Source organism: Streptomyces sp. NPDC033966 (genome assembly GCF_055575955.1).
The window spans coordinates 109,865-166,731 of sequence record NZ_JBVIRQ010000006.1; the positions used below are offsets into that span (position 1 = coordinate 109,865).

General features: G+C 71.8%; 52 protein-coding genes (2 of these 52 running past the window's edge). 20 read left to right on the forward strand and 32 right to left on the reverse strand.

Features of this window, described 5'->3' with window-relative positions; genetic code table 11:
- Positions 1-234, reverse strand: the 5' portion of a protein-coding gene (locus tag ACZ518_RS18715; protein WP_469114100.1) for a sulfite exporter TauE/SafE family protein. The gene continues 546 nt to the left of window position 1, outside the view; only the first 234 of its 780 coding nucleotides appear in the window; it begins with the start codon at positions 232-234; the stop codon falls past the left edge of the window.
- A 238-nt stretch (positions 235-472) separates the two neighbouring features.
- Between ACZ518_RS18715 and ACZ518_RS18720 the strand changes: the two genes are divergently transcribed.
- From ACZ518_RS18720 to nirD, 3 genes are read left to right on the forward strand one after another with little or no spacing between them, the layout of a single operon-like run.
- Positions 473-1,729 carry an NAD(P)/FAD-dependent oxidoreductase gene (locus ACZ518_RS18720; protein ID WP_469114101.1) on the forward strand — a complete coding sequence of 419 codons (1,257 nt, stop codon included), beginning with the start codon at positions 473-475 and terminating at the stop codon, positions 1,727-1,729.
- Positions 1,729-4,260 carry a nitrite reductase large subunit NirB gene (gene nirB / locus ACZ518_RS18725; RefSeq protein ID WP_469114102.1) on the forward strand — a complete coding sequence of 844 codons (2,532 nt, stop codon included), beginning with the start codon at positions 1,729-1,731 and terminating at the stop codon, positions 4,258-4,260. Before ACZ518_RS18720 ends, nirB begins: the two co-directional genes overlap by 1 nt.
- Positions 4,257-4,589, forward strand: coding sequence for a nitrite reductase small subunit NirD (nirD, locus tag ACZ518_RS18730; protein ID WP_469114103.1), 333 nt, complete (start codon positions 4,257-4,259; stop codon positions 4,587-4,589). Before nirB ends, nirD begins: the two co-directional genes overlap by 4 nt.
- A 4-nt stretch (positions 4,590-4,593) precedes the next feature.
- On the opposite strand, the gene ACZ518_RS18735 is transcribed toward nirD, so the two are convergent.
- Positions 4,594-4,998: a VOC family protein gene (locus ACZ518_RS18735; RefSeq protein WP_469114104.1), complete on the reverse strand. Its 405-nt coding sequence runs from the start codon at positions 4,996-4,998 to the stop codon at positions 4,594-4,596.
- A gap of 313 nt (positions 4,999-5,311) precedes the next feature.
- Between ACZ518_RS18735 and ACZ518_RS18740 the strand changes: the two genes are divergently transcribed.
- Entirely contained in the window at positions 5,312-6,472 is a 1,161-nt protein-coding gene (locus ACZ518_RS18740) for an alkaline phosphatase PhoX (protein WP_469114105.1), read from the forward strand.
- An 82-nt stretch (positions 6,473-6,554) separates the two neighbouring features.
- On the opposite strand, the gene ACZ518_RS18745 is transcribed toward ACZ518_RS18740, so the two are convergent.
- The 3 genes from ACZ518_RS18745 to dusB all read right to left on the reverse strand — a co-directional run bounded on the left by ACZ518_RS18745 (position 6,555) and on the right by dusB (position 12,264).
- Positions 6,555-7,583, reverse strand: coding sequence for an ArsR/SmtB family transcription factor (locus tag ACZ518_RS18745; RefSeq protein ID WP_469114106.1), 1,029 nt, complete (start codon positions 7,581-7,583; stop codon positions 6,555-6,557).
- A gap of 463 nt (positions 7,584-8,046) precedes the next feature.
- On the reverse strand, positions 8,047-10,755 hold the full coding sequence (gene ppdK / locus ACZ518_RS18750) for a pyruvate, phosphate dikinase (RefSeq protein ID WP_469114107.1): 2,709 nt from the start codon (positions 10,753-10,755) through the stop codon (positions 8,047-8,049).
- Between the two features lie 366 nt (positions 10,756-11,121).
- Positions 11,122-12,264 (reverse strand): tRNA dihydrouridine synthase DusB, encoded by a 1,143-nt coding sequence (gene dusB, locus ACZ518_RS18755; RefSeq protein ID WP_469114108.1) that lies wholly within the window; start codon positions 12,262-12,264, stop codon positions 11,122-11,124.
- Between the two features lie 52 nt (positions 12,265-12,316).
- Between dusB and ACZ518_RS18760 the strand changes: the two genes are divergently transcribed.
- The 4 genes from ACZ518_RS18760 to ACZ518_RS18775 all read left to right on the forward strand — a co-directional run bounded on the left by ACZ518_RS18760 (position 12,317) and on the right by ACZ518_RS18775 (position 16,561).
- Positions 12,317-13,876 carry an MFS transporter gene (locus ACZ518_RS18760; protein WP_469114109.1) on the forward strand — a complete coding sequence of 520 codons (1,560 nt, stop codon included), beginning with the start codon at positions 12,317-12,319 and terminating at the stop codon, positions 13,874-13,876.
- A gap of 149 nt (positions 13,877-14,025) precedes the next feature.
- A complete protein-coding gene (locus ACZ518_RS18765) occupies positions 14,026-15,087 on the forward strand; it encodes an aldo/keto reductase (protein WP_469114110.1) in 1,062 nt (353 codons plus the stop codon).
- A gap of 21 nt (positions 15,088-15,108) precedes the next feature.
- Positions 15,109-15,702: a TetR/AcrR family transcriptional regulator gene (locus ACZ518_RS18770; RefSeq protein ID WP_469114111.1), complete on the forward strand. Its 594-nt coding sequence runs from the start codon at positions 15,109-15,111 to the stop codon at positions 15,700-15,702.
- 145 nt (positions 15,703-15,847) lie between these two features.
- Positions 15,848-16,561, forward strand: coding sequence for a VC0807 family protein (locus ACZ518_RS18775; protein ID WP_469114112.1), 714 nt, complete (start codon positions 15,848-15,850; stop codon positions 16,559-16,561).
- A 78-nt stretch (positions 16,562-16,639) separates the two neighbouring features.
- Here ACZ518_RS18775 and ACZ518_RS18780 read toward each other — a convergent pair whose 3' ends face one another.
- The gene (locus ACZ518_RS18780) at positions 16,640-18,022 is read right to left on the reverse strand and encodes a glycine--tRNA ligase (protein WP_007263967.1); all 1,383 of its coding nucleotides are present in this window, start codon (positions 18,020-18,022) and stop codon (positions 16,640-16,642) included.
- A gap of 154 nt (positions 18,023-18,176) precedes the next feature.
- On the opposite strand from ACZ518_RS18780, the gene ACZ518_RS18785 reads away from it, so the two are divergent.
- Genes ACZ518_RS18785 through ACZ518_RS18800 form a run of 4 tightly spaced genes read left to right on the forward strand, consistent with a single transcriptional unit; the run spans position 18,177 to position 21,315 of the window.
- A complete protein-coding gene (locus ACZ518_RS18785; RefSeq protein WP_469114113.1) occupies positions 18,177-19,154 on the forward strand; it encodes a metal ABC transporter substrate-binding protein in 978 nt (325 codons plus the stop codon).
- Positions 19,155-19,180: 26 nt separating this feature from the next.
- Positions 19,181-19,972 carry a metal ABC transporter ATP-binding protein gene (locus tag ACZ518_RS18790; RefSeq protein ID WP_469114444.1) on the forward strand — a complete coding sequence of 264 codons (792 nt, stop codon included), beginning with the start codon at positions 19,181-19,183 and terminating at the stop codon, positions 19,970-19,972.
- Entirely contained in the window at positions 19,972-20,835 is an 864-nt protein-coding gene (locus ACZ518_RS18795; protein WP_469114114.1) for a metal ABC transporter permease, read from the forward strand. Before ACZ518_RS18790 ends, ACZ518_RS18795 begins: the two co-directional genes overlap by 1 nt.
- 51 nt (positions 20,836-20,886) lie before the next feature.
- Positions 20,887-21,315, forward strand: coding sequence for a Fur family transcriptional regulator (locus ACZ518_RS18800; protein ID WP_361603930.1), 429 nt, complete (start codon positions 20,887-20,889; stop codon positions 21,313-21,315).
- Positions 21,316-21,561: 246 nt separating this feature from the next.
- Here the strand turns inward: ACZ518_RS18800 and ACZ518_RS18805 are convergent, their stop codons facing one another.
- From ACZ518_RS18805 to leuA, 5 genes are all read right to left on the reverse strand, one after another.
- Positions 21,562-22,383 carry an isoprenyl transferase gene (locus ACZ518_RS18805; protein WP_405980757.1) on the reverse strand — a complete coding sequence of 274 codons (822 nt, stop codon included), beginning with the start codon at positions 22,381-22,383 and terminating at the stop codon, positions 21,562-21,564.
- A gap of 11 nt (positions 22,384-22,394) precedes the next feature.
- Positions 22,395-23,141 (reverse strand): DNA repair protein RecO, encoded by a 747-nt coding sequence (recO, locus tag ACZ518_RS18810; RefSeq protein ID WP_469114115.1) that lies wholly within the window; start codon positions 23,139-23,141, stop codon positions 22,395-22,397.
- 82 nt (positions 23,142-23,223) lie between these two features.
- A complete protein-coding gene (locus ACZ518_RS18815) occupies positions 23,224-24,867 on the reverse strand; it encodes a nucleobase:cation symporter-2 family protein (protein WP_469114116.1) in 1,644 nt (547 codons plus the stop codon).
- A 551-nt stretch (positions 24,868-25,418) separates the two neighbouring features.
- A complete protein-coding gene (locus ACZ518_RS18820) occupies positions 25,419-26,114 on the reverse strand; it encodes a TerB family tellurite resistance protein (RefSeq protein ID WP_469114117.1) in 696 nt (231 codons plus the stop codon).
- 526 nt (positions 26,115-26,640) lie between these two features.
- Positions 26,641-28,404: a 2-isopropylmalate synthase gene (gene leuA, locus ACZ518_RS18825; RefSeq protein ID WP_469114118.1), complete on the reverse strand. Its 1,764-nt coding sequence runs from the start codon at positions 28,402-28,404 to the stop codon at positions 26,641-26,643.
- A gap of 366 nt (positions 28,405-28,770) precedes the next feature.
- On the opposite strand from leuA, the gene ACZ518_RS18830 reads away from it, so the two are divergent.
- The 4 genes from ACZ518_RS18830 (at position 28,771) to ACZ518_RS18845 (ending at position 31,792) form a co-directional block, all read left to right on the forward strand.
- Positions 28,771-29,847 carry a M4 family metallopeptidase gene (locus tag ACZ518_RS18830; RefSeq protein ID WP_469114119.1) on the forward strand — a complete coding sequence of 359 codons (1,077 nt, stop codon included), beginning with the start codon at positions 28,771-28,773 and terminating at the stop codon, positions 29,845-29,847.
- Positions 29,848-29,875: 28 nt separating this feature from the next.
- The gene (locus ACZ518_RS18835; protein ID WP_469114120.1) at positions 29,876-30,148 is read left to right on the forward strand and encodes a protealysin inhibitor emfourin; all 273 of its coding nucleotides are present in this window, start codon (positions 29,876-29,878) and stop codon (positions 30,146-30,148) included.
- A 44-nt stretch (positions 30,149-30,192) separates the two neighbouring features.
- Entirely contained in the window at positions 30,193-31,002 is an 810-nt protein-coding gene (locus ACZ518_RS18840; RefSeq protein WP_469114121.1) for a GNAT family N-acetyltransferase, read from the forward strand.
- A gap of 109 nt (positions 31,003-31,111) precedes the next feature.
- A complete protein-coding gene (locus ACZ518_RS18845) occupies positions 31,112-31,792 on the forward strand; it encodes an SAM-dependent methyltransferase (protein WP_469114122.1) in 681 nt (226 codons plus the stop codon).
- Positions 31,793-31,810: 18 nt separating this feature from the next.
- Here the strand turns inward: ACZ518_RS18845 and era are convergent, their stop codons facing one another.
- The 4 genes from era to ACZ518_RS18865 form a co-directional block, all read right to left on the reverse strand.
- A complete protein-coding gene (gene era, locus ACZ518_RS18850; protein WP_427711886.1) occupies positions 31,811-32,761 on the reverse strand; it encodes a GTPase Era in 951 nt (316 codons plus the stop codon).
- Positions 32,762-33,059: 298 nt separating this feature from the next.
- Positions 33,060-33,740 carry a hypothetical protein gene (locus ACZ518_RS18855; RefSeq protein ID WP_469114123.1) on the reverse strand — a complete coding sequence of 227 codons (681 nt, stop codon included), beginning with the start codon at positions 33,738-33,740 and terminating at the stop codon, positions 33,060-33,062.
- Positions 33,737-34,108, reverse strand: a complete 372-nt coding sequence (locus ACZ518_RS18860; protein WP_469114124.1) for a hypothetical protein — start codon at positions 34,106-34,108, stop codon at positions 33,737-33,739. The genes ACZ518_RS18855 and ACZ518_RS18860 overlap by 4 nt, the downstream gene beginning before the upstream one ends.
- A 53-nt stretch (positions 34,109-34,161) precedes the next feature.
- The gene (locus ACZ518_RS18865; RefSeq protein WP_469114125.1) at positions 34,162-35,184 is read right to left on the reverse strand and encodes a GlxA family transcriptional regulator; all 1,023 of its coding nucleotides are present in this window, start codon (positions 35,182-35,184) and stop codon (positions 34,162-34,164) included.
- Positions 35,185-35,255: 71 nt separating this feature from the next.
- Here ACZ518_RS18865 and ACZ518_RS18870 point away from each other — a divergent pair, with 71 nt between their 5' ends.
- Complete coding sequence (locus tag ACZ518_RS18870) at positions 35,256-36,575, forward strand: MFS transporter (protein WP_469114126.1); 1,320 nt, start codon at positions 35,256-35,258, stop codon at positions 36,573-36,575.
- Positions 36,576-36,739: 164 nt separating this feature from the next.
- Here ACZ518_RS18870 and ACZ518_RS18875 read toward each other — a convergent pair whose 3' ends face one another.
- The 12 genes from ACZ518_RS18875 to hrcA form a co-directional block, all read right to left on the reverse strand.
- The gene (locus ACZ518_RS18875) at positions 36,740-37,117 is read right to left on the reverse strand and encodes a hypothetical protein (protein WP_007263988.1); all 378 of its coding nucleotides are present in this window, start codon (positions 37,115-37,117) and stop codon (positions 36,740-36,742) included.
- A gap of 190 nt (positions 37,118-37,307) precedes the next feature.
- Entirely contained in the window at positions 37,308-37,661 is a 354-nt protein-coding gene (locus ACZ518_RS18880; protein WP_469114127.1) for an MmcQ/YjbR family DNA-binding protein, read from the reverse strand.
- Positions 37,658-38,965, reverse strand: coding sequence for a hemolysin family protein (locus ACZ518_RS18885; protein WP_469114128.1), 1,308 nt, complete (start codon positions 38,963-38,965; stop codon positions 37,658-37,660). Before ACZ518_RS18885 ends, ACZ518_RS18880 begins: the two co-directional genes overlap by 4 nt.
- Positions 38,962-39,459: an rRNA maturation RNase YbeY gene (gene ybeY / locus ACZ518_RS18890; RefSeq protein WP_469114129.1), complete on the reverse strand. Its 498-nt coding sequence runs from the start codon at positions 39,457-39,459 to the stop codon at positions 38,962-38,964. Before ybeY ends, ACZ518_RS18885 begins: the two co-directional genes overlap by 4 nt.
- 13 nt (positions 39,460-39,472) lie before the next feature.
- Positions 39,473-40,510, reverse strand: a complete 1,038-nt coding sequence (locus ACZ518_RS18895; protein WP_469114130.1) for a PhoH family protein — start codon at positions 40,508-40,510, stop codon at positions 39,473-39,475.
- 128 nt (positions 40,511-40,638) lie between these two features.
- Positions 40,639-41,724, reverse strand: coding sequence for a carbohydrate kinase family protein (locus ACZ518_RS18900; RefSeq protein WP_469114131.1), 1,086 nt, complete (start codon positions 41,722-41,724; stop codon positions 40,639-40,641).
- A 168-nt stretch (positions 41,725-41,892) separates the two neighbouring features.
- Positions 41,893-42,807 carry a ribonuclease Z gene (locus tag ACZ518_RS18905; RefSeq protein WP_469114132.1) on the reverse strand — a complete coding sequence of 305 codons (915 nt, stop codon included), beginning with the start codon at positions 42,805-42,807 and terminating at the stop codon, positions 41,893-41,895.
- Positions 42,808-42,810: 3 nt separating this feature from the next.
- On the reverse strand, positions 42,811-43,170 hold the full coding sequence (locus ACZ518_RS18910; RefSeq protein ID WP_469114133.1) for a histidine triad nucleotide-binding protein: 360 nt from the start codon (positions 43,168-43,170) through the stop codon (positions 42,811-42,813).
- A gap of 268 nt (positions 43,171-43,438) precedes the next feature.
- Positions 43,439-44,185: a 16S rRNA (uracil(1498)-N(3))-methyltransferase gene (locus tag ACZ518_RS18915; protein WP_469114134.1), complete on the reverse strand. Its 747-nt coding sequence runs from the start codon at positions 44,183-44,185 to the stop codon at positions 43,439-43,441.
- A complete protein-coding gene (locus tag ACZ518_RS18920) occupies positions 44,182-45,273 on the reverse strand; it encodes a nitronate monooxygenase (RefSeq protein ID WP_469114135.1) in 1,092 nt (363 codons plus the stop codon). The genes ACZ518_RS18915 and ACZ518_RS18920 overlap by 4 nt, the downstream gene beginning before the upstream one ends.
- Before the next feature lie 190 nt (positions 45,274-45,463).
- The gene (dnaJ, locus tag ACZ518_RS18925; RefSeq protein WP_469114136.1) at positions 45,464-46,603 is read right to left on the reverse strand and encodes a molecular chaperone DnaJ; all 1,140 of its coding nucleotides are present in this window, start codon (positions 46,601-46,603) and stop codon (positions 45,464-45,466) included.
- Entirely contained in the window at positions 46,604-47,620 is a 1,017-nt protein-coding gene (gene hrcA / locus ACZ518_RS18930) for a heat-inducible transcriptional repressor HrcA (RefSeq protein WP_469114137.1), read from the reverse strand. It lies immediately after the preceding gene.
- 159 nt (positions 47,621-47,779) lie between these two features.
- Here hrcA and ACZ518_RS18935 point away from each other — a divergent pair, with 159 nt between their 5' ends.
- Together ACZ518_RS18935 and ACZ518_RS18940 are read left to right on the forward strand one after the other, a co-directional pair.
- Complete coding sequence (locus tag ACZ518_RS18935) at positions 47,780-48,511, forward strand: MBL fold metallo-hydrolase (protein WP_469114138.1); 732 nt, start codon at positions 47,780-47,782, stop codon at positions 48,509-48,511.
- A 28-nt stretch (positions 48,512-48,539) separates the two neighbouring features.
- Positions 48,540-49,349, forward strand: coding sequence for a DUF3097 domain-containing protein (locus tag ACZ518_RS18940; protein WP_469114139.1), 810 nt, complete (start codon positions 48,540-48,542; stop codon positions 49,347-49,349).
- On the opposite strand, the gene ACZ518_RS18945 is transcribed toward ACZ518_RS18940, so the two are convergent.
- From ACZ518_RS18945 to lepA, 4 genes are all read right to left on the reverse strand, one after another.
- Entirely contained in the window at positions 49,327-49,905 is a 579-nt protein-coding gene (locus ACZ518_RS18945) for a Uma2 family endonuclease (protein ID WP_469114140.1), read from the reverse strand. The two genes, ACZ518_RS18940 and ACZ518_RS18945, sit on opposite strands and share 23 nt — an antisense overlap.
- A 100-nt stretch (positions 49,906-50,005) precedes the next feature.
- On the reverse strand, positions 50,006-51,238 hold the full coding sequence (hemW, locus tag ACZ518_RS18950) for a radical SAM family heme chaperone HemW (RefSeq protein WP_469114141.1): 1,233 nt from the start codon (positions 51,236-51,238) through the stop codon (positions 50,006-50,008).
- 136 nt (positions 51,239-51,374) lie between these two features.
- On the reverse strand, positions 51,375-53,267 hold the full coding sequence (locus tag ACZ518_RS18955; RefSeq protein WP_469114142.1) for an AMP-dependent synthetase/ligase: 1,893 nt from the start codon (positions 53,265-53,267) through the stop codon (positions 51,375-51,377).
- Positions 53,268-53,458: 191 nt separating this feature from the next.
- Entirely contained in the window at positions 53,459-55,324 is a 1,866-nt protein-coding gene (gene lepA / locus ACZ518_RS18960; RefSeq protein ID WP_469114445.1) for a translation elongation factor 4, read from the reverse strand.
- A gap of 199 nt (positions 55,325-55,523) precedes the next feature.
- Between lepA and rpsT the strand changes: the two genes are divergently transcribed.
- A complete protein-coding gene (gene rpsT / locus ACZ518_RS18965; RefSeq protein WP_030030523.1) occupies positions 55,524-55,784 on the forward strand; it encodes a 30S ribosomal protein S20 in 261 nt (86 codons plus the stop codon).
- Between the two features lie 235 nt (positions 55,785-56,019).
- Here the strand turns inward: rpsT and holA are convergent, their stop codons facing one another.
- Positions 56,020-56,867, reverse strand: partial view of a DNA polymerase III subunit delta gene (holA, locus tag ACZ518_RS18970; protein ID WP_469114143.1) — the 3' portion only. The gene runs 145 nt beyond the window's last position; 848 of the gene's 993 nt are visible here — the last part of the coding sequence; its start codon lies beyond the right edge, outside the window; its stop codon occupies positions 56,020-56,022.

A 56,867-nucleotide genomic window follows, 5' to 3' on the forward strand; every position in this document is an offset into this window, starting at 1 on the left:
GAGCTTCACGTCGACCGGGGTCTTGCGCACGTAGGTGGCGGCCGCCCCGGCGGTGCCGACGATGGCCACCGCCTTGTTGGTCCCGAGGACGGCGGCGGGCTGGGCGTTCGGCAGTCCGAGCAGCAGGGCCGGCAGGAGCAGCAGTCCGCCGCCGCCGACCACCGCGTCGATCCAGCCGGCCGCCGCGGCGGCCGCGCACAGCACGATGATCATGGTCGTTGATATGTCAGGCACGGCCCCGACCCTAGGTACCGCATCGGTGCAGGGACCATCGATCCCCGGAAACTTGCGCAAAGGTTGAGCTTCGCCGCCCCTCCGCCGCCCTCCGCCGCCCTTCGCCGCCCTTCCCCGCGCCTCTGCGCCGCCCCGGCCAGGGCCCTCACCGGCCCTCGGCACAGGCGCTGAGGTCGGTGTTCCGTCCGGGTAACAGAGGCGATGCGGCGGGGAAACAGCCCGCCCGCACGCTCGTGCCATGACCTCGGAACAGCGTGTGGTGGTGATCGGCGGCGGCCTGGCGGGCCTGCGGCTCGCTGCGCGGCTGGGCCCCGGTGCGGCGGTGACCGTGCTCGGGGAGGAAACCCACGCCCCCTACAACCGGGTCCTGCTGGCCGAGGTGCTGGCGGGCCGGTACGCACCCGAGGTCACCGCGCTCCCGGCCCCCGGCCCGGCGCTGCGCCGGGGCGTCCGGGCGGTGCGGATCGACCGCGCGGACCGGGCCGTGCACTGCGACGACGGCTCGGTGGAGCGGTACGGCACCCTCGTGCTGGCCACCGGCTCGAACCCGGTGCTGCCGCCGCTGCGCGGGCTGTTCACCCCGGACGGGCGGGAACTCCCCGAAGGGGTGCACGCGTTCCGCACCATGGACGACTGCCTGGCCCTCGCGGCGGCCGTGCGCCCGGGCGTACGGGCGGTGGTGATCGGCGGCGGGCTGCTGGGCGTCTCGGCGACCCGTGCGCTGGCCGCGCGGGGTGCGCAGGTGGTCCTCGCCCAGCAGGCGGAGCGCCTGATGGAGCGCCAGCTGGACGCCGACGCCTCCGCGCTGCTGCGGGACCACCTGACCGCGCTCGGCGTGGAGATCCACACCGAGTGCCGCGTCAGGGGCCTGACCACGACCGGCACCCCGCCGCGCGGGGCCTCCGCCCCGGCCCACCGCAAGGTGACTGGGGTCGAGCTCGCCGACGGGTACCGGCTCGACGCCGACGTCGTCGTCCTCGCCTGCGGGGTCCGCCCCCGCGTCGGGCTCGCCCAGGCGGCCGGCCTGGAGGTCCGCAAGGGCGTCGTGGTCGACGGCCGGCTGCGCACGAGCGACCCGCGCGTCCACGCCATCGGCGACTGCGCCGAGCACGACGGCCGGGTGTACGGACTGGCGGGACCCGCGCTGGAGCAGGCCGACGCCCTCGCGGCGGTACTGCGCGGGAACGACGCCGAGTACACCGGCACCCGCGCCCTCACCCGCCTCACCCTCCCCACGGCCGGCGGCCCCGGCCCCTTCGACCTCGCCGCGTTCGGCGACCCCACCCCGCTCCCCGGCGACGACGTGCTCCGCCTCGCGGACGCCACCCGCCGCACCTACCGCAAGGTCGTCCTGCGCGGCGACCGGCTCGTCGGCGGGGTGCTGCTCGGGGAGCTCTCCACGGTGGGGGCCCTCGCCCGCACCTGGGAGGGCGACGAGTTCCTGACCGCCCCGCACGACCCGTTCCACCTGCTCACCGACGACGGAGGCCACTGATGACCGTGCCCGAGCCCCTGCCCGCGATCGTGCTCATCGGACACGGCATGGTCGGCCAGCGCTACCTGGAGGCCCTCGCCGAGCGCGGGGCCACGGCGACGCACCGGATCACCGTGCTGTGCGAGGAGCCCCGGCCCGCCTACGACCGGGTCCACCTCACCTCGTACTTCTCCGGAAGCACCCCCGAGGACCTCTCCCTGACCCCGGCCGGGTTCATGGCGGAGCACGGCATCGAGCTGCACCTCGACGACCCCGCCGAGCACGTCGACACGGCCGCCCGTACCGTCACCTCCCGCTCCGGGCGGGTGATCCCGTACGACGTGCTCGTGCTGGCTACCGGCAGCTACCCCTTCGTGCCGCCCGTCCCCGGCAAGGACGCCCCGGGCTGCTTCGTGTACCGCACCATCGAGGACCTCCTCGCGATCGAGGAGTACGCCAAGACCCGGTCCAGCGGAGCCGTCGTCGGCGGCGGCCTGCTCGGGCTGGAGGCCGCGGGCGCCCTCAAGGGGCTCGGGCTCGCCACCCGCGTCGTGGAGTTCGCGCCCCGTCTGATGCCCGTCCAGGTGGACGAGGGAGGCGGCGCGGCCCTGCTGCGCACCATCGAGTCCATGGGCCTGACGGTGCACACAGGCGTCGGCACGCAGGAGGTGCTGACCGGCGAGGACGGCTCGGTCTGCGGGATGACCCTCTCCGACGGCTCCAGCGTCGAGACCGAGCTGGTGGTCTTCTCGGCCGGGGTCCGTCCCCGCGACCAGCTGGCCCGCGCGGCCGGCCTGGCCGTCGGCGAGCGCGGCGGCATCACCGTCGACGCCCGCTGCCGCACGTCCGACCCGCACGTGTACGCCATCGGCGAGTGCGCGCAGGCCGTCGACGGCCGCGTCTACGGGCTGGTCGCGCCCGGCTACGAGATGGCCGAGACCGCCGCCGAGGACCTCCTCGGCCGGGAGAAGGAGTTCACCGGCGCCGACCTCTCCACCAAGCTCAAGCTGCTCGGCGTGGACGTGGCCTCCTTCGGCGACGCGCACGGCACCGCCGAGGGCAGCCTGGACGTGGTCTGGTCGGACTCCCGCTCCGGCGTCTACAAGAAGCTTGTCGTCTCCGCCGACGGGGTGCTCCTCGGCGGCGTGCTGGTCGGCGACGCCGACTCGTACGGGCTGCTGCGCCCGCTGACCGGCAGCGTCCCGCCGGTCGCCCCCGAGCAGCTGGTGCTGCCCGCGGGTGTCGGCGCGCCCGTCGCGCTCGGCCCGTCCGCGCTGCCGGACACGGCGGTGATCTGCTCCTGCCACAACGTCACCAAGAAGGCCATCACCGCCTGCGCCACCCTGCCCGAGGTCAAGAAGTGCACCAAGGCCGGCACCGGCTGCGGAAGCTGCCTGAAGGTGATCGGGCAGCTGCTGCCGGCGGCCGCCGACAAGGGGCTGTGCGGCTGCTTCCCGTACACCCGGGCCGAGCTGTACGAGATCGTCCGCACCCGGCGCCTGACCTCGTACCGGGAGATCCTGGACGGCCACGGCCGCGACGGGGCGCGCGGCGGCGACGGCTGCGAGGTCTGCAAGCCCGCCGTCGGCTCGATCATCGCCTCCCTCGCACCGACCCTGGGCGCGAGCGGCTACGTACTGGACGGGGAGCAGGCCGCCCTCCAGGACACCAACGACCACTTCCTCGCCAACCTCCAGCGCAACGGCTCGTACTCGGTCGTCCCGCGCATCCCGGGCGGTGAGATCACCCCCGACAAGCTGATCGTGATCGGGGAGGTGGCCCGCGACTTCGGCCTCTACACGAAGATCACGGGCGGTCAGCGCATCGACCTGTTCGGCGCGAGCGTGGACCAGCTCCCGCGGATCTGGGCGCGGCTGGTCGACGCCGGTTTCGAGTCCGGGCACGCGTACGGCAAGGCCCTGCGGACGGTGAAGTCCTGCGTGGGGCAGACCTGGTGCCGCTACGGGGTGCAGGACAGCGTACGGATGGCCATCGACCTGGAGCTGCGCTACCGGGGGCTGCGCGCCCCGCACAAGCTGAAGTCGGCGGTGTCCGGCTGCGCCCGCGAGTGCGCGGAGGCGCAGAGCAAGGACTTCGGGGTGATCGCGACGGCGAGCGGCTGGAACCTGTACGTCGGCGGGAACGGCGGGGCCACCCCGCGCCACGCGGACCTGCTGGCGCAGGACCTGTCGGACGCCGAGCTGGTGCGGCTCATCGACCGGTTCCTGATGTTCTACATCCGCACCGCCGACCGGCTGGAGCGGACGTCCACCTGGCTGGACCGGCTGGAGGGCGGCCTGGACCACCTGCGGGACGTGGTGGTGCACGACTCGCTGGGGCTGTGCGCGGAGCTGGAGGCCCTGATGGCCGACCACGTGGCGCACTACCGCGACGAGTGGGCCGAGACCCTGTCGGACCCGGAGCGGCTGCGCCGGTTCGTGTCCTTCGTCAACGCGCCCGGCACGCCCGACCCGACCGTGAAGTTCGTTCCCGAGCGCGACCAGGTCAAGCCCGACCTGGCCGTCCTGACCATTGGAGGACCGGCCCGATGACCGTCGAACTGAAGGTGGCCGAAGGCTGGCTGACGGTGTGCCCGCTGTCGGCGCTCACCCCGGGGCGCGGGGTCGCGGCCCTGCTGCCCGACGGGAGCCAGGCGGCGGTCTTCCTCGACCGGGCGGGGCGCCCGTACGCCATCGGCAACCAGGACCCCTTCACCGGCGCGCACGTCCTGTCGCGCGGGCTGGTGGGGCGTGCGGAGGGGCGGCCCTTCGTGGCCTCGCCGCTGCTGAAGCAGCGCTTCGACCTGGAGTCGGGGCGCTGCCTGGACGACGAGGAGGTGGCGGTCCGGACGTACCGGGTGCGGACCGCCACCGCCCCGTAGGACATCAGCCCTGGACCGCGGCCGGGTCCATCCAGACGAACTCCCACACGTGGTGGTCCAGGTCCTCGAAGGCGCGGCCGTACATGAAGCCGAGGTCCATGGCGGGGCGGGGCTCGACGGCGCCGGCCGCGAGGGCGGCGTCGACGACCTCGTCGACCTTCTCCCGGCTGTCGGCGCTGAGCGCGACCATGACCTCGGTGGTCTTCGAGGCGTCGGCCACCGGCTTGGTGGCGAACTCCTTGAACTTCTCCTCGGTCAGCAGCATCGCGAAGATGCTGTCGCTGACGACCATGCAGGCGGCGGTCGAGTCGGTGAACTGCGGGTTGAAGGAGTAGCCGAGCTTCTCCCAGAAGGCCTTCGCGGCGTCCAGGTCCTTCACCGGCAGGTTGACGAAGATCATCTGAGCCATCTCGGTTCCTCTTCTCTGGTGCGGCGTGATGCGTGGTGCGCGGTACGCGGTGCGTTGTCGAAGGGGTAGACCCGGGGCACCGGCAGAACTCATCGCTGTCCGGCGAAGTTTTTTCAGCTCTTTCGTTTCCCCAGGTCAGAGGCGTTGGAACGGCGGCGTCCGGCGGCCCGGCGGGCCGGGGCGACTGCCCGTGTGCCGGTCGCCCCCGCGTCATGGGGAGTTGGCGCCCCGTCCATGCTGCGCCCCTAGGTTCCTCGACGCATGCGACCCGCGCCCGACCGGGCCCGGGGGCCCTCCTCCCACAGGAGTGACCGTGGAACGTCGTACCTTCCTGCGCGGTGCCGTGATCGGCACCTCCGCCGCCGCCTTCGCCGGATCCCTCAGCCACGGGGCCGCGTACGCCGCCCCCGCCCAGCCGGGCGCCGGGCCCTACGGGGCCCTCGGCGCGGCGGACGCCAACGGGATCATGCTCCCGTCCGGGTTCAGCAGCAGGGTCATCGCCCGCTCCTCGCAGACGGTGAGCGGCACCTCCTACACCTGGCACAGCGCCCCCGACGGCGGCGCGTGCTTCGCGGACGGCAGCGGCTGGATCTACGTGTCGAACTCGGAGATCAACCCGGGCGGCGGCGCGAGCGCGGTGAAGTTCAACTCCTCGGGCACGGTCACCGGGGCGTACCGGATCCTGTCGAACACCCGGCAGAACTGCGCGGGCGGCAAGACCCCGTGGAACACCTGGCTGTCGTGCGAGGAGGTCAGCCTCGGCTACGTCTACGAGACCGACCCGTACGGGGTCAACGCGGCCGTGCAGCGGCCCGCGATGGGCCGCTTCAAACACGAGGCGGCCGCGGCCGACCCGGTGCGCCAGGTGGTCTACCTGACCGAGGACGAGACGAACGGCTGCTTCTACCGGTTCGTGCCCACCACCTGGGGGAGCCTCTCCTCCGGCACCCTCCAGGTCATGGTCGCCGGCAGCGGCACCTCCGGCTCCTTCAGCTGGCAGAACGTGCCGGACCCCGACGGCTCCCCGACCACGACCCGCACCCAGGTGTCCGGCGCCAAGCACTTCAACGGCGGCGAGGGCTGCCACTACGCGAGCGACACCGTGTGGTTCACGACCAAGGGCGACAACCGGGTCTGGCAGCTCAACCTGGCGAGCAGCACCTACGAGCTGGCCTACGACGACTCCCTCGTCCCCGGCGGCGCGGCGCCGCTCACCGGCGTCGACAACGTCACCGGGTCGACGTACGGGGACCTGTACGTCGCCGAGGACGGCGGCAACATGGAGATCTGCGTGATCACCCCGGACGACGTGGTGGCGCCCTTCCTGCGGATCACCGGCCAGTCCTCGTCGGAGATCACCGGCCCCGCCTTCTCCCCCGACGGCGGCCGGCTGTACTTCAGCAGCCAGCGGGGTACGAGCGGCTCCTCGACCGGCGGCATCACCTACGAGGTGACCGGGCCGTTCCGCGTCTGACGCGCGCGCCCCGGACACCCGGCCCGGCGGGGAGGGCCTCGCCTCCCCCGCCGGGCTCCGGCGCATCCGGAGAACCGATCCTTCAGGAGACCACCGCGCCGCCCTTGAGCAGGGCCGCTCCGAGCGGGGTCACCGTGTGCAGGACCGCGTTGCCGTGGCGCAGGGTGGTCACCAGGCCCGCCTCGCGCATCACGCAGGCGTGCTGGCTCGCCGAGGCCAGGGAGACCCCGGCCCGGCGGGCCAGTTCGCTGGTGGTGGCCCCGTCGCCGATGGCCCGCAGCACCACCGACCGGGTGTGGCCCACCAGCTTGCCCAGGGTGCGCTGGCGCTGCTCCTCGGCCGGCCGGGCGCCCTCCCCGCTCGCCGCCGCCGAGGCCAGCTGGGCGGCGGCCGGGTAGACCAGCACGGGCGGCAGCTCCGGGTCGTGCAGTGTCACGGCCGTCCGGCGGCAGAAGAAGGACGGCTGGAGCAGCAGCCCGCGCCCGCGCAGCCGTACGTCCCGGTCCACCGGGTACTCGCACTCCAGCACCGGCGCCCGCCAGCGCAGCATCGGCGGCAGCGAGGCGAGCAGCTCGTCCGCGCCCCCGTCGAGGAGCGCGCGGCCACGCGCCGCCCGCTCGGCCTCTATCTGGGCCTGGATGTGGCTCCAGTACGGCTCCACGGCCGCCCGGTGGTACGCGCGCAGCTCGCCCAGCAGCCGGGGCAGGTGCTTGGTGCCGCCGTCCATGAACTCCCGCAGCCGGGTCGGCGGCGGGGTCCCGAAGGCCGCTCCGAAGCCCGTCCCGGCGCCGGCGCCCACGAGGGACAGCTCCCGGCGCAGCCGCTCGGGGCGCAGCCCGCGCAGCGCGTCGAGCCCGAGGTCCCACCCGTACTGGCCCTCGGCCGGGGTCAGGAAATCGGGGAAATAGCCGCGAGCCGGTATGAGCGCACCCAGCAGCCTTGTTTCACCATTCAACCGGCTCCGGGTTTCCGTACGCCATTCGCCGAAGAACCGGGCGTCACGCCGGTCTCTTAAGCGATGAAAACTAAGAATCGTTTCCCACAACGCATCGGGACGCCCTGCCATCCGTACGCGTGCCAGGTCCACTCCAGTGAAATGGATACGAAGCACCGAACCCCCACCTGTGCAACCGCAATCCCCCCGCCCCACGAGTATGCATGCCGTCACACGTGGTCACCACGCCCTTTCGGCCACAGTTGAAACCCCTTTCGGCAGAGGCGTGACAAGCGAAATCCTGTACTCCGCCAGGCACACTCCGGTGCGACCGAAACGCTCCGTGAAGGCCGTGGGGGGCTTTGCGGGGCCTGGCGGTCGGTCGCACCGGGAAGCGCCGACGTGCCTGGCAGATAGGCGGCAGGCGGTGGACGGGTGGGGATCCGTCCACCGCCTGGCGCTGTAATGACATTGTTGAAAATTTTGCGATATGCGGCGTCTCGTCGACGGCCCCCCGAAATGGGTTGCGCCCGCCCCCCGGCAGTCAGGGAACCGGGGGGAGGGCGCAGTCAGGGGGGCTCACGGAGCCCTGGGGGGCCTCACGGGCCCGGCGGGGGCCCCGAAGGGCCCCTGGAGGGTCTCAGCGGCTGTCGGAGCCCTTGGCCTCGGCGGCGGCGCGGCCGGCCTCCAGGCGCGCCACCGGGATCCGGAACGGCGAGCAGGAGACGTAGTCGAGGCCGACCTCGTGGAAGAAGTGCACCGACTCCGGGTCGCCGCCGTGCTCGCCGCAGACGCCGAGCTTGAGGTCGGGGCGGGTGGCCCGGCCCTGCTCGACCGCGTGGCGCACGAGGGAGCCGACGCCGTCCTTGTCGATGGTCTCGAAGGGCGAGACCCCGAAGATGCCCTTCTCCAGGTAGGCCGTGAAGAAGCTGGCCTCGACGTCGTCGCGGGAGAAGCCCCACACCGTCTGGGTCAGGTCGTTCGTGCCGAAGGAGAAGAACTGCGCGGCCTCGGCGATCTGGGCGGCGGTCAGCGCGGCGCGCGGCAGCTCGATCATCGTGCCGATGGAGAGCTTGAGGCTGGTGCCGGTGGCGGCCTCGACCTCGGCGATGATCGCGTCGGCCTCCTCGCGGACGATCTCCAGCTCCTGGACGGTGCCGACCAGCGGGACCATGATCTCGGCGCGCGGGTCGCCCTTGGCGTTCTTGCGCTCGGCGGCGGCCTCGGCGATCGCCCGGACCTGCATGGCGAACAGGCCGGGGATGACCAGGCCGAGGCGGACACCGCGCAGACCCAGCATCGGGTTCTGCTCGTGCAGCTTGTGCACGGCCTGGAGCAGGCGCAGGTCGTTCTCGTTGGCGTCCTTGCGGGACTCCGCGAGGGCGACGCGCACCGACAGCTCGGTGATGTCGGGCAGGAACTCGTGCAGCGGCGGGTCGAGCAGGCGCACGGTGACGGGCAGCCCGTCCATCGCCTCGAACAGCTCGATGAAGTCCTGCTTCTGCAGCGGCAGGAGGGCACTGAGTGCCTCCTCGCGCTCGCCGTCGGTGTCCGCGAGGATCAGGCGCTCGACCATCTCGCGGCGCTCGCCGAGGAACATGTGCTCGGTGCGGCACAGGCCGATGCCCTGGGCGCCGAAGCGGCGGGCGCGCAGCGCGTCCTCGGCGTTGTCGGCGTTGGCGCGCACCCGCAGGCGGCGGACGCGGTCCGCGTACGCCATGATCCGGTGCACGGCGGCGACCAGCTCGTCGGCGTCGTCGGCGCCGGCGTGCATGCGGCCCTCGAAGTACTCGACGACCGGGGACGGTACGACGGGTACCTCGCCGAGGTACACCTTGCCGGTGGAGCCGTCGATGGAGACGACGTCGCCCTCTTCGATGACCGTCTCGCCGACCGTCATCCGGCGGCGCTTGGTGTCGACGTCGAGCTCCTCGGCGCCGCAGACGCAGGTCTTGCCCATGCCGCGGGCGACGACGGCGGCGTGCGAGGTCTTGCCGCCGCGCGAGGTCAGGATGCCCTCGGAGGCGATCATGCCGTCGAGGTCGTCCGGGTTGGTCTCGCGGCGGATCAGGATGACCTTCTCGCCGGAGCGGGACCACTTGACGGCCGTGTACGAGTCGAAGACGGCCTTGCCGACCGCCGCGCCCGGGGAGGCGGCGATGCCGCGGCCGAGCAGCTCGGTCTTGGCGTCCTCGTCGAAGCGCGGGAACATCAGCTGGGCCAGCTGGTGGCCCGTGACGCGCTGCAGGGCCTCGGCCTCGGAGATCAGGCCCTGGTCGACGAGCTGGGTGGCGATGCGGAAGGCGGCGCCGGCGGTGCGCTTGCCCACACGGGTCTGGAGCATCCACAGCTGGCCGCGCTCGATGGTGAACTCGATGTCGCAGAGATCCTTGTAGTGGTTCTCCAGCGTCGTCATGATCGTCATGAGCTGGTCGTACGAGGCCTTGTCGATGGCCTCCAGGTCCGCGAGCGGGACCGTGTTGCGGATGCCGGCGACGACGTCCTCGCCCTGGGCGTTCTGCAGGTAGTCGCCGTAGACGCCGGCGTGGCCGCTGGCGGGGTCGCGGGTGAAGGCGACGCCGGTGCCCGAGTCGGGGCCGAGGTTGCCGAAGACCATGGAGCAGACGTTGACCGCGGTGCCCAGGTCGCCGGGGATGCGCTCCTGGCGGCGGTAGAGCTTGGCGCGGTCGGTGTTCCAGGAGTTGAAGACGGCCTCGACGGCGAGGTCGAGCTGCTCGCGGGCGTCCTGCGGGAACTCCCGGCCGGCCTCCTTGGCGACGATCTTCTTGAAGACCTTGACCAGCTTCTTGAGGTCGGCGGCGTCGAGGTCGGTGTCGACGGTGACCTTCTTGGCGGCCTTGGCCTCGTCGAGGGCGTCCTCGAAGAGCTCGCCCTCGACGCCGAGGACGGTCTTGCCGAACATCTGGATGAGGCGGCGGTACGAGTCCCACGCGAAGCGCTCGTTGCCGGCCTGGGCGGCGAGGCCGACGACGGACTCGTCGGAAAGGCCGATGTTGAGGACCGTGTCCATCATGCCCGGCATGGAGAACTTGGCTCCGGAGCGGACGGAGACCAGCAGCGGGTCGTCCGACTGGCCGAGCTTCTTGCCCATCTTCGCCTCGAGGGCGGCGAGGTGCGCGCTGACCTCGTCGCGGAGCTCGGCCGGCGCCGATCCGCTCTCGAGGTAGACCTTGCAGGCCTCGGTGGTGATGGTGAAGCCGGGAGGGACGGGAAGACCGAGGTTGGTCATCTCGGCGAGGTTGGCCCCCTTGCCGCCGAGAAGGTCCTTGAGGTCCCGGTTGCCCTCGGTGAAGTCGTAGACGAGCTTCTGATCTTTGTTTTCCGACACGGGTCTCGACTCCTCGAGGACTCGGGTGGCTGCCCTGACGGCCAGGAACATACCCAGATCGAAGGCTTCGCGGTACGTCCACTTGGCCGTCATGAGGGCGTAACCACCCATGCGCCAGTGGATCGAAAGTAACCGGTCGGTAATGCGAACATACGAAGAGCCTTCAGGTCCCGAAGCGTGAAGGGCTCATTGAGGCTTGATCCCGCTCGGATGAGCGATCATCGATACATTTGCGTTCAACTCTTGAACGCACAAAGGGTGGCACCCAGTGCCACCCTTTGAAAGTCTTACCCGTGACTTACGCGCTCATCTGAGCGAAACCTCACCCATGCGTGGCGTATATCACGCGGCACGGAGGGCGATTTCTCAGCCTCCGGACGTGTCCAGCTCGGCGTCCTCACTGACCCCGGCGCAGTCGTAGGGATCCTTCAGCCAGCCGTCCGGCAGGACAACTCGGTTGTTTCCGGACGTCCTGCCCCGAGGGCCGTCCGCCCCGTCGGGCCAGGGCTGGTCCAGGTCCAGCTCGCTCAGATGAGCGTCCAGCTCGGCCAGGGAGGAGGTGACGGCGAGCTTGCCCCGCATCTCGGAACCGACGGCGAAACCCTTGAGGTACCAGGCGACGTGCTTACGGAAATCGATCACACCGCGCGCCTCGTCGCCGATCCACTCCCCCAGCAGCTGCGCGTGCCGCAGCATCGTGCCCGCGACCTCCCGCAGGTTCGGCTTGTGGAAGTCCTCGGGGCGGCCCTCGAAGGCGGCGACGAGGTCGTTGAACAGCCACGGCCGCCCCAGGCAGCCGCGTCCGACCACCACGCCGTCGCAGCCGGTCTCGCGGACCATGCGCAGCGCGTCCTCGGCGCACCAGATGTCCCCGTTGCCGAGCACGGGGATCTCCGGGACGTGCTCCTTGAGCCGGGCGATGGCCTCCCAGTCGGCGGTGCCGCCGTAGTGCTGGGCGGTGGTGCGGCCGTGCAGGGCGATGGCGGTGACCCCCTCCTCGACCGCGATCCGGCCGGCGTCGAGGTAGGTGAGGTGGTCGTCGTCGATGCCCTTGCGCATCTTCATCGTCACCGGCAGGTCGCCGGCGCCTGCGACGGCCTCGCGCAGGATGGCGCGCAGCAGGTTGCGCTTGTAGGGGAGGGCCGAGCCGCCGCCCTTGCGGGTGACCTTGGGGACCGGGCAGCCGAAGTTGAGGTCGATGTGGTCGGCGCGGTCCTCTTCGACGATCATGCGGACGGCCTTGCCGACGGTCACGGGGTCCACCCCGTACAGCTGAATCGAGCGCGGTTTTTCCGTCGCGTCGAAGTGGATCAGCTGCATGGTCTTCTCGTTGCGCTCGACCAGGGCGCGTGTCGTGATCATCTCGCTCACGAACAGCCCCTTGCCGCCCGAGAACTCGCGGCAGAGCGTACGGAACGGGGCGTTGGTGATGCCGGCCATGGGCGCGAGCACCACGGGGGGCTGCACGGTGTGCGGGCCGATCGCGAGGGGCGGGGGGAGCGTGCTCATCCCTCCATTCTCGCCCACGCGGCGTTCGTTAGTTAGCCGTACTATCGGCGGTATGCATCACACGAGTGGCGTGGATCACATGAGCCGCAGGCGCCGCCTGCTGGTGCTGGCGATCTGCTGCATGAGCCTGCTGATCGTCAGCCTGGACAACACCGTCCTGAACGTGGCGCTGCCCGCGATGCGCCGCGAGTTCCACGCCTCGGTCTCGGGGATGCAGTGGACCATCGACGCCTACACCCTGGTCATCGCCTCGCTGCTGATACTGGCCGGGTCCACGGCGGACCGGATCGGGCGCCGCAGGGTGTTCGCCTGGGGGCTGGTGCTCTTCACGGCGGGGTCGGTGCTGTGCTCGCTGGCGCCCGGCCTGGAATGGCTGATCGCCTTCCGGATGCTCCAGGCCGTCGGCGGGGCGATGCTCAACCCGGTCGCCATGTCGATCATCACCAACACCTTCACCGACCCGAAGGAGCGCGCCCGCGCCATCGGCGTCTGGGGCGCGGTCGTCGGCATCTCGATGGCCGCCGGGCCGCTGGTCGGCGGGCTGCTGGTGGACTCGGTGGGCTGGCGGTCCATCTTCTGGGTCAACGTGCCCGTGGGACTGCTCGCCCTCGTGCTGACCCTGCGGCACGTCCCCGAGTCCCGGTCCGAGCGCCCGCGCCGGCCGGACCCGGTGGGCCAGCTGCTGGTGATGGCGCTGCTCGGCGGAGTGACGTACGCGATCATCGAGGCCCCGGCCGAGGGCTGGAGCTCGCCGCCGATCCTCGGGTGCGCGCTGGGCTCGGCGGCCGCGCTGGCCGGGCTCCTGTACTACGAATCGCGGCGGGCGGACCCGCTGATCGACCCCCGGTTCTTCCGCAGCGCCCCCTTCAGCGGGGCGACCGTGATCGCGGTGAGCACCTTCGCCTCGCTCTCCGGCTTCCTCTTCCTGACCACCCTCTACCTCCAGGAGGTACGGGGGCTGGACGCCCTGGACGCCGGGCTGCACATGCTGCCGATGGCCGCGTTCGCCTTCCTGTGCGCGCCGGTGTCGGGGCGGCTGGTCGCCAGCCACGGGCCGCGGCCGTCACTGCTGATCTCGGGGGTGGCCATGGGGGCGAGCGGGCTGCTGTTCGCGGCGTTCTCGGCGGAGACCTCCACGCCGTTGATGTTCACCGGGTACGTGCTCTTCGGCATCGGCTTCGGCCTGGTCAACGCGCCGATCACCAATACGGCGGTGTCCGGGATGCCGCGCGCCCAGGCGGGGGTGGCGGCCGCGGTGGCCTCCACCAGCCGGCAGACCGGCGGGGCGCTGGGCGTTGCCGTGATCGGGGCGGTGCTGGCGGCGGGCACGGCGGGCGGTGCGGACTTCGCGACGGCGACCCGGCCGGCCTGGTGGATCATCACCGGCTGCGCGTTCGTGGTCCTCGTGGTGGGGGCGGTCACCACCGGCCCGTGGGCCCACGCCACCGCCCTGCGCACGGCGCGGTCCCTCGAACCGTCCGCCGCCGCCCCCTCCGGTCCCCCGCCGGGGCAGGCCTCCGGTCCCCCGCCGGGGCAGGCGTCCGGTCCCGGTCCCGGCCCCCGGATGGACGGCGGGCTGCCCCCGGCCGCGGGGCCGGCCCCGGCGGGCTGACCTCCCGCGACGAGCGCGCCCCCCGTGCGGCCGGACCTCCTTCCCGGGTCCGGCCGCACTCGCGTGTCCCCGCTCCTTCCCGGGCCGCTCCCTCGCACTTACGGATGACAGATATTGAAATCTGTCATCCGTCATGCCATTCTCGTTCCATGACGACGAACGAGAACACCACCAGCGCCATCGCTTCCCTCCCCACCCCCACCCGTCGGCTGGGCACCGCCGGCCCCGCCGTCTTCCCCCTGGGGCTGGGCTGCATGGGCATGTCCGCCCTCTATGGCGAGGCCGACCGGGCCGAGTCCCTCGCGACCATCCACGCCTACCTGGAAGCCGCCCCGGAGGGCATGGCCACGCTGCTGGACACCGGCGACTTCTACGGCATGGGCCACAACGAACTGCTGATCAACGAAGCCCTGCGCACGGCGCCGACGGCGGCCCGCGAGCAGGCGCTGACCAGCGTCAAGTTCGGTGCGCTGCGTACCGTCGAGGGCGGCTTCACCGGCTACGACGGCCGGCCCGAGGCCGTGAAGAACTTCCTGGCCTACTCGCTCCAGCGGCTCGGCCGGGACCACATCGACATCTACCGGATCGCCCGGGTGGACGAGAACGTCCCGATCGAGGAGACGGTCGGCGCCATCGCCGAGGCCGTCCAGGCCGGGCACGTACGGCACATCGGCCTCTCGGAGGTCGGCGCGGACACGCTGCGCCGGGCCGCGGCCGTCGCCCCGATCTCGGACCTCCAGATCGAGTACTCCCTGATATCGCGCGGCATCGAGGACGAGATCCTGCCGACCGCGCGGGAGCTCGGCATCGGCATCACGGCGTACGGGGTGCTGTCCCGCGGCCTGATCAGCGGGCACTTCACCCGTGACCGCGCCCTGGCCCCCGGCGACTTCCGCGGGATGAGCCCCCGCTTCCAGGGCGACAACCTGCACCGCAACCTCGACCTGGTCGACGCCCTGCGCAAGGTCGCCGAGGCGAAGGGGGTCACCGTCGCGCAGACCGCGATCGCCTGGGTGCTCTCCCGGGGCGAGGACATCGTGCCGCTGGTCGGCGCCCGGAGCCGGGACCGCCTGACCGAGGCACTGGGTGCCATGCGGGTGGAGCTGACCGCCGCCGACCTCGAAGCCGTCGAGCAGGCCGTCCCCGCGGGATCGGCGGCCGGCGAGCGCTACCCGGCGGCGCAGATGGCCCACCTCGACAGCGAGCACTGAGCTGGCGGTACGGTCGTACCCATGCCCCCCGCTGCCGCCGAGCCCCTGACCCCCGAGCGCATCCTCGAAACCACCGAGGAGGTGCTGCGCCGCTTCGGCCCCACCAAGGCAACCGTCGTGGACGTCGCGCGCGCCCTGGGGGTGAGCCACGGCAGCGTCTACCGGCACTTCCCCTCGAAGGCGGCGCTGCGCGAGGCGGTCACGGACCGCTGGCTCGCCAAGAGCGTGGTCATGCTGGAGAAGATCGCCTCCGCACCCGGGGAGCCGGCGCCCTCCAAGCTGGAGGCCTGGCTGGAGGCCCTCTTCGAGGCCAAGCGCCACAAGGCGGGCGACGACCCCGAGCTGTTCGCGACGTACACGGTGCTGCTCGGCGAGAGCAGCGGGGTGGTGGACGCGCACCTCGGCGAGCTGATCGACCAGTTGACGAGGATCATCGCCGAGGGGGTCGCGGCCGGCACCCTGGCCGCGCCCGACGTCCCGGCGGCCGCCCGTGCCGTCTTCGACGCCACGGGCCGGTTCCACGACCCGCAGTACGTGGCGGACTGGCTCTCCCCCACCATCCTCACGGAGTTCGAGGCCGTCACGGCGCTGCTCATCCGGGGTCTGCGCCCCTGAACGGGCCCCACCGCGGGCCCAGTTGGCCGGAATCATCCCTTCCGGACGGCTTGGTGATGATTTTGGCCAAGTCGACTTGTACATGCCAGTGACGGTTCTTTACGGTCCCCTTACCGCACTCATCAGGTACGTCCAGGGGGACCCCTTGTCCACAGCAGCAGCACAGTCCACGCCACCCGCACGGTCCGGCGGGGCCGCCGCGATCGGCTTGATCCTGACCATCGTCTTCAACGTGGTCGCGCCGATCCTCACCTTCAACATCCTCACCCAGGACCACGGCTGGAGCGATGCCTCGGCGCTGCTGGTCAGCGGCGTCTGGCCGGTGCTCGACACCGTCATCATGGTGGCCTGGCGGCGCAAGCTCGACGAGTTCGCCATCGTCGCGCTGGTGTTCCTCGTGATCACTGCCGTGGTCTCGCTCGTCGGATCCCAGTCCGCCCGGGCCCTGCTGGTCAAGGACTCCGCCGTGACCGGGCTGTTCGGCCTCCTGTGCCTGGCCACGCTGCTCGCGCCGCGGCCGCTGATGTTCTACTTCGGCCGGAAGTTCGGCACCGACGGCACCCCGGCGGGCGTGGCCTACTACAACGGCCTGTGGCAGTACGAGGGCTTCCGCAACGCCCAGCGCCGCATGACCCTGGTGTGGGGCGTGGTCTACATCATCGAGGCGGTGGTCCGGATCGTCCTGTCGTACGTGCTGGACACCTCCACCATGGTGACCCTCAGCCCGTTCATGGTCTACGGGGTGCTCGGCGGCCTGGCCCTCTGGACGGTGAGCTTCGTCAAGCGCACCAAGGCGGAGGGCGAGAGGCGAGCCGCCGCAGCCGCTGCCGCAGCCGCCACGGAGGGCTCCGCGGCCTGACGCCCCGCAGCACACGCGGAAAGACCGGTGGCCCGGTGCGCGGATCGCGCACCGGGCCACCGGTCTTTCAGGCGGGAACTAGCAGCCGAGCAGACGGCTGCCGAGGTAGCTCTGGATCTGGTCCAGGGAGACGCGCTCCTGCTTCATGGTGTCGCGCTCGCGCACGGTCACCGCGTTGTCGTCGAGGGTGTCGAAGTCGACGGTGACGCAGAACGGCGTACCGATCTCGTCCTGACGGCGGTAGCGGCGGCCGATGGCGCCCGCGTCATCGAACTCGATGTTCCAGTTCTTGCGGAGGTCGGCGGCGAGACCCTTGGCCTTCGGCGACAGGTTCGCGTTGCGCGACAGCGGGAGGACGGCGACCTTGACCGGCGCGAGGCGCGGGTCGAAGCGCATGACCGTGCGCTTCTCCATGGCGCCCTTGGCGTTGGGGGCCTCGTCCTCGACGTACGCGTCGAGCATGAAGGCGAGCATGGCGCGGTTGACGCCGGCCGCCGGCTCGATGACGTACGGGGTGTACTTCTCCTGGGCCTCCTGGTCGTAGTAGACCAGGTCGGTGCCGGAGGCGGCGGAGTGCGCCTTCAGGTCGTAGTCGGTGCGGTTGGCCACGCCCTCGAGCTCGGAGAACTCGCTGCCGCCGAAGTTGAAGCGGTACTCGATGTCGGCGGTGCGCTTCGAGTAGTGGGACAGCTTCTCCGCCGGGTGGTCGTACCAGCGCATGTTCTCCTCACGGAGACCCAGGCCGCGGTACCAGTTCCACCGCTCCTGCATCCAGTACTCCTGCCACTGGTCGTCCTCGCCCGGCTTGACGAAGAACTCCATCTCCATCTGCTCGAACTCGCGGGTGCGGAAGATGAAGTTGCCGGGCGTGATCTCGTTGCGGAAGGACTTGCCCATCTGCGCGATGCCGAACGGGGGCTTCTTGCGCGACGAGGTCTGCACCATGGCGAAGTTGGTGAAGATGCCCTGGGCGGTCTCGGGGCGCAGGTACGCCTTCGAGCCGGTGTCCTGGGTCGGGCCGAGGTGGGTCTCCAGCATGCCGGAGAACTGCTTCGGCTCGGTGAACTGACCCTTCACACCGCAGTGCGGGCAGTTGATGTCGGCCAGGCCGTTCTCGGGGAGGCGGCCGTGCTTGGCCTCGTACGCCTCTTCCAGGTGGTCGGCGCGCTGGCGCTTGTGACACGAGGTGCACTCGGTCAGCGGGTCGGAGAACGTCGCGACGTGGCCCGAGGCCACCCAGACCTCGGGGGCCAGGATCACGGAGGAGTCGAGGCCGACGACGTCCTCACGCCCGGTGACCATGGCCTTCCACCACTGGCGCTTGATGTTCTCCTTGAGCTCGACACCGAGCGGGCCGTAGTCCCAGGCAGCCCTGGAGCCGCCGTAGATGTCACTGCACGGGTAAACGAAGCCACGGCGCTTGCTCAGGCTGACGATGGTTTCGATCTTGTCGGCGGCCACGGTGCTCTCTTCATTACGAGGACGAACGCGAATGCCTCAGGTTACCGGCGCCCGCACCCCCCCTTTCAAATCGGGTATGCCCTTCCGCGGCCCTGGCTACCCCTCCCACCAGGGTTTTTGACAACGGTTTCCATCTTTGATGAAAATGGATGTCATGAACGTACGACGCCTCATACCCACGACCGCCCTCGCCGCCGCCGTAGCCCTGGGCGCGACGGCCCTCACCGCCTGCTCCGGGACCGCCGGCGCGGCGGGCGCCGATGACGGGAAGCTGCACGTGACGGCATCGTTCTACCCCCTGCAGTTCCTCGCCGAGCGCATAGGCGGGGACCACGTCAAGGTCCAGACCCTCACCAAGCCGGGCGTCGAACCGCACGACCTGGAGATCACGCCCAAGCAGACCGGGCAGCTCTCCGAGTCGGACGTGGTCCTCTACCTCAAGACGCTCCAGCCCGCCGTCGACAAGGCCGTCGAGCAGTCCGGCGTCAAGAACGTCGTCGACGCGGCCACCCTCACCAAGCTGGAGGTGCACGGCGGCGAGGGCCACGAGGGCCACGACCACGCCGCCGAAGGCGAAGGCGACGGGCACGACCACGCCCACGGCGAGGCCGGCGCGGACCCGCACGTCTGGCTCGACCCCACCAAGTACGCGGAGATCGCCAAGGGCTTCGGCGCCGCCCTGGAGAAGGCCGACCCCGGCCACGCGGCGGACTACAAGAAGAACGCCGACGCGCTCGTCGCCGAACTGGGCACGCTGGACGGCGAGTTCAAGGACGGCCTGAAGAACACGGACTCCAGGACCTTCATCACCACCCACTCCGCCTTCGGCTACCTCGCGGAGCGCTACGGCCTCGACCAGGAGGGCATCTCCGGCGTCGACCCCGAGGCCGAGCCCAGCCCGGCCCGGATGAAGGACCTCCAGGCCGTCGCGAAGAAGGACAATGTCACCACCGTGTTCTTCGAGACCCTGGCCAGCGACAAGACCGCCAAGAGCCTCGCCCGGGACACGGGCCTGACCACCGACGTCCTCGACCCCCTCGAGGGCATCGGCGAGAAGTCGCAGGGCTCCGACTACTTCGCGGTCATGCGGTCCAACCTGAAGAACCTCCAGAAGGCACTCGGAGCCAAGTGATGACAGCAGCAACGGAGGCGCGCGCCATGCAGTCCACTCCACGAGGGGCCGAGGACCAGCCCGTCATATCCCTGCGCGGGGCCACGGCCTCGCTCGGCTCGCGCCCCGTGCTGCGCGGGATCGACCTCACCGTCCGCCGCGGTGAGGTCGTCGCGCTGCTCGGCGCCAACGGCTCCGGCAAGTCCACCGCCGTCCGCGCCGTCGTCGGCCAGGTCCCGCTCACCGGCGGCGAGCTCTCCCTCTTCGGCACCCCCTTCAAGCGGTTCCGCCAGTGGTCGCGGATCGGCTACGTCCCCCAGCGCACCACCGCCGCCAGCGGCGTCCCGGCCACCGTCCGGGAGGTCGTCTCCTCGGGCCGGCTGGCCCGGACCCGCTTCGGGCTCCTGCGGAGGGCCGACAAGACCGCCGTCGAGGCCGCCCTGGCCCTCGTCGACATGGAGGGCTACGCCGACGCCTCGGTCAACGCCCTCTCCGGCGGCCAGCACCAGCGCGTGCTCATCGCCCGGGCCCTCGCCGTCGAGCCCGAACTGCTGATCATGGACGAGCCGATGGCGGGCGTGGACCTGGGCAACCAGGAGGTCCTCGCGAAGGCCGTACGGCAGCAGGTGGCCGCCGGCACCACCGTCCTGCTCGTCCTGCACGAGCTGGGCCCCCTGGAGCCGCTGATCGACCGCGCCGTCGTCCTGCGCGACGGCTGCGTCACCCACGACGGCCCGCCCCCGGAGGCCGTGGGCCAGCACGCCCTGCCCGGCCACGACCACGTACACCCCCACGCGGCGCACGACGCCGAGCCCCTGCGGACGGGACTGCTGAGCTGATGGACCTCCTCGACTACGCCTTCATGCAGCGCGCGCTGATCGCCGCAGCCCTGGTCGGCATCACCGCGCCCGCGATCGGCACGTACCTCGTCCAGCGGCGGCAGGCCGTCATGGGCGACGGCCTCGGCCACGTCGCCATGACCGGTGTCGCGCTCGGCTTCGTCCTCCAGGCCAGCCCCGTGTGGATGGCCACCCTGGTCGCGGTCATCGGGGCCGTCGGCATGGAGCTGATCCGCTCCCGCGGCAAGACCAGCGGGGACGTGGCCCTGTCGATGCTCTTCTACGGCGGCCTGGCCGGCGGCGTGATGATCATCAATGTCGGGGGCGGCTCCACGACCAGCCTGCTCAGCGCCATGTTCGGCTCGATCACCACCGTCGCGCCCGAGGACGTCACCGCGATGGCGATCCTCGCCGCCTTCGTCCTCGCCGTCACCGTCGGCATGCGCCGCCAGCTCTTCGCCGTCTGCCAGGACGAGGAGTTCGCGCGGGTCACCGGCCTGCCGGTGCGCGCGCTGAACCTGCTGATCGCCGTCACCGCCGCCGTCACGGTCACCGTCGCGATGCGCATCGTCGGCCTGCTGCTGGTCAGCGCCATGATGGTGATCCCCGTGGCGGCCGCCCAGCGGCTCACCCGGGGCTTCGCCGCGACGCTGGGCCTGGCCGTCGCGATCAGCCTCACCGTCTCCCTGACCGGCACGGCAGCCACGTACTACATCGACGCGCCGTCGGGCGCCACGATCGTCCTGCTCGCGATCGGCGTCTTCATGGCGATGACGGGCCTGTCCGCACCCCTGGCCAGGCGCCGCGCGAAGGCCTCCCGGGCCTCGGAGGAGGTCTGCGTCCAGGACGACGTGAAGGTCTAGAGCCGGCGGCCGCCTGGCACAATGGCGGCAGGCCGAAACGAGGAGGAACCGGTGGCGACTGCGCCTGGCGAGACGAATACCGCGCCAGTACGAGGGCGATCCACCCGGCAGCGGGCAGCCGTGGCGGCGGCGCTGGACGAGGTGGACGAGTTCCGCAGCGCCCAGGAGCTGCACGACATGCTCAAGCACCGCGGTGACTCCGTGGGCCTGACCACCGTGTACCGCACCCTCCAGTCCCTCGCGGACGCCGGTGAGGTCGACGTGCTGCGCACCAGCGACGGCGAGTCCGTGTACCGGCGCTGCTCCACCGGCGAGCACCACCACCACCTGGTCTGCCGCAAGTGCGGCAAGGCGGTCGAGGTGGAGGGTCCGGCCGTGGAGAAGTGGGCGGAGTCGATCGCGGCGGAGCACGGCTACGTGAACGTGGCGCACACCGTGGAGATCTTCGGCACCTGCGCCGACTGCGCGGCCGCCGGCTGACCGAACCGGGTCGGGTTCCGGCCGAAGAGCGATCGGATCCGGTCGAGATTCCCGGGGGCCGGGGCGGTGCGCTTCGGCAGCCGGCCCAGGTCCCCGTTGACGAAGACAGCAGCAGCGGCTTGCGGCCCCCGGGCGCTCTCGGGGCGCGCCGGCACAGCACTTCCCGCCCGTCTCGGCGGGACGCGCGGTAGGACAGCCCCGCCGCCTGGTCAGTCCTGTCCATGGCGGCGGGGCCCAGCGGAGGGTTCAGCTCCCGGAGCCCTCGGGCTGGTTCGGGAGGGCGCCGCCGAAGCGGCGGTCGCGCTGCGCGTACTCCAGGCAGGCGTCCCAGAGGTTGCGGCGGTCGAAGTCCGGCCACAGCACGTCCTGGAAGACCATCTCGGCGTACGCGCTCTGCCAGATCAGGTAGTTGGAGGTGCGCTGCTCGCCGCTGGGACGCAGGAACAGGTCCACGTCCGGCATGTCCGGGTAGTAGATGTACTTGGCGAAGGTCTTCTCGTTGACCTTCGACGGGTCCAGCTTGCCCGCGGCCACGTCGCGGGCGATCGCCTGCGCCGCGTCCGCGATCTCGGCGCGGCCGCCGTAGTTGACGCAGAAGTACAGGGTCATGGCGTCGTTGTCGACGGTCTGCTCCTGCGCGATCTGGAGCTCCTGGACGACGGACTTCCACATCTTCGGCATACGGCCGACCCAGCGGATCCGGATGCCGAGCTCGTTCATCTCGTCGCGGCGGCGCCGGATGACGTCGCGGTTGAAGTTCATCAGGAAGCGGACCTCGTCGGGCGTGCGCTTCCAGTTCTCCGTCGAGAAGGCGTAGAGGGAGAGGTTCTTGACGCCCATCTCCAGGCAGCCCTTGAGCACGTCCAGGACCACCCCCTCGCCGACCTTGTGCCCCTCGGTGCGCGGCAGCCCGCGCTCCTTGGCCCAGCGGCCGTTGCCGTCCATGACGACGGCGACGTGGTTCGGGACCAGCTCGCCGGGGATCTTCGGCGGGCGCGCACCGGACGGGTGCGGCTCGGGAACCTTGTACTCGCGGCGAGAGCGTCCCAGAATCCCGCGTCGTGCCATGTGCCCAGCTCCTATTTCTCGACGTATCGGAGGGAGCGTAGCCCGCGCTCCAGATGCCAGTGCAAATAGGCCGAGACGAGCCCGCTGCCCTCCCGCGCGTGGCGGGCCTCGCAGGCGTCCGCGTGCTTCCAGTCGCCCGTCAGCAGGGCGCTGAGCAGGGCGATGGCCTCCGACGAGGGTACGACGGAGCCCGGCACCCGGCAGTCCCCGCATATGACCCCGCCCGCGCCGACGGAGAAGTGCCGGTTGGGGCCGTGGATCCCGCACTTCGCGCAGTCCTCGAAGCTGGGGGCGTAGCCGTTGACGGCGAGGGAGCGCAGCAGGAAGGCGTCGAGGATCAGGTGCGGCTCGTGCTCGCCGCGCGAGAGGGTGCGCAGGGCTCCGACCAGCAGCAGGTACTGCTGTACGGCGGGCTCGCCCTCGTTCTCGGTGAAGCGCTCGGCGGTCTCCAGCATGGCCGTGCCGGCGGTGTAGCGGGCGTAGTCGGTGGCGATGCCGTTGCCGTAGGGGGCGATGATCTCGGTCTGGGTGCACAGCGGCAGGCTGCGGCCGACGAGCTCGCTGCCGCGTGCGAAGAACTGCACGTCGGCGTGGGAGAAAGGTTCCAGCCGGGCGCCGAACTTGGACTTGGTGCGCCGTACGCCGCGCGCGACGGCCCGGACGCGGCCGTGGCCGCGGGTGAGGAGCGTGATGATGCGGTCCGCCTCACCCAGCTTCTGGGTGCGCAGCACGATGCCGTCGTCGCGGAACAGACTCATGGCCCCATTGTCCCCCGGGCGCGGACAGCGCCGACCCCCGCCCGGACCGTGTCCGGGCGGGGGTCGGCACCCCTTGGGAGGATCAGGAGGCGGGCGCACCCGTGTCGCCGGCCTTCTCGGCGACCTTCTCGGCGGCCTTGTCGGAGGCGGCCTTGTCGGAGGCGGCCTTCTCCGCACCGGCCGGGGCGGCCACCGGCTGGGCGGGCAGCTCGACCTCGGTCTTGGCCTCGGTCTTGGCCTCGGTCTCGGTCTCGGTCTCGGTCTCGGTCTCGGCCTCAGTCTTGGCCTCGGCCTCGGTCTTGGCCTCGGCGTCGGCCACCGGCTCGGCCACCACCTCGGCGAGGGCCTTCTGGCCGACGGTCTGGGCGTCCTCCTCGGCCAGGCCGTTGAAGATCAGGTTGAGGAGGATGGCGGCCGTGGCGCCGAGGGTGACACCGCTGTTGAGGAGCGAGGACAGGTCCGGGTCCATGTGCTTGGCGAAGAGGACCGGGACGGTGGCCGGGAGCAGGGCGAAGGCGAGGGAAACGCCGACGACCAGCGCGTTCTTCTCCTCCTTGAGGTCCACCTTGGCCAGCGTCTGGATACCGGCCAGGGCGACCATGGCGAACATGACGGTCGCGGCACCGCCGAGGACCCCGTGCGGGACGGCGGCGACGATCGCGGCGGCCTTGGGCAGCAGACCCAGGATGATCATGAAGACACCCGCGGCGACCACCACGAAGCGGCTCTTGACCTTGGTCATCCGCACCAGGCCGACGTTCTCGGCGAAGGCGACGTACGGGAAGGAGTTCAGGATGCCGCCGAGGGCGGTCGCGGCGCCGTCGGCACGCAGGGCGCGGGCCACGGTCTCGCTGTCGACCTCCTTGCCGACGATGTCACCGACCGCGTAGGTGTCGCCGGTGGTCTCGACCATGGTGATCAGCATGACGATCAGCATCAGGACGATCGGGAACCACTCGAACTTCGGGACGCCGAAGTGGAAGGGGGTGCTGACGCCGATCCAGCCGGCGTTGCCGACGTCGCCGAACTTCGCGTCTCCGAGCACGAACGCGACACCGGTGCCGACGACCAGGCCCAGGAGGATGGCGATGCTGGAGAGGAACGGCCTGCCGAGCTTCATCAGGATGAGGATGAAGAGCATCGTGCCGCCGGCGTAGGCGAAGTTCTTGGGGTCGCCGAAGTCCGGGGTGCCGAGGCCACCGGCCGCGTCGTTGAGGCCGACCGGGATCAGGACGATGCCGAGCACCGTGATCACGGTGCCGGTGACCACTGGCGGGAAGAGCCGCATGACCGCCCGGAACGCCTTGGCGGGCAGCCAGGCGAAGGCGAAGGTGGCCATACCGGCGGTGATGACCGCGCCGTAGATGACCAGCAGCGCGGCGGTGCCGCCGCCGGCGCCGAGGCCTATGGCGATCATCGGGGACACCGCGGTGAAGGTGACGCCCTGGATCAGCGGCAGTCGCGCGCCGATCCTGCCGATGCCGAAGGCCTGGATGATCGAGGCGATACCGCAGGTGAAGAGGTCCGCGTTGATCAGGTAGACCAGTTGTTCAGGGCTCAGCTTGAGTGCGCTGCCCACGATGATCGGGACGATCACCGCGCCGGCGTAGAAGGCGAGTACGTGCTGGAAGCCGTACAGCGCGAGCTTGGGGAGGGGGAGCACCTCGTCGACCGGGTGCGTGCTCTGCTCTCCGTTGACGGAAAGCCGGGCGGCGACACGTGCCATCTCTGCCTTGCCCTTCAAGGTAGGTAACTGAGAGGAATCTGGTTATCCCTGGCCGGAGTGGGTCTCCCCCAGCTACCGCTGGGAGGGGCCCCCACCCGTTGGACCGCCAGGGTTGTCAGTGGGAACACGCAGATCTCGTCGTGTGACCGGAATTGAACGCCTGTGGAAGTGCTCACAGATATCGTCGACTTCGACAAAGTGTTGACGTTCCGAGACGTTCGATCTGTCGGTTCCTCCAGTGGCGGACGCCCGCGCGGAGGAGTATGGGACGGCGGGCCCCGAACGCCTCGTTCCCGCTGCACACCTGCGAAGTTCCCAGCCCCTGACAGGCAATTACCGGGTTCGCAAGTATTCGGTCACGCAAATCAGGGGGTTCAATTCCGGCCGTCCGAAATGCGGAAGATTTGTACGGAAGTAGGGGATCCACCTCTTGCGCGGATCCCGCGAGGCCGGATTGTTACCTCCCAGAACTCCGCATCCCGGAATTCCGCCCCGAAAAACGTCCGGGCCCGGCGGAAATCCGCCGGGCCGGACCCTCGTACGCGTTCCCCCTACGGTGCGCGGACCGCCGACAGCAGCCCGGCCACCTCGTCGGTGCCCATCCGCAGCGCCGCGCCGACGGTGGCCAGCACCTCGCGCTCGGCCGGGATGTAGGGCCCGTCCGCGAGCGCGATCCGCGCGCCCTGGAGCAGGATCGACTCGCGCCCCGGCCCCGCCAGGTGCGGGGCGAGCGGCTCCAGCGCCTCGTGGAGCTCTATCGACAGCGCGGCCCCGCAGCACTCGGGCCCGTCGTACAGCCCGAGCCGACCCTCGTCGGTGGCCAACGCCTCCACGAGGGACTCCAGCTGCTCCGCGGTGCAGTCCTGGAACCCCGCGGCCCGTACGGCCGACACGGCGGCCTCCAGGGCGCTGCGCGAGGCGGTCCCGCCCGCCGCGAGCACGGCCAGCACCACGGTGTGCAAGGCGTCGCGCAGCAGGGCCGAGAAGCGGGTGGTGGTCAGGTGGTCCAGCACGTCGGTGTCGAAGCGCTGCCGGCAGCCCTGGCACTCGACGACCGGCCCGGCCTGGCCGCGCGGCAGCAGCGGCACGCCGAGCACGGTGAAGCGCCTGCGCCCGGTGCGCCTGCGGTAGTTGCGGTCACCGCCGCAGTCGGGGCAGAAGAACTCCCCGTCTCCCACGGTGCTCCAGGTGGTGCGGATGCCCCAGACGGTCAGCTTCCGGCCGTCCCCACCCCGAACTGGCAGCACGTCGCACCTCCGTAACTCCCCCGTAGCCCTCCGGACTACGGGCGGGACCCCCGTCCGGCGGCACCGCGGGGTTGGCGTGATGTTAGCCACATCGGTGAGGCTGCGTCAGTCGTGCGACAAGACAACATCGTGCGGCGGCGGGAGTTGGCCGAAGTGCGCCCCCGCCGCCGCCCCGCTCTCCCTGCCCTCTGCGGCATGAACGAGAAGTCCGACCACGCGATGGTCGCGGCCGCCGTCGCCGCGTACGGGCGGCGCGACGTCGCCTTGGCCAACGCCGGGGTGCTCCCCCTTTCGGACGTACGCGAGACCCGCAGGACCTGGCGGTGGAGTGGGCCGCGTACGGGATCCGCGTCAACGCAGTGGCCCCGGGAACCATCCGCACGGAGCGGGTACCGGCACTGGACCACGAGCCGGGCGGCCCCGAGTGCCTCACGGAGACCACGGCGGCTACCCGGCCCGCCGAGCGGCCCGGGAACGGCGGAACCCCGCCCCTCCGGCAGGAGGGGCGGGGTTCACGTACGAGCGGTCAGCGGCCCGCGCGGTTGACGGCAGAGATGACCGCCTTCAGGGAGGCGCGGGTGGTGTTGGCGTCGATGCCGATGCCCCACAGGACCCGGCCGTCGATCGCGCACTCGATGTACGAGGCGGCCACGGCGGAGGCGCCCTCGCTCATGGTGTGCTCGGTGTAGTCCAGCAGGCGGGCGTCGACGCCAATGCCGGCCAGCGCGTCGAAGAAGGCCGAGATCGGGCCGTTGCCGGTGCCGTTCAGGACCGTCTCGACGCCGTCCACGACCGCCTCGACGGTCAGCGTGTCGGTGCCGTCCTTGTCGGTGGCGGTCGAGCCGGAGCGCAGCTGGATGCGGCCCCACGGGTTCTCGGGGTTGGGCAGGTACTCGTCCGAGAAGACGTCCCAGATCGCCTTCGGGGTGACCTCGCCGCCCTCGGCGTCGGTCTTGGCCTGGATGATCCGCGAGAACTCGATCTGCATGCGGCGCGGCAGGTCCAGCTTGTGGTCGTTCTTCAGGACGTACGCGATGCCGCCCTTGCCGGACTGCGAGTTGACCCGGATGACCGCCTCGTAGGAGCGGCCGACGTCCTTGGGGTCGATCGGCAGGTACGGGACCGCCCACTCGATGTCGTCCACGGTCTTGCCCTGGGAGGCGGCGTCGGCCTCCATGGCGTCGAAGCCCTTCTTGATGGCGTCCTGGTGGGAGCCGGAGAAGGCGGTGTAGACCAGGTCGCCCGCGTAGGGGTGGCGCGGGTGGACCTCCATCTGGTTGCAGTACTCGCTGGTGCGGCGGATCTCGTCGATCTGGGAGAAGTCGATCTGCGGGTCGATGCCCTGCGAGAACAGGTTCATGCCCAGGGTGATCAGGTCGACGTTGCCGGTGCGCTCGCCCTGCCCGAACAGGCAGCCCTCGATGCGGTCGGCGCCGGCCATCAGCGCCAGCTCGGCGGCGGCGACGGCGGTGCCGCGGTCGTTGTGCGGGTGCACGGAGATGCAGACGTGCTCGCGGCGGGTCAGGTTGCGGGCCATCCACTCGAAGCGGTCCGCGTGGGTGGAGGGCGTCGAGCGCTCCACGGTGGCGGGCAGGTTCAGGATGATCTCGCGGCCCTCGCCCGGCTGCCAGACGTCACAGACGGCCTCGCAGACCTCCAGGGCGAAGTCCAGCTCGGTGTCGGTGAAGATCTCCGGGCTGTACTGGTAGCCGAAGACGGTCTCGGGTCCCAGCAGCTTCTCGGCGTACTCCATGACCAGGCGGGTGCCGTCGACGGCGATCTGCTTGATCTGCTCCTTGGAGCCGCGGAAGACGACCCGGCGGAAGGTCGGGGCGGTCGCGTTGTACAGGTGCACGGTGGCGCGCTTGGCGCCGACCAGGGACTCCACGGTCCGCTCGATCAGGTCCTCGCGGGCCTGGGTCAGTACGGAGATGGTGACGTCGTCCGGGACCGCGCCCTCTTCGATGATGGAGCGCACGAAGGCGAAGTCGGTCTCGCCGGAGGACGGGAAGCCGACCTCGATCTCCTTGTAGCCCATGCGCACCAGCAGGTCGAACATCTCGCGCTTGCGGGCGGGGGTCATCGGGTCGATCAGCGACTGGTTGCCGTCGCGCAGGTCGGTGGAGAGCCAGCGGGGAGCCTTGGTGACGCGGGCGTCCGGCCAGGTGCGGTCGGGGATGTCCACCTGCTCGTACCGGCCGTACTTGTGGATCGGCATCCCGGAGGACTTCTGGGAGTGGGTCGCGTTCGTGATGGGCGTGGGGCGACCGACAAAAGGCTGCTGGCTCATGGCGTTGGGCTCCTCGCGTGTCCGCGTGTAGTTCGCTGGGACGGCCGACGGCGGTCGTAAAAACCGCAACACCAAACTCCGCGGGGAGGGGGTCGGCCTACGACTACAGACCCTCGCCGCGGCAGCTAAGGAGAAGCAGCCCGAAACGCATGATGGGCCGAGCCTAACCGAGCCGCGCCGTATCGCGAGGACCTGTTTCAGTATGCAAGACCCGGGTGCCCGATTTGTACCCTTTGTGAGCTACGACTCCATCCGCGCGCCCAGGTCAGGGTGATCCGTCAACACGGCGCGTCAGGTTTGAGACAACCGAATGAATCATGGTCGCCGGTAGTGACAGCGGCATGACCCACTGCCACATTGCCGTGCATGGATGCCTTCCTTTCCCCTGGCCACACCCCCCACCACCCGGTCTTCTGCACCGTCGTGCCCCCGTACCTGCTCCGCAAGGCCGCCCAGTCCGCGGACAGCGCGCGGGCCGACGCCGCCCTGCGCACCCTCGAACACGACAGCGGCCTGCGCGAGCGGCGGCAGGTCAACGCCCTCAGGGGGGTCGCCCCGTCCCTGGCCGACGCGCCCGCCGAAGGGCCCGCCCGGACGATCTACGACGCCCAGCACCGCACCCGGCTGCCGGGGAAGAAGGTCCGGGCGGAGGGCGGCGAACCGGTCAAGGACGCCACCGTCAACCGCGCCTACGCCGGGCTCGGGGCGACCCACGAACTGTTCCTCAAGGCCTTCGGACGGCACTCCATCGACGACTCCGGGCTGCCGCTGGACGCGACCGTCCACTACGGCCAGGAATACAACAACGCCTTCTGGGACGGCCGGCAGATGGTCTTCGGCGACGGCGACGGGGACCTGTTCCTCGACTTCACGGTGTCGGTGGACGTCATCGGGCACGAGCTGGCGCACGGTGTCACCCAGTACACGGCCAACCTCGACTACCACGGCCAGTCCGGGGCGCTCAACGAGTCCATGTCGGACGTCTTCGGCTCGCTGATCAAGCAGTACTCCCTCGGGCAGACCGCCGACCAGGCGGACTGGCTGATCGGAGCCGGACTGCTGGGGCCGAACGTCACCGGGGTCGCGCTGCGGTCCATGAAGGCGCCCGGCACCGCGTACGACGACGACGAGCTCGGCAAGGACCCGCAGCCCGCGACCATGGACGACTACGTCGTCACCACCCGCGACAACGGCGGCGTCCACATCAACTCCGGGATCCCCAACCACGCCTTCTACGTCGCGGCCACCGAGCTGGGCGGCAAGGCCTGGGAGCGGGCCGGGCAGATCTGGTACGACACGCTGACCGGCGGGCAGCTGGGCGAGAAGGCCTCCTTCAAGGACTTCGCCCGGCTGTCGACGGCCGCGGCCGTCGCCCGGTACGGCGAGGGCGGCGCGGAGCACCAGGCCCTCCAGAAGGCCTGGTCCGCCGTCGGTCTCGCCTAGGCCGTCCCGCTCCGGTAGAAGGGGCACCATGCGGATCGAAGTGGTGCGGACGGGCGGTTTCGCGGGGATCGAGCGCCGGGCCGAGGTGGACACCTCGGGCCGGCCCGACGAGGAGGAGTGGCAGGCGCTCGCCCTGCTGGCGCTGCGGCCGGACCCCCGGGCCGGCCAGGGGCCGGGCGGGGTGCGGGACGGGTTCTCGTACCGCATCACGGTGGACGGGCGGACGGTGTCCTGCCAGGACCCGCACCTGTCGGAGGCCCAGCGCAGCCTGGTCTCCCGGGTGCTCAAGGAGGGGGCCTAGATAAAGGGGGTGCCCGGCCCCTGGGCTGCTGCTTGGATGGCGGGATGACTGAAACGATCTTGGCCGCCCTGGAGCAGTACTACGACACCGTCCCCCGCCGGGGCGGTGCGCGGGGCGAGGACTTCGGGCCGCTGACCCTGTTCGTGCAGGAGGGGCAGGGCTGGCAGTACTACGCGCGGCCCGCCCTGGGCGGCGCCGGCGCGACGGCCGCCGACGTGCTCAAGGTGCTGGAGAGGCAGCGGGAGCTGAAGGTGCCGGAGTCCTTCGAGTGGGTGGCCGAAACCACCCCCTCGCTCCGGGCCGCTGTGGAGGCCGCCGGGCTGCACGTCCACGCCCACCCCCTGATGGCACTGGACGCCGACGCCGAGCCGCTCCCGCCGCATCCCGAGGTCCGGCTGCTCGGCGCCGACGACCCGCTGCTCGCGGCCGCCGTGACCGTACCGGCGCTGGCCTTCCGCGAGCCGGGCACGGCCCTGGGCACGGCGGGCCCGTCGGAGCTGGCGGCGGCGCTGGCGGACCCGGGGGCCGAGGAGAGCCGGGCCCGCGTCTCGACGATGCTCGCGGACGGGCGCACCGCGATGGCCGCGGCCGTGCGCGACGGGCTGGTGCTGTGCTCCGGCCAGTACAACCCGGTCGGCGACGTCGCCGAGGTCGTCGGCGTCGGCACCCTGCCCACTGCCCGGCGCCAGGGGCTGGCCCTCGGGGTGACGGCGGCCCTGGTGGCCGAGGCCCGCGCCCGGGGCGCCCGTACGGTCTTCCTGTCGGCCGGGGACGAGGACGTGGCCCGGATATACGCCCGCGCCGGGTTCCGGCGGGTGGGTACGGCCCTGATCGCGGAGCCCGCGGCGGGCTGAGGCCGGGCGGGTTGCCGGTTCGGCAACGGAAGTTGCCGCGGGCGGCGGCCGGGGCGCAGCATCGGCCGTACCGGCAGACCCTCCCCCAGCTATCGCTGGGGGGACCCCCATGGAAGAGGCCCCCGTGTCCCAGCACCGGCACCACCACCAGCACCAGGAGCAGCACCCCGAGGGCGCGAGCGCGCAGTGGTGGGACTCCCGCTACCGCGAGAGCGACCGCATCTGGAGCGGCAGGGCCAACGAGGTCCTGGTCCGCGAGGCCGCCGGTCTCACCCCCGGCCGCGCCCTCGACCTCGGCTGCGGCGAGGGCGCCGACGCCGTGTGGCTGGCCCGGCAGGGCTGGCGGGTCACCGGCACCGACATCTCCGGGGTGGCCCTGGAACGGGCGGCCGGGCACGCCGACGAGGCGGGGCTCGGCGACCGCGTCGACTGGCAGCGGCACGACCTGGCCGAGTCCTTCCCCGACGGGGAGTTCGACCTGGTCTCCGCGTGCTTCCTGCACTCGTACGGGGACTTCCCCCGCGAGCGGATCCTGCGCACCGCCGCTTCGGCCGTGGCCCCCGGCGGGATCCTGCTGATCGCCGGCCACGCGGGCGGGCCCTCCTGGGACCCGGACGCGCACGCCGACATCCGCTTCCCGACCCCGGACGAGGTCCTCGCGGAGCTGGAGCTGCCGGAGGGCGCCTGGGAGGTGCTGCTCGCGGAGGAACACGAGCAGGCCCTGACGGCCCCCGACGGCCGGCCGGGGACCCGCAAGGACAACGCGCTGAAGGTGCGGCGCGTCCGCTAGTGCTGCGGCCGGCGGCGGCTAGAAGCCGAGCTTGCGGAGCTGCTTGGGGTCGCGCTGCCAGTCCTTGGCGACCTTCACGTGCAGGTCGAGGAAGACCGGCGTGCCGAGCAGCGCCTCGATGTGCTTGCGCGACTTCATGCCGACCTCCTTCAGGCGCGAGCCCTTCGGGCCGATGATGATGCCCTTCTGGCTGGGGCGCTCGATGTAGACGTTGGCGTGGATGTCCAGCAGCGGCCGGTCCGCGGGCCGGTTCTCGCGCGGGATCATCTCCTCGACCACGACGGCGATGGAGTGCGGCAGCTCGTCGCGCACGCCCTCCAGCGCGGCCTCGCGGATCAGCTCCGCGACCATCACCATCTCGGGCTCGTCGGTGAGGTCGCCCTCCGGGTACAGCGGGGGGCTCTCGGGCAGCAGGGGCGCGATCAGGTCGGCCAGCAGCTGCACCTGGGTGTCGCCGACCGCCGAGACGGGGACGATCTCGGCCCACTCGAAACCGAGCTCCTCGGCCAGCCGGTGGACGGCGATGAGCTGCTCGCCCACCTGCTTGGACTCGACCAGGTCCGTCTTGGTGATGATAGCGATCTTGGGGGTCTTCTTGATCCCCGCGAGCTCCTTGGCGATGAACTTGTCGCCGGGGCCGAGCTTCTGGTCGGCGGGCAGGCAGAAGCCGATGACGTCGACCTCGGCCCAGGTGGTGCGCACGACGTCGTTGAGGCGCTCGCCGAGCAGCGTGCGCGGCTTGTGCAGACCCGGGGTGTCGACCAGCACCAGCTGCGCGTCCGGGCGGTGCACGATGCCGCGGACGGTGTGGCGGGTGGTCTGCGGCCGGTTGGAGGTGATCGCGACCTTGGTGCCCACGAGCGCGTTGGTCAGGGTCGACTTGCCCGCGTTGGGGCGGCCGACGAAGCAGGCGAAGCCCGCGCGGTGCGGGGCGGTGGGCTCGGGGGAACGATCGCTCATACGGGCCATTCTCCCCGATGCGGCCCCCCGCGCCGACCAGGCCACCGCCGAGGGGGCTGGGGCGCCGGTCGCGCCGCGGTTCCCCGGGGCCGAAGCCCCGCCCCGAGCCCGGCGGCCGGTCCCCCCGGCGGACCGCCCGACCCGGAGGTTTCCCTCCCCGCCCCGCCCTTCCACCGTTCCCGGACTGCGCCCGGACCCCCTGGACCCTTTCCGGCCGCGCCGGCGCCTGAGGCGGGAACGGTGGAAGGGAGGGCAGGGGACGGCCCCCGCGCAGCGGCACCGCCGCAGACGGCGGGCGAGCGGTGCGTCAGGCAGGGCGCAGCGTCAGGGTGAGGACCGCTCGGTAGGCGCCCGGCGGGGTGTACGCGGGGAGCGTCAGCGTGAGCGTGGCGTCGACGGTGGAGGTCCCGGCCTCGCCCGTGGCCAGGACCGCCCCGTCCGGGCCCGCCTCCCCGGCGGCGCCCGGCGTGCAGCCGCCCCGGCAGGACGGGGTCCAGGACAGCACGGCCCCGGGGGCGCCGGCCGCGTCCCGGCCCGTGAACCCGGTGAGCTCCGCCGTCAGCTTCCACCCCCCGCCCCCGCTCCGGGTGTCCTTGACGGTGACCGTGCCGATCCGCCCGGGGGCCGCGCCGCCGCCCCCGTACGCGACCGCCCCCAGGGTCACGGCCGTCCCCGCCTGGGTCATCGTCAGCGCACCCGGGTCGGGGGCGGAGACCGCGTACGGCGCCGGGCCCGAGCCCCGCGGTGCCGACCAGGCCGGGCCCTCGTACGCCACCACGCCCGTCGTGGCCCGGTCCGTGACGGGCAGCTCCACCGCGAGCGCCCCGCGGCCGTCCGCGGTGGCCCGGGCGCGGTCGGCCGTCCGGGCGGTGCCCGCGCGCCCCTCCACCGTCACGGCCGCGCCGGGGGTGAAGCCGACCCCGGTGACGCGGACCCGGGCGCCCTGCTTGCCGCCGGCCGCGCCGAGGGTGACGCGGCGCAGGTTCATGAGCGGCAGCGGAGTGGCGGTGAGCGCGCACACGCCGCCCCCGCCCCGTCACCGTCCTCCCGCGTGAGGGTGATCTCGCCGGGCGCGGTGACGGTGAAGGTGCCCGCCGCCGCGACCTCGCCGTTCTGCGCGCCGCCCAGCAGCACCTTCCCGGCCGGCACACCGGACGTCACCGCGACCGTGTCGCCGACCCTCGGCGCCGCGTCGGAGACCGAGATCCCGGCCGAAACCGCCCCTCCGGCGGACGACGGGCACCGCACCGGCCGCGCCTCCTCCTCGGCCGCCGCCGGTGTGCCCAGCGCGGCCGCCGCGAGCACCGCCGTACCGACGGCCGCCGGCCATCTCCTGCTGCGCGCACGTGTCCGCACCTGCCCGCCCCCTCCCCGACAGGGGGTCATTCACGAGCGGGCGGCGGAAGAAGTCAATGCACGGACCCCGCATCGACTGATGGCCCATCAGGAGATGGCGCGGTCGCCCGGAAGGTGCGCCGGTAGGCCGTCGGGCTCACCCCCAGCGCCGCCTGCACGTGCTTGCGCAGCGACTGCGCCGTCCCGAAGCCAGCCTCCCGCGCCACCGCCTCGACCGGCAGCTCCGTCCGCTCCAGCAGCTGCCGGGCCCGCTCCACCCGCTGCCCGGTGATCCACTCCCCCGGGCTCACCCCGCATTCCTCGCGGAACCGGCGCGTGAAGGTCCGTACCGACATGGCCTGCTGCCGGGCGAGGTCGCTCAGCCGCAGCGGCTCGTGCAGCCGGTCCAGCACCCAGGCCCGCGCCGCCGTGGTGCCGGCCTGCTGCGGGCCGGGCAGGGGACGCCGGACGAACTGCGCCTGCCCGCCCTCGCGGTGGGGCGGTACGACGGTCCGCCGGGCGGTGTCGTTGGCGACCGCCGCGCCGTGGTCGCGGCGCACGATGTGCAGGCACAGGTCGATGCCCGCGGCGACCCCGGCGGAGGTCAGCACGTCCCCGTCGTCGGTGTAGAGCACGTCCGCGTCGACCCGTACGGCCGGGAACATCCGCTGGAAGTGCTCGGCGTGGGCCCAGTGGGTGGTGGCCGGGCGGCCGTCCAGGTACCCGGCGGCGGCCAGGACGTAGCCGCCCGTACAGATGGACACCATGCGGGTGCCGGGCCGGACGTGGGCGAGGGCCGCCGCCAGCCCGTCGGTCAGCCGGCCCTCGGAGTGGACCGGGCCCAGCTCGTGCGAGGCGGGCACCACCACGGTGTCGGCCGTCGCGAGCAGCTCGGGGCCGTGCTCGACGTACACCGTGAAGTCGGCGTCGGTGGCCACCGGCCCGGGGGCGAGCCCGCAGGTGAGGATCTCGTAGAGGTGCCGCTCCTCGGGGTCCTTGGCCCGGCCGAAGATGCGGTGCGGGATGCCGAGTTCGAAGGGCAGCAGCCCGGCGAGGGCGAGGACGACGACGCGGTGCGGCTTCTCGACGGTGACCATGGCCCGATCGTATCGAAGCGTGACAGTCAGGCCACTGTCATGCGGTGGCCCGCAGGCCGGAAGCTGTGGGCGTGACCCAGACAGCAGCCACCTCCTCCACCACCACCGCACCGCCGGCCCCGCGCCGGCCCGGCCGCATCCACCGGGCCTGGTTCGCCGCCGCCGTGGGCTTCGTGACGATCATCGGCGCGGCCGCCTTCGCCTCCCTCCCCGGACTCCTCATCGAGCCGCTGCACGCGGAGTTCGACTGGTCGCGCGGCACGATCGGCCTCGCGGTCTCCGTCAACCTGGCCCTCTACGGGCTCACCGCGCCCTTCGCCGCCGCACTGATGGACCGTTTCGGCATCCGCAAGGTCGTCGCGGTGGCCCTGACCGTGATCGCGGGCGGCTCGCTGGCCACGGTGTGGATGACGGCCGCCTGGCAGCTGGTCCTGTGCTGGGGCGTGCTGGTGGGCCTGGGCAGCGGTTCGATGGCGCTGGCCTTCGCGGCGACGGTGACCAACCGCTGGTTCACCGCCCGGCGCGGCCTGGTCACCGGCATCCTGACCGCGGCCGGGGCCTCCGGGCAGCTGATCTTCCTGCCCCTGCTGTCCTGGCTGGTGGAGAACCACGGCTGGCGCCCGGCGTCGGTCACGGTGGCGCTGGCGGCCCTCGCCGTCGTCCCCTTCGTCTGGCTGCTGCTGCGCGACCACCCCGCGGACGTGGGCCTCGCCCCGTACGGAGGCACGTACGAGCCCAAGCCCGCGCCCGTACCCGGGGCGGCCCGCCGGGCCGTGACGGTGCTCTTCCGGGCGGCCCGGACCGGCCCGTTCTGGCTGCTGGCGGGCACCTTCGCGATCTGCGGGGCCTCGACCAACGGGCTGGTGCGCACCCACTTCACGCCCGCCGCGCACGACCACGGCATGCCCGTGACGGCCGCCGCCGGACTGCTCGCGGTGATCGGCGTGTTCGACGTGCTCGGCACCATCGCCTCCGGCTGGTTCACCGACCGCTTCGAGGCGCGCCGGCTGCTGGCCGTGTACTACGCGCTGCGCGGGGTGTCCCTGATGTTCCTGCCGATGCTGCTGGCGCCGAGCGTGCACCCGCCGATGGTGTTCTTCATCGTCTTCTACGGCCTGGACTGGGTCGCCACCGTCCCGCCGACCATCGCCCTGTGCCGCGAGCACTACGGGCAGGACGGCGCGGTCGTCTTCGGCTGGGTGCTGGCCTCGCACCAGGTGGGCGCGGCCCTGGTGGCCTTCCTCGGCGGGGTGGCCCGCGACGCCCTCGGCTCGTACGACCTGGTCTGGTACACCGCGGGCGGCCTGTGCGCGGTGGCGGCGCTGATGGCGATGGTCATCCGCCGCCGGACGGCGGAGCCCGCCGGGCCGTCTCTTCCGGATCCCGCCTGACCCGCGCCGCCCGGCGCAGCTCCTCGGAGGTGCGCCCGTCGCCCGGTCCACGGTTCCGGGCAGGCGTCACGCGGCCGGGGCGGCACCCCGGACGCGTACCGCCGGGCGGCGGCCCGGCCCGGGCCGGGATCCATGACCGCCGGACGGGACCGGGTGGCGCGGGCTCAGGCTCCGGCGGGGGTGGTGGACTTCAGGGTGCCGTCGGGGGCGGCGAGGAGGACCGGGGTGTCGGGGCCGCCCAGGTCGCGGACCGCCGCGCGGTCGGCGTCGGCGGGGGCGTCGGCCGCGCTGACGACGGCGGCGGCCTCCAGGGAGTTCGCGCCGCTGGCGACGGCCATGGCGACGGCCGTCTGCAGGGCGCTCAGCTTGAGGGAGTCGAGCTCCACGGTGCCGGCGACGTACGTACGGCCGGTCTCGTCCCGTACGGCCGCCCCTTCCGGGACTCCGTTGCGGGCCCGCGCGCTGCGCGCCAGCGTGATGATCTTGCTGTCCTCGGGGTCGATCCCGTTGCCCACGGTGCTCTCGCTCATAGGCGAAAGCATAGGGAGCGCCCCGGCGCGGCCGTGCAACGACCCCGCCGGGGCGCTCTCCCGGCTCCCCGGCCCCCCGCCCGTTCCCCCGTGGAGCAGGACAAACTTAAGCGAAAGGCATGAGCCTCCTGCGATCCAAAGGTCCCGTCCCTGTATGACCTTGGACCCTCTTCCGGTCGGGACCCTCGTCCTCAGGCCGGCGTCACGGCCGGTCGAGCTTCAGCCGCTCCGCCCTCGGCAGCCCCGCCACGACCAGGTCGTACGAGTCCTCCACCAGCTCCCGCACCATCGCGTCCGGCAGGCCGCCCACCGTCACGGTGTTCCAGTGCCGCTTGTTCATGTGCCAGCCCGGCACGATCGCCCCGTACTCGGCCCGCAGCCGCACGGCCGCCTCGGGCTCGCACTTGAGGTTGACCTTCAGCGGCTCGGCGTCCAGCGCCGTCAGGGCGAACACCTTGCCCAGCACCTTGAACACCGAGGTCTCCGGGGTGAAGGGGAACTCCTCCACCGCCGCGTTGAAACCCAGACAGAACGCGCGCAGCTCCGCAGGGGTCATTCCCCCTCCTCCCCTTCGGCCGCCGCCGCGGCCACCGGCTCCACCAGCACCGTCACGATCTTGTTCCGGCGTCCCGCCGGGGACTCGGCCGTCAGCCGCAGCGGACGCCCGTCCGGCAGGTCCACCACCGCCGAGGCGCCCGCGATCGGCACCCGGCCCAGCGCCTTGGCCAGCAGCCCGCCGACCGTCTCGACGTCCTCGTCGTCGAAGGCCTCCACCCCGAACAGCTCGCCGAGGTCGGTGATGTCGAGCCGTGCGGTGACCCGGTAGCAGTCCTGGCCCAGCTCCTCCACCGGCGCGATCTCCCGGTCGTACTCGTCGGTGATCTCGCCGACGATCTCCTCCAGGATGTCCTCGATGGTGACGATGCCGGCCGTGCCGCCGTACTCGTCGATGACGACGGCCACGTGGTTGCGCACCGATTGCATCTCGCGCAGCAGATCACCGGCGTTCTTGGTGTCCGGTACGAAGACCGCCGGCCGCATCACCGTCGAGACCAGGTCGGCCTCCGCCTCCCGGTTGATGTGCGTGCGGCGGACGAGGTCCTTCAGGTACACCATCCCGACGATGTCGTCCTCGTTCTCCCCGGTGACCGGGATCCGCGAGAAGCCGGACCGCAGCGCGAGCGTCGTCGCCTGCCGGATCGTCTTGTAGCGCTCGATGCAGACCAGGTCGGTGCGCGGCACCATCACCTCGCGCACCAGGGTGTCCCCCAGCTCGAAGACCTGGTGCACCATCCGGCGCTCGTCGTCCTCGATCAGCGATTCCTTCTCCGCGAGGTCGACCATCGCGCGCAGCTCGGCCTCGGAGGCGAAGGGCCCCTTGCGGAAGCCCTTCCCGGGGGTGAGCGCGTTGCCGATCAGGATCAGCAGCTGCGGGATCGGGCCCATCACCCGCGCCAGCGGCACGAGGACGTACGCGGCCGCCGTCGCGGTGTTCAGCGGGTGCTGGCGGCCGATCGTGCGGGGGGACACACCCACCGCCACGAAGGACACCAGCACCATCACCCCGATGGCGACGAGCAGCGCCGTCCAGTTCTCGCCGAACTCAGCGAGGCAGACGTACGTGACGAGCACGCCCGCCGCCATCTCGCAGGTCACCCGCACCAGCAGGGCCACGTTGACGTAGCGGGTGGGGTCGGCGGCGACCTGGGCGAGCTTCGCGCTGCCGCGCCGGCCCTCCCGTACGGCCTGCTCGGCACGGAAACTGGAGACGCGGGCGATCCCGGACTCGGCGCACGCCGCGAACCAGGCCACCACGGTCAGCAGGACCGCCCCGGTGATCAGCTGGGCGGCGCCGGTCACGAGACGGTCGGGGCCGGCGAGGGACCGGTCATACCGCGCTCGGCGCGCCAGCCGTCGACGATGGCCGCCTGGAGCCCGAACATCTCGGCCTTCTCGTCCGGCTCCTCGTGGTCGTACCCGAGCAGGTGCAGCACCCCGTGGACGGTCAGGAGCTGGAGCTCCTCGTCCATGGAATGCTGCGTCGGCGCCTCGTCGCCCTGCTTCTTGGCCACCTCGGGGCAGAGCACGATGTCGCCGAGGAGCCCCTGCGGGGGCTCCTCGTCGTCCTTCGCCGGCGGACGGAGCTCGTCCATCGGGAAGGACATGACGTCGGTCGGTCCGGGGAGGTCCATCCACTGGATGTGGAGCTGCTCCATGGCGTCCTCGTCGATGACGATGACGGAGAGCTCGGACAGCGGGTGGATCCTCATCCGGGTGAGCGCGTAGCGGGCGATGTCGAGGATCGCCTGCTCGTCGACCTCGGTTCCGGACTCGTTGTTGACGTCGATCGACATGGTGCGCTGGGTTCTACTTCCGCTGGTGGCCGTTCGGGGCCGGGTGGGCATCGTCGTACTTGGCGTACGCGTCGACGATACGGCCGACCAGCTTGTGCCGGACGACATCCTCGGACGTGAGCCGCGAGAAGTGGATGTCCGGCACCCCGTCGAGGATCTCCTGGACCTGGCGCAGACCGCTCTTGGCACCGCCCGGGAGGTCGACCTGCGTGACGTCACCGGTGACGACGATCTTCGAGTCGAAGCCGAGCCTCGTCAGGAACATCTTCATCTGCTCGACGGTGGTGTTCTGCGCCTCGTCCAGGACGACGAAGGCGTCGTTGAGGGTGCGACCCCTCATGTAGGCCAGCGGCGCCACCTCGATGGTGCCGGCGGCCATGAGCCGGGGGATGGAGTCCGGGTCGATCATGTCGTGCAGGGCGTCGTAGAGCGGCCGCAGGTACGGGTCGATCTTGTCGAAGAGCGTGCCCGGCAGGAAACCGAGCCGCTCGCCCGCCTCGACGGCGGGGCGGGTCAGGATGATCCGGCTGACCTGCTTGGACTGCAGCGCCTGGACCGCCTTCGCCATGGCGAGGTAGGTCTTGCCGGTACCGGCGGGGCCGATGCCGAAGACGATCGTGTTCTTGTCGATCGCGTCGACGTACCGCTTCTGGTTGAGGGTCTTGGGGCGGATGGTGCGGCCCCGGCTGGAGAGGATGTTCTGGGTGAGCACCTCGGCCGGGGTCTCCGTGTCACGGCCACCGCTCCCGTTCGCCTTGAGCATGGCGATCGAGCGTTCCACTGCGTCCTCCGTCATCGGCTGCCCGGTGCGGAGCACCAGCATCATCTCGTCGAACAGGCGCTGGATCAGGGCGACTTCCGCCGCCGCTCCGATCGCGCTGACCTGATTGCCCCGAACATGGATGTCGGCCTTCGGGAAAGCCTTCTCGATCACGCGCAGCAGGGCGTCGCCCGAGCCGAGCACGGTCACCATCGGGTGTGTCGCCGGGACCGTGAAATGGGCTCGCGCCTGGCCCGGCGCCGGGGTGTGGGCTGTCTGTGTCTGAGTCATGGGCCGGCACTGTGGCCTGCGCATACCTCCCACTGAGGGGCCGATCCCATCGTCGGCCTCCGGAATACCAAGGGTACGTCCACGCCGGGGCAGGCCCGAGGGGTTTTCCGGGCGGCACGGGAAGCGGCCTAGACGGGGTGCCGGAAGCCGATGGTCGGGACCGCGCGGCGGCGCGGGCAGGGGGCGGCGCCCGGCGGGACGAGGGCGTCCAGGAAGGCGTAGCGGTCCCGCAGGGCGTCGGGGGCCGTGCGCCACCAGTGGGCCACCTCGGGCCAGCCCGGGGCGGAGAGGGAGCCGCCGAACTCCTGTACCGACAGGGCGGCGGTCAGTCCGGCGAAGGCCAGCCGGTCGGCGAGCGGCCACCCCGCGAGGCTGCCGGTGACGAACCCGGCCACGTACACGTCCCCCGCCCCGGTCGGGTCCAGGGCGTCGACCGTGATCGCGGGCACCTCCGCGGTCTCGCCGGTACGGCTGTCGACCGCGTACGAGCCCTCCGAGCCCATGGTCACCACCGCGACCGGGACCTTCTCCGCGAGGGCCCGGGCCGCGGTGCGCGGACACTCGGTCCGCGTGTAGCGCATCGCCTCTCCCGCGTTGGGCAGGAACGCCTCGCAGTGCTGGAGGTCGGCCAGGGCGCCCAGGTCCCACCGCCCGGTCTCGTCCCAGCCGACGTCCGCGAAGATCCGCGAGCCCCGGCGGGCCGCCTCCGAGATCCAGTCCTCGCTCTGCCCGGCGCCGAGCGAGGCCACCGCCGCCCGGGCCTTCGGGGGGCACCACGGGAAGGGCCCGGGGCCCGCCGGGGGCGGCGCCTCGTGGCCGTGGGAGACCATCGTGCGCTCGCCCTCGTACGCCATGGAGACGGTGACGGGGCTGTGCCAGCCGGGGATGGTGTGCGACATGGACAGGTCGATGCCCTCGCCCTGCTCCAGGGCGTCCCAGCAGTACTCGCCGTAGTGGTCGTCGCCGAAGGCGGCGGCCAGCGAGGTGCGCAGGCCCAGCCGGGCGAGGGCGGTGGCCATGTTGGCGACGCCGCCGGGGCTGGAGCCCATGCCGCGCGCCCAGGACTCCGTACCGCGCACGGGGGCGGAGTCGAGGCCGGTGAAGATGATGTCGAGGAAGACCGTGCCGGTCAGGAAGACGTCGCAGCCCGGCTCGTGGGGGTCGCGCACCGGTCCGAGGGGGTCGAGGGTGATGCGGCTGTCCCGACTGGTCACGGCGTGCTCCCCGTTGAGGTGTCGTTTCTGCGTACGGACCGGAAAACTGCCAGCCCTGCCCGGGCCCGACAGGACCAAACCCCAGTGTGACGCACATCACTGGAGCCCCGCTCTCCTTCACCCCGAACGCCACTAGGGCCTCTCCGGCCCTGATGCACCGGACAGGCCCTAGCGCTTCGGCAGTGCCACCCGCCCCAGGTCCGCCGCGACCGTCAGCTCGCCCTCGAACCCCGCCGCACGGGCCTCGCGTTCGAACTCCGACGGGTCCGCGTACCGCTGCGAGAAGTGCGTCAGCACCAGGTGCCGCACACCGGCGTCCCGCGCCACCCGTGCCGCCTGGCCGGCGGTGAGGTGGCCGTGGTCCGTGGCCAGCCGGACGTCCGCGTCGAGGAAGGTCGACTCGATGACCAGCATGTCGCAGCCCTCCGCCAGCGCGTCCACGCCCTCGCAGAGCCGGGTGTCCATGACGAAGGCGAACCGCTGACCCGCCCGGTGCTCGCTGACGGCCTCCAGCGTGACCTCGCCCTCCGGCCGCTCCAGCCGCCCCTCGCGCTGGATCCGGCCCACGTCCGGCCCCTTGATCCCGTACTGCGCGAGCAGCGCGGGGACCATCCGGCGCCCGTCCGGCTCGGTCACCCGGTAGCCGAAGGACTCCACCGGGTGCGAGAGCCGCCGCGCCTCCAGGACGTACGAGGGCCCGCTCGCGAGCACCCCGTCCGCGGCGACCGGCTCCTCCCGCAGCGCCACGGTCTCCCGGTAGGCGGTGGCGTACCGCAGCCGGTCGAAGAACTTCTGCCCCGAGGCCGGGTAGTGCGCCGTCACGGGGTGCGGGACCTGGTCGAGGTTGATCCGCTGGATCACCCCGGCCAGCCCGAGGCTGTGGTCGCCGTGGAAGTGCGTGACGCAGATCCGGTTGATGTCATGTGCCGCGACCCCGGCCCGCAGCATCTGCCGCTGAGTGCCCTCGCCCGGGTCGAAGAGGATGCCCTCGCCGTCCCAGCGCAGCAGGTAGCCGTTGTGGTTGCGGTGCCGGGTGGGGACCTGGCTGGCAGTGCCGAGGACCACGAACTCGCGTACGGACACGGCTTATCCGGGCGGCCACTGGAGGCCGCGGCCGCCCAGGACGTGCAGGTGCGCGTGGAAGACGGTCTGGCCCGCGCCGGCGCCCGTGTTGAACACGACCCGGTAGCCCTGGTCGGCGATCTTCTCGTCGGCGGCGATCTGCCCGGCCTCACGCAGTATGTCGGCGATCACGCCCGGCTCGGCGGCGGCGAGGGAGGCCGCGTCGGGGTGGTGCACCTTCGGGATGACGAGCACGTGCGTCGGCGCCTGCGGGTTGATGTCCCGGAAGGCGACGGTGGTCTCGGTCTCCCGGACCACGGTCGCCGGCACCTTGCCCGCGACGATCTTGCAGAACAGGCAGTCCGCCTGGGGTTCCCCGGCCATTGCTGCGCCTCCCGTGACGATGATCGGTCGGGGGCATGCTACCCGTGCCCTTGCCCGGGCCGGGCGGGGTCCGGTACGCCGCTGCGCGGGGCCGGTCCCCTACCCGCCCTTCCACCGTTCCTCCCCCAGCTACCGCTGGGAGGTACCCCCAGGTGCTCCGCCCCGGACCCCATGGGGGCTCCGCCCCCAGACCCCCGCGCCTCAAACGCCGGCGGGGCTGGATTTCGCGCAGCGGGACCGCACCCCCGGCCCAGGGCGACGGGGCGGGCTACGACCAGCGTCCCGTACGCGCCAGCAAAACGGCCGTCGCCGCCGTGCCGGCCGTCGACGTGCGCAGGACCGAGCGGCCCAGGCGGTACGGCCGGGCGCCGGCCTCGGCGAAGGCCGCCAGTTCCTCCGGCGAGACCCCGCCCTCGGGGCCGACCACCAGCACCACCGACCCCTTCTCCGGCAGCGGCGCCGTCGCCAGCGCCGCGGACGGGGTGTCGCGGTCCTCGTGCAGCACCACCGCCAGATCGGCCTGTGCCAGCAGCGCGGCCACCTGCTTCGTGGACATCGCCTCGGCCACCTCCGGGAACCGGACCCGGCGCGACTGCTTGCCCGACTCCCGTGCCGTGGAACGCCACTTGGCCAGGGACTTCGCCCCACGGTCGCCGCGCCACTGCGTGATGCACCGCGAGGCCTGCCACGGCACGATGGCGTCGACGCCGGTCTCCGTCATCGTCTCGACCGCCACCTCGCCCCGGTCGCCCTTCGGCAGCGCCTGCACCACGGTGATCCGGACGTCGGGCTCCGGCTCCTCCAGCACGGTCTCCAGGTCCGTGACCACCAGCCGGTCCTTGCCCTCGGCCGCCTTGACCACGCCCTCCGCCCACCGGCCGCGCCCGTCCGTGAGGACCACGTCCTCGCCCGGGTTGAGCCGCTTCACGGACACCGCGTGCCGCCCCTCGGGGCCGTCCAGCACGAACTCCGGCCCCGCCGGAACCTCTTCGACCACGAACACGGGGGCCGTCATGACGTTCTCCTCATCTGCATTGCGTTCAACGCGTTCTGCGCCTCGGCCAGTTCGGCCGCCAGCACCTCCACCAGCTCCCCGGCCGGCAGCGCCCGCGCCAGCCGGTGGCCCTGGCCCGCCCACAGGGACATGCCCTGCGGGTCGCCGGCCGCCGCGGCCGCCTTGCGCAGCCCCGCGGTCATGTGGTGGACCTGGGGGTAGGCGGCCGGGGCGTACGGCCCGTGCTCCCGCATGAAGCGGTTGACCAGGCCCCGCGCGGGCCGGCCCGAGAAGGCCCGGGTCAGTTCCGTGTGCGGGAACATCGGGTCGGTCAGGGCCTTCTTGTGCAGCGGGTGCGCGCCCGACTCCGGGCATGCCAGGAAGGCCGTGCCGAGCTGCGCCGAGTCCGCTCCCGCCGCCAGCACCGCCGCGATCTGCGCCCCGCGCATCAGGCCGCCCGCCGCCGTGATGGGCAGGGCCACGACCTCCCGTACCTGCGCGACCAGCGCGAGCAGGCCGACGCCCGCCGTGCCGTCGGCCTCCGGGTCGTCGCGGTGGGTGCCCTGGTGTCCGCCCGCCTCGACGCCCTGGACGCAGACGGCGTCGGCGCCCGCCGCCTGCGCGGAGCGGGCCTCGTCGACCGAGGTGACGGTCACGACGGTACGGGTACCCGCCCCGCGCAGGCGGGCGAGCACGTCGGGCGCGGGCGTGCCGAAGGTGAAGGAGACCACCGGGACGGGGTCCTCCAGCAGGATGGCCAGCTTCGCCTCGTAGCCGTCGTCGCTGTTGCCGACGGTGTCCTCGGGGGCGAGCGAGACCTCGTACCAGCCGGCCTCGCCGGCCAGTTGCCCGCGGTAGGTCTCGACGGCGGCCGGGTCGACGTAGCCGTTCTGCGGCATGAGGAGGTTCACGCCGAAGGGCCGCCGGGTGAGGCCGCGCGTCTGCTTGATCTCCTGGTACATGCCGTCGGCGGTCTTGTAGCCGCCGGCCAGGTAGCCGAGCCCGCCGGCCTCGCACACGGCGGCGACGAGCGGCGGGCAGGAGACGCCGCCCGCCATGGGAGCCTGCACGATCGGGTACTGGGGGAGACCGTTCGGTGCGGAGGACATGGACTGCATCGTGCCACGTCCCGGCCACCGCGCCGAACCGTCGCATTCGCCTGGCATAGTCCGCTTCCCCGGCATGTCCGGGAATCGCCGTGGGCGGTGTCCCGGGAAGCACGGAGCCCGGTCCGGGGCGTCCCCGGACCGGGCTCGTGCGAGTGCCCCGAGCAGACCTCGGGCCTGCCTCGGGCCGGCCTCAGCGGCCGTTGAACGCGTCCTTCAGGCGGCTGAACAGGCCCTGCTGGCCGGGGGCGAACTGGCCCATCGGCCGCTCCTCGCCGCGCAGCTTCGCGAGCTGGCGCAGCAGCTCCTCCTGCTGGGCGTCCAGCTTGCCGGGGGTGGTGACCTCGACGTGGACGATCAGGTCGCCGCGGCCGCCGCCGCGCAGGTGGGTGACGCCCCGCCCGTGCAGCGGGATGGCCTGGCCGGACTGGGTGCCGGGCCGGATGTCGATCTCCTCCATGCCGTCCAGCGTCTCCAGCGGGCACTTGGTGCCCAGGGCCGCGGCCGTCATGGGGATGGTGACCGTGCAGTGGAGGTCGTCGCCGCGCCGCTGGAAGGTCGCGTGCGGCAGCTCGTGGATCTCCACGTAGAGGTCGCCGGCGGGGCCGCCGCCGGGGCCGACCTCACCCTCGCCCGCGAGCTGGATCCGGGTGCCGTTCTCGACACCGGCGGGGATCTTGACGGTGAGGCTGCGGCGGGAGCGGACCCGGCCGTCGCCCGCGCACTCGGGGCACGGGGTCGGGACCACGGTGCCGAAGCCCTGACACTGCGGGCAGGGGCGCGAGGTCATGACCTGGCCCAGGAAGGACCGGGTCACCTGGGAGACCTCACCGCGGCCGCGGCACATGTCACAGGTCTGCGCCGAGGTGCCGGGGGCGGCGCCCTCGCCGGAGCAGGTGCCGCAGACGACGGCCGTGTCGACCTGGATGTCCTTGGTCGTGCCGAAGGCGGCCTCGTCCAGTTCCAGGTCCAGACGGATCATGGCGTCCTGGCCGCGGCGGGTCCGCGAGCGCGGGCCGCGCTGCGAGGCCTGGCCGAAGAAGGCGTCCATGATGTCGGAGAAGTTGCCGAAGCCGCCCGCTCCGAAGCCGCCCGCGCCGCCACCGCCGCCCGAGGAGGACAGCGGGTCGCCGCCGAGGTCGTAGACCTGCTTCTTCTGCGGGTCCGAGAGGACCTCGTAGGCCGCGTTGATCTCCTTGAAGCGCTCCTGCGTCTTCGGGTCCGGGTTCACGTCCGGGTGGAGTTCACGGGCGAGGCGGCGGAAGGCCTTCTTGATCTCGTCCTGCGATGCGTCGCGGCGCACGCCGAGTACGGCGTAGTAGTCCGTGGCCACTTACGACTCCGCCAGGATCTGTCCGACGTAACGTGCCACTGCGCGTACCGCTCCCATCGTTCCGGGGTAGTCCATGCGGGTCGGTCCGACCACGCCGAGTTTGGCGACTGCTTCGCCGCCCGAACCGTAGCCGACGGACACGACCGACGTGGAGTTGAGTCCCTCGTAGGCGTTCTCGTGACCGATCCTTACGGCCATCCCCGACTCACCGGCCTCGCCCAGCAGCTTCAGGAGCACGACGTGCTCCTCCAGCGCTTCGAGCACGGGCCTGATGGTCAAGGGAAAATCATGTCCGAAGCGGGTGAGGTTGGCGGTGCCGCCGATCATCAGCCGCTCCTCCGCCTCCTCGGCCAGCGTTTCGAGAAGGGTGGCGAGGACGGCCTTGACGGTCGCCCGGTCGTCGATCTCGAACGACTCCGGAAGGTCCTGCACCAGCTGCGGCACGTCGGTGAAGCGACGGCCGACGACCCGGCTGTTCAGACGCGCCCGCAGGTCGGCGAGGGAGTTCTCGCCGAAGGGGGTCTGGGTGTCGACGAGCCGCTGCTCGACCCGCCCGGTGTCGGTGATCAGTACGAGCATCAGCCGGGCCGGGGCCAGCGACAGCAGCTCGACGTGCCGCACGGTGGAGCGGCTCAGCGACGGGTACTGGACGACGGCGACCTGCCGGGTGAGCTGCGCGAGCAGCCGTACCGTGCGGCCGACGACGTCGTCGAGGTCGACGGCGCCGTCGAGGAAGTTCTGGATGGCCCGGCGCTCGGGCGTCGACAGCGGCTTGACGCCCGCCAGCTTGTCGACGAAGAGGCGGTAGCCCTTGTCCGTGGGGATCCGGCCGGCGCTGGTGTGGGGCTGGGCGATGTAGCCCTCCTCCTCCAGCACGGCCATGTCGTTGCGCACGGTGGCGGGCGAGACGCCGAGCTTGTGCCGCTCGGTGAGGGCCTTGGAGCCGACGGGCTCCTCCGTCCCGACGTAGTCCTGGACGATGGCGCGCAGTACCTCGAGTCTGCGTTCGCTGAGCATCGCGCACACCTCCGGATGCGGTCGGTCGTCTGTCAGGCCGTCGGGGCCGGTCCTGGCTTGTTGGCACTCTGCGCGTGTGAGTGCCAGAGATCCCCCGGTCAGTGTACGGCCGGGTAGTACGCCACAGGCAAGGGCGGCCCGCCAGGGTAGCGTCACCGCATGGACGTGCGTTGGGAAGAGGCAGGCTGGGAACGGGTCACCGGACGGGTGGGCCGGCGACGGCTCCCGGTGTGGGACTGCACCGTGGGGCTGGTGGTGGGGGACGATTCGGTGCTGCTGATCGACCCCGGATCGTCGGTGCGCGAGGGTGCGCAGGTGCGGGCGGAGGCGGAGCGGCTGACGGGTCGCCGCGTGACCCATATCGCATTCACACACGGACATTTCGACCACGTGTTGGGCGGGGCGGCCTTCGCGGGCGCCGAGTTCTTCGGGGCGGTCGGCCTGGACCGGCTGCTGTCGACCCCGACGGGCCGCGAGGAAGTGCGGGTGAGCGCGTTCCGGCAGGGCCTGGCGGAGGCGGAGGCCACCGAGGCGGCGGACCTGCTCCAGGCGCCCCGGCACCTGGTGTCGGGCGAGTGGACCCTGGAGCTGGGCGGGGTCCAGGTGCTCCTGGCGAACGTGGGGCCCGCGCACTCCGAGCACGACCTGGCGGTCTTCGTACCGGGCGAGCGGGAGGCGGTGTTCTGCGGGGACCTGGTCGAGGAGTCCGGGGAGCCGCAGGCCGGCTCGGACGCGGTGCCGGGCCAGTGGCCGGCCGCCCTGGACCGGCTGCTGTCGCTGGGCGGCGACGACGCGGTGTACGTGCCGGGTCACGGAGCGCTGGTGGACGCGGACTTCGTGCGTGCGCAACGCGACACACTGGCGGCCCGGTTCGGCGTGTCGGGGGCGTGAGCGCGCCGGCTCTCCTAGTGTCGGCCGGATGCGTGAGTACTCCCCCGACCTGACCCCGCAGTGGAAGCGCGCCAAGCCCGTGCCGGAGGTGCCGGCGGACCCGGACCTGGTGGTCGAGGTGGCGGGTACGGACTTCTGCGGCGCGGTGGTGGCCTGCGAGGCGGGCACGGTGACCCTGGAGGACCGCTTCGGCAAGCGCCGGGTGTTCCCGCTGGAGCCGCGCGGCTTCCTGCTGGACGGCGCGGTGGTGACCCTGACCCGCCCCGCGCGGGGCCCGGCCGCGCCGGCCCGTACGGCCTCGGGCTCGGTCGCCGTCCCGGGGGCGCGGGCCCGGGTGGCGCGGGCGGGGCGGATCTACGTGGAGGGGCGGCACGACGCCGAGCTGGTCGAGCGGGTCTGGGGCGACGACCTGCGGATCGAGGGCGTGGTGGTGGAGTACCTGGAGGGCGTCGACGACCTGGCGGCGGTGGTCGCGGAGTTCGCCCCGGGTCCCGACGCCCGTCTCGGCGTCCTGGTGGACCACCTGGTGCCGGGCTCGAAGGAGTCCCGGATCGCGGCCTCGGTGACGGGCCCGGACGTGCTGGTGGTGGGCCACCCGTACGTGGACGTCTGGCAGGCGGTGAAGCCGTCGGCGCTGGGCATCCGGGCGTGGCCCGAGGTGCCGCGCGGCCAGGACTGGAAGACGGGCGTCTGCCGGGCCCTGGGCTGGCCGGAGAACACCGGGGCCGCCTGGCAGCACATCCTGTCCCGCGTGACGTCCTACCGCGACCTGGAGCCGACGCTGCTGGGGCGGGTGGAGGAGCTGATCGATTTCGTCACGGGTAGCGGTGAGGCCTAACGCCCTGGAAGGTGCCGAACTCACTCGTATCCAGCTCGATGCCGAGCGGCTCCAGCGGCACCGACTCGCCGAACTTCGACAGCCGTTGCGATCGGTAGTCGGCATCGTCCCCCTTGCCGACCGGGATGGTCAGCAGGACGCATTGCGCAGCGATCGGGTCGATGATCAGATAAGCAGGCACCTTCCCGGCGGCGTAGATCGAGCGCTTGACCACGTAATCCCTGTCGACGCTGGTCTTCGAGACGACCTCCACCACCAACGTGATCAGTTGCGATGGCAGGAGGCGTCCCGACCCCGGGTTCGCCTCGCGATCCAGGACCACCAGGTCGGGAACGGGCTCGCTCGCCTCGTCGACGATGTCGACGTCCTGGGTCTGGAGCCGTACCCACCGCTTGCGCGGGATCTGGTCCTGCACGTCCTCCACGATCAGGTTGTGCACCAGATCGGGACCGGCCATCATCACGATTTCCCCCCGGAGGAGCTCGGCCTTAACGCCCTCGGGAGGCTCGAACCCCTCGAAGAATTTGGCCATCCCATGCTCGTCCACAGCGGTCATCTCCGTGGTCCTCCACATCCGCCGCGTACTGTCGGCGGCAGCCTACGGACAGCGTAGGCAGGGCGAGCCCCGTTACGGGGGGATTCACCCGGGCGGGAGATCAGTCCACCAGGTCCCGCACCACCGCGTCCGCCAGCAGCCGCCCCCGCAGGGTCAGGACCGCGCGGCCGGCCTCGTACGGGCCCGCCTGCAGCAGGCCGTCGGCCAGGGCGCGGCGGGAGGCCGCCAGGCCCGCGGGGGCCAGCAGGGACAGGGGGACGCCGTCGACGAGGCGCAGCTCCAGCAGGATGCGCTCGACCCGCCGGTCCTCCTCCGAGAGGAGCTCGCGCCCCGCGCCCGGTGAGCGGCCCTCGGCGAGGGCGGCCGCGTAGGCGCCGGGGTGCTTCACGTTCCACCAGCGCACCCCGCCCACGTGCGAGTGGGCGCCGGGGCCGGCGCCCCACCAGTCGGCGCCGCGCCAGTACAGCTCGTTGTGCAGGCAGCGGCCGGCCTCGGAGGTGGCCCAGTTCGAGACCTCGTACCAGGAGTAGCCGGCCCGCTCCATGACCTCGTCGGCGATCAGGTACCGGTCGGCGTGCACGTCGTCGTCGGTCATCGGGACCTCGCCGCGGCGGATCCGGCGGGCCAGCTGGGTGCCCTCCTCGACGATCAGGGCGTACGCGCTGATGTGGTCGGGCCCGGCGCCGAGCGCGGCCTCCAGGGAGGCCCGCCAGTCGTCGTCGGACTCGCCGGGGGTGCCGTAGATCAGGTCGAGGTTGACGTGGTCGAAGCCCGCCGCGCGCGCCTCGGCCACGCAGGCCTCGGGGCGGCCGGGGGTGTGGGTGCGGTCGAGGATCTTGAGCACGTGCTGCTTGGCGCTCTGCATGCCGAAGGAGATCCGGTTGAAGCCGCCTGCGCGCAGCTCGGCCAGGTACTCCGTGTTCACGGACTCCGGGTTGGCCTCGGTGGTGACCTCGGCGTCCTCGGCCAGCCCGAACTCGTCGCGGATCGCCGCGAGCATGCGTACGAGGTCCCCGGCGGGCAGCAGCGTGGGCGTGCCGCCGCCGACGAAGACGGTCCGCACGGCGCGCGGGTCGTCGCCGAGCACCTTGCGGGCGAGGCGCACCTCGTCGATCAGGGTGTCGGCGTAGTTCTCCCGGGAGGCGAGCACGCCGCCGGTGCCGCGCAGCTCGGTGGCGGTGTAGGTGTTGAAGTCGCAGTACCCGCAGCGGGTGGCGCAGTACGGGACGTGCAGGTAGAACCCGAGCGGCCGCTCCCCGGCGCCCTCCAGGGCGTGCGACGGCAGCGAGCCGTCTTCGGGCATGGGGTCACCATCGGGCAGTGCGGAAGGCATGTGCCCATTGTCCCGCACTCGCCGTGGCCCGGCGGCCCCGTGCCGGACGGACCGCCGGGACGGGGCTCACGGCGTGCGGGGCCGGCGGGGCGGCGGCCGCGCCGCCGCCCCGCCCCGTGCGGCTCGCCGCCAGGCGTCAGGCCTCCCGGGAGCCCTCGTACATCTCCTCGATGAGGTGCTTGAACTCGCGCTCGACGACCGGCCGCTTCAGCTTGAGGCTGGGCGTGAGGTCGCCGTGCTCGACGTCGAGGTCGCGCGGCAGGATCCGGAACTTCTTGATCGTCTGCCAGCGCTGGAGGTTCTCGTTGAGGGTCTGTACGTAGGTCTCGATCAGCCGGCTGGTCTCCGGCGCGGCGAGGACCTCCCCGTACGTCTTGCCCTCCAGGCCGCTCTCGGCGGCCCAGCCGAGGATGGCGGGCTCGTCGAGGGCGATCAGGGCGGAGCAGAAGTTCCGGTCGGCGCCGTGGACGACGATGGTCGACACGTACGGGCAGATCCCCTTGAACTGGCCCTCGATCTCCGCCGGGGCGACGTACTTGCCGCCGGAGGTCTTGATCAGGTCCTTCTTGCGGTCGGTGATGCGCAGGTAGCCGTCCGGGGAGAGCTCGCCGATGTCGCCGGTGTGCAGCCAGCCGTCGCTCTCGAGGACCTCGGCGGTCTTCTCGGGCTGGCCGTGGTAGCCCTGCATGATGCCGGGGCCGCGCAGCATGACCTCGCCGTCGTCGGCGATGCGGACCTCGGTGCCGGGGAGCGGCTTGCCGACCGTGCCGGTGCGGTAGGCCTCGCCGGGGTTGACGAAGGAGGCCGCGCTGGACTCGGTGAGGCCGTAGCCCTCCAGGATGTGGATGCCGGCGCCGGAGAAGAAGTAGCCGATTTCGGGGGCCAGGGCCGAGGCGCCGGAGACGGCGGCGCGCAGGCGGCCGCCGAAGGCCTCGCGGAGCTTGGAGTAGACGAGCGTGTCGGCGATCTTGTGCTTGGCGGAGAGCGCGAAGGGGGCGGTGGCCCGGCCGGTGCGGCGGTAGTTGTCCTGGGTGACCTTGGCGTACTCGCGGGCGACGCCCACCGACCACTGGAAGATCTTGTACTTGGCCCCGCCGCCGGCCCGGGCCTTGGCGGCCACGCCGTTGTAGACCTTCTCGAAGATGCGCGGGACGGCCGCCATGTAGGTGGGCTGGACGACCGGCAGGTTCTCGATGATCTTGTCGATGCGGCCGTCGACGGCGGTGACGTGTCCGACCTCGATCTGACCGGAGGTGAGCACCTTGCCGAAGACATGGGCCAGCGGCAGCCACAGGTACTGGACGTCGTCCGGGTTGATCATCCCGGTGGCCACGGTGGCCTTGGCCATGTACGACCAGTTGTCGTGCGGCAGGCGTACGCCCTTGGGGCGGCCGGTGGTGCCGGAGGTGTAGATGAGGGTGGCCAGCTGGTCGGGGGTGATGGCCGCGATCCGCTCCTTGACCGCCGCGGGGTGCTCGGCGAGGTACTCCTTGCCGCGCTCCTCCAGCTCGGCGAGGGAGAGCACCCAGCCCTCCGGATCGCCCTCGGCGGAGACGGCGTCGGCCGCCTCCAGGACCACCACGTGGGCGAGGTCGGGCAGGTCGGCGCGGCGCTCGCGGGCCTTGGCCAGCTGGGCGGCGTCCTCGGCGATCAGCACCCGGCTCTCGGAGTCCGAGAGGATGAAGGAGGACTCCTCGGCGTTGGTGCTGGGGTAGATGGTGGTCACCGCGCCGCCGGCGCACATCACGCCGAGGTCCGAGAGGATCCACTCGACCCGGGTGTTGGAGGCGAGCGCGACCCGCTGCTCGGAGCCCAGACCGAGGGCGATGAGTCCGGCGGCGATGGCGAAGACCCGCTCGGCGGCCTGTCCCCAGCTGAGCGACTTCCAGTCGTCGGGACCACCCTCGCGACCGGCCGCGGCCACGGGGAAGCGGTAGGCCTCCGCGTTCGGCGTGGCGGCGACGCGGTCAAGGAAGAGGGCCGCCACGGTGGGCGGACGGTTCTCGATCAAGGTCTGTGTGTCGCTCACGGACGTCCTCCGGACCACGCTGCAGGGCCTGCTCGGGCATGACTACGGGCATGACTACGGGTTTGTAACTGGCGAGTAACCAATGCTCAGAGTAGGGGGCCTCCGGCTGGCGCGTAAGAGCCAACCGGCGGCCGATTCATAACGAAAGAGGCCCCCGAGCCTGAGCTCGGGGGCCTCTTTCGCATACGGCGCTACTTCTTCTTGCCGCCGGACTCGTCGCTGGACAGGACCGCGATGAAGGCCTCCTGCGGGACCTCCACGGAGCCGACCATCTTCATCCGCTTCTTGCCTTCCTTCTGCTTCTCCAGCAGCTTCCGCTTACGGGAGATGTCACCGCCGTAGCACTTGGCGAGGACGTCCTTGCGGATGGCGCGAATGGTCTCGCGGGCGATGACGCGGGAGCCCACGGCGGCCTGGATCGGCACCTCGAAGGCCTGCCGCGGGATGAGCTCGCGCAGCTTGGCGACCAGGCGCACGCCGTAGGCGTAGGCGGCGTCCTTGTGGCAGACGGCGGAGAAGGCGTCGACCTTGTCGCCGTGCAGCAGGATGTCGACCTTGACCAGGCTGGAGGACTGCTCGCCGGTGGGCTCGTAGTCGAGGGAGGCGTAGCCGCGCGTCTTGGACTTCAGCTGGTCGAAGAAGTCGAACACGATCTCCGCGAGGGGGAGCGTGTAGCGGATCTCGACCCGGTCCTCGGAGAGGTAGTCCATGCCGAGCAGGGTGCCGCGGCGCTGCTGGCACAGCTCCATGATCGCGCCGATGAACTCGGTCGGCGCGAGCACGGTGGCCCGCACGACCGGCTCGTAGACGTCCTTGATCTTGCCTTCGGGGAACTCGCTCGGGTTGGTGACGGTGACTTCCTTGCCGTCCTCCAGCACCACCCGGTAGACCACGTTGGGCGCGGTGGCGATCAGGTCGAGGCCGAACTCGCGCTCCAGGCGCTCGCGGACCACGTCCAGGTGCAGCAGGCCGAGGAAGCCGACGCGGAAGCCGAAGCCGAGCGCCGCCGAGGTCTCGGGCTCGTAGACGAGCGCGGCGTCGTTGAGCTGGAGCTTGTCCAGGGCCTCGCGCAGCTCCGGGTAGTCCGATCCGTCGAGCGGGTACAGGCCCGAGAAGACCATCGGCTTCGGGTCCTTGTAGCCGCCGAGGGACTCGGTGGCACCGCCCGTCTGCTGGGTGATGGTGTCGCCGACCTTGGACTGCCGGACGTCCTTCACACCGGTGATCAGGTAGCCCACCTCGCCGACGGAGAGGCCGTCGGCCGGCAGCATCTCGGGCGAGTTGGTGCCGATCTCCAGCAGCTCGTGCGTGGCGTTCGTGGACATCATCCGGATGCGCTCGCGCTTGTTGAGCGTGCCGTCGACCACACGGACGTAGGTGACGACGCCCCGGTAGGAGTCGTAGACCGAGTCGAAGATCATCGCGCGGGCGGGGGCGTCCTTGACGCCGACCGGGGCCGGGACCTTCTCGACGACGCGGTTGAGCAGGGCGTCGACGCCGAGGCCGGTCTTCGCCGAGACGCGCAGCACGTCGTCGGGGTCGCAGCCGACCAGGTTCGCCAGTTCCTCGGCGAACTTCTCCGGCTGGGCGGCCGGCAGGTCGATCTTGTTCAGGACCGGGACGATCGCGAGGTCGTTCTCCATCGCCAGGTACAGGTTGGCGAGGGTCTGGGCCTCGATGCCCTGGGCGGCGTCCACCAGCAGGACCGTGCCCTCGCACGCGGCGAGGGAGCGCGAGACCTCGTAGGTGAAGTCGACGTGCCCGGGGGTGTCGATCATGTTCAGGATGTGCGTGGTGCCCGTGCCCGCGCCCTCCGTGGGGCTCCAGGGCAGACGGACCGCCTGCGACTTGATCGTGATGCCGCGCTCACGCTCGATGTCCATGCGGTCGAGGTACTGGGCGCGCATCTGCCGCTGGTCGACGACACCGGTGAGCTGGAGCATCCGGTCGGCGAGGGTCGACTTGCCGTGGTCGATGTGCGCGATGATGCAGAAATTACGGATCAGCGCCGGGTCGGTACGGCTCGGCTCGGGCACGTGGCTGGGGATGGCGGGCACGCAGTGTCCTGATTCTCGGGTCGCTGTCGGATCTGCTGTCGGATCGGTACGCAGACTCCCATGGTCCCATGGACGCGGGGATGCGCTCGGTTTGGGCCGGTCGAAGCGCGCCTGGTAACCTGGGTGGCTGTGTCTCTCATGCCCTCTCAGCAGGAGGGGCACGATCCGGAAAATACTCTGAACCTGAAAAGGCTCTTTCGTGGCGAACATCAAGTCCCAGATCAAGCGGAACAAGACCAACGAGAAGGCTCGCCTTCGCAACAAGTCGGTCAAGTCCGAGCTGCGCACCTTCATCCGCAAGGCCAACGAGGCGATCCTCGCCGGCGACGCGGAGAAGGCCACCGCTGCGGCCCGCCTGGCTTCCAAGAAGCTGGACAAGGCCGTCTCGAAGGGTGTCATCCACAAGAACGCCGCCGCCAACAAGAAGTCGGCGCTGGCCTCCAAGGTTGCCGCCATCTGAGTTCCGCACTCGATGTGAACGCCGGGACGGACCAAGCGGGCCCTCTCTCCCGCTCCTGACCGGCACCCCGCGCCGCACGCGGCCTGCGTTCGCCACGCGGGTGCGGCGCACACAGCAGTGACCGAAGGCCCCGGCCTCCCCCTTCCCCAGGGCGGAGTCCGGGGCCTTCGCGCATCCGTCCCCGCCGGCGTGTGAGGCGCGGGGTCCGGGGGCGGAGCCCCCGGACCGGGTCCACTCAGCGCCGCGAGGCCCTCGCGGCCCGCGCCACGGCGACGACGGCCTTCTCCAGCGCGTACTCGGGGTCGTCCCCACCGCCCTTGACCCCCGCGTCGGCCAGCGCCACGGCACGCAGCGCGTCCGCGACCCCGTCCGCCGACCAGCCCCGCATCTGCTGCCGCACCCGGTCGATCTTCCACGGCGGCATGCCGAGGTCCCGGGCGAGGTCGCCCGGACGGGCCCCGCGCGGGGCGGAGGCGAGCTTGCCGATGGCCCGGACCGCCTGCGCCAGGGCGCTGGTGATCAGCACGGGTGCCACACCGGTCGCGAGGGACCAGCGGAGTGCTTCGAGGGCCTCCGCGGCCCGGCCCTCGACCGCACGGTCGGCGACCGTGAAGCTGGACGCCTCCGCCCGGCCCGTGTAGTAGCGGCCGACCACGGCCTCGTCGATGGTGCCCTCGACGTCCGCGCACAGCTGCGCCGCCGCGCTCGCCAGCTCGCGCAGGTCGCTGCCGATCGCGTCCACCAGCGTCTGGCACGCCTCGGGGGTCGCCGAACGCCCCAGGGTCCGGAACTCCCCCCGCACGAACGACAGCCGGTCCGCCGCCTTCGTCATCTTCGGGCAGGCGATCTCGCGGGCACCCGCCTTGCGCGCCGCGTCCAGCACGCCCTTGCCCTTGACCCCGCCCGCGTGCAGCAGGACGAGGGTGATCTCCTCGTACGGGTCGGCGATATAGGCCTTGAGCTCCTTCACCGTGTCCGCACCCAGGTCCTGCGCGTTCCGCACGATCAGGACCTTGCGCTCGGAGAACAGCGAAGGGCTGGTCAGCTCCGCCAGCGTGCCGGGCTGGAGCTGGTCGGAGGTGA

Bases quoted from the DNA above. Each gene is read 5' to 3' on its own strand.
- ACZ518_RS18815 (WP_469114116.1), bottom strand. From the start codon at position 24,867: ATGGCACGTGTCGCCGCCCGGCTTTCCGTCAACGGAGAGCAGAGCACG.
- ACZ518_RS18865 (WP_469114125.1), bottom strand. From the start codon at position 35,184: ATGGTCACCGTCGAGAAGCCGCACCGCGTCGTCGTCCTCGCCCTCGCC.
- ACZ518_RS18855 (WP_469114123.1), bottom strand. From the start codon at position 33,740: ATGAACCTGCGCCGCGTCACCCTCGGCGCGGCCGGCGGCAAGCAGGGC.
- era (WP_427711886.1), bottom strand. From the start codon at position 32,761: ATGGCCCGTATGAGCGATCGTTCCCCCGAGCCCACCGCCCCGCACCGC.
- nirD (WP_469114103.1), top strand. From the start codon at position 4,257: ATGACCGTCGAACTGAAGGTGGCCGAAGGCTGGCTGACGGTGTGCCCG.
- ACZ518_RS18875 (WP_007263988.1), bottom strand. From the start codon at position 37,117: ATGCTTTCGCCTATGAGCGAGAGCACCGTGGGCAACGGGATCGACCCC.
- ACZ518_RS18770 (WP_469114111.1), top strand. From the start codon at position 15,109: ATGCCCCCCGCTGCCGCCGAGCCCCTGACCCCCGAGCGCATCCTCGAA.
- recO (WP_469114115.1), bottom strand. From the start codon at position 23,141: ATGAGTCTGTTCCGCGACGACGGCATCGTGCTGCGCACCCAGAAGCTG.
- ybeY (WP_469114129.1), bottom strand. From the start codon at position 39,459: ATGTCGATCGACGTCAACAACGAGTCCGGAACCGAGGTCGACGAGCAG.
- nirB (WP_469114102.1), top strand. From the start codon at position 1,729: ATGACCGTGCCCGAGCCCCTGCCCGCGATCGTGCTCATCGGACACGGC.
- hemW (WP_469114141.1), bottom strand. From the start codon at position 51,238: ATGCCTTCCGCACTGCCCGATGGTGACCCCATGCCCGAAGACGGCTCG.
- ACZ518_RS18795 (WP_469114114.1), top strand. From the start codon at position 19,972: ATGGACCTCCTCGACTACGCCTTCATGCAGCGCGCGCTGATCGCCGCA.
- ACZ518_RS18845 (WP_469114122.1), top strand. From the start codon at position 31,112: ATGGAAGAGGCCCCCGTGTCCCAGCACCGGCACCACCACCAGCACCAG.
- ACZ518_RS18805 (WP_405980757.1), bottom strand. From the start codon at position 22,383: ATGGCACGACGCGGGATTCTGGGACGCTCTCGCCGCGAGTACAAGGTT.
- ACZ518_RS18765 (WP_469114110.1), top strand. From the start codon at position 14,026: ATGACGACGAACGAGAACACCACCAGCGCCATCGCTTCCCTCCCCACC.
- ACZ518_RS18915 (WP_469114134.1), bottom strand. From the start codon at position 44,185: ATGACGGCCCCCGTGTTCGTGGTCGAAGAGGTTCCGGCGGGGCCGGAG.
- leuA (WP_469114118.1), bottom strand. From the start codon at position 28,404: ATGAGCCAGCAGCCTTTTGTCGGTCGCCCCACGCCCATCACGAACGCG.
- ACZ518_RS18945 (WP_469114140.1), bottom strand. From the start codon at position 49,905: ATGACCGCTGTGGACGAGCATGGGATGGCCAAATTCTTCGAGGGGTTC.
- dusB (WP_469114108.1), bottom strand. From the start codon at position 12,264: ATGAGCACGCTCCCCCCGCCCCTCGCGATCGGCCCGCACACCGTGCAG.
- ACZ518_RS18940 (WP_469114139.1), top strand. From the start codon at position 48,540: ATGCGTGAGTACTCCCCCGACCTGACCCCGCAGTGGAAGCGCGCCAAG.
- ACZ518_RS18785 (WP_469114113.1), top strand. From the start codon at position 18,177: ATGAACGTACGACGCCTCATACCCACGACCGCCCTCGCCGCCGCCGTA.
- ACZ518_RS18835 (WP_469114120.1), top strand. From the start codon at position 29,876: ATGCGGATCGAAGTGGTGCGGACGGGCGGTTTCGCGGGGATCGAGCGC.
- ACZ518_RS18935 (WP_469114138.1), top strand. From the start codon at position 47,780: ATGGACGTGCGTTGGGAAGAGGCAGGCTGGGAACGGGTCACCGGACGG.
- ACZ518_RS18830 (WP_469114119.1), top strand. From the start codon at position 28,771: ATGGATGCCTTCCTTTCCCCTGGCCACACCCCCCACCACCCGGTCTTC.
- ACZ518_RS18910 (WP_469114133.1), bottom strand. From the start codon at position 43,170: ATGGCCGGGGAACCCCAGGCGGACTGCCTGTTCTGCAAGATCGTCGCG.
- ACZ518_RS18760 (WP_469114109.1), top strand. From the start codon at position 12,317: ATGCATCACACGAGTGGCGTGGATCACATGAGCCGCAGGCGCCGCCTG.
- ACZ518_RS18895 (WP_469114130.1), bottom strand. From the start codon at position 40,510: ATGACTCAGACACAGACAGCCCACACCCCGGCGCCGGGCCAGGCGCGA.
- ACZ518_RS18720 (WP_469114101.1), top strand. From the start codon at position 473: ATGACCTCGGAACAGCGTGTGGTGGTGATCGGCGGCGGCCTGGCGGGC.
- ACZ518_RS18735 (WP_469114104.1), bottom strand. From the start codon at position 4,998: ATGGCTCAGATGATCTTCGTCAACCTGCCGGTGAAGGACCTGGACGCC.
- hrcA (WP_469114137.1), bottom strand. From the start codon at position 47,620: ATGCTCAGCGAACGCAGACTCGAGGTACTGCGCGCCATCGTCCAGGAC.
- ACZ518_RS18880 (WP_469114127.1), bottom strand. From the start codon at position 37,661: ATGACCCCTGCGGAGCTGCGCGCGTTCTGTCTGGGTTTCAACGCGGCG.
- ACZ518_RS18790 (WP_469114444.1), top strand. From the start codon at position 19,181: ATGCAGTCCACTCCACGAGGGGCCGAGGACCAGCCCGTCATATCCCTG.
- ACZ518_RS18840 (WP_469114121.1), top strand. From the start codon at position 30,193: ATGACTGAAACGATCTTGGCCGCCCTGGAGCAGTACTACGACACCGTC.
- ACZ518_RS18920 (WP_469114135.1), bottom strand. From the start codon at position 45,273: ATGTCCTCCGCACCGAACGGTCTCCCCCAGTACCCGATCGTGCAGGCT.